Here is a 56,811-nt window from a genome sequence, read left to right on the forward strand (position 1 = left end):
GCTGGAGGTGTCGGGGACCCGCTGGCAGGTCGCGCCCTCGTGGCCCGGCGAGGCGGGGCCGGTGCGGCAGGCGGCCAGGGAGCAGGGGCTGCCGGGGGTGGTCGCCAAGCGGCTGGACTCGCCGTACGAGCCGGGTCCTTCGACGTCCTGGCTGTTCATTCCGTCCTGAGCGGGGGGTGCGGGATACTCGGGTGGTGATCATCAAGACGGTTTCGCCGCACGACGACCCGCTCGGGAGCGAGTTGCTGGCGATGCAGAAGGCGGCGTACGCGGTCGAGGCGGAGCTCATCGGCGACGACCGGATCCCGCCGCTGCACGAGAGCCTGGCCGAGCTGCGGGCGCGTGACCTGCTGTGGCTGGCGGCCTTCGACGGCGGCGCGCTGTCAGGAGCCGTGGCCTGGGCCGAGAGCGCGGACGAGCTCGACATCGACCGGCTCGTCGTGGCCCCGGCCATGGCCCGGCGCGGCATCGGCCGGGCGCTGGTCGAGGCGGTGCTGGCCCGAGCCGGCGGACGCCGCGTCGTCGTCTCCACCGGCCGCGACAACGTGCCGGCCCGCCGGCTGTACGAAGGGCTCGGCTTCACCCTGCTCGGCGAGACCGAGGTCATCCCCAAGCTGTGGATCGCCGGCTACGCCCTCGTCAGATGAGTTCTGCGGACTCCAGGTCCTCCCACAGCGCGTCCGGCACCGGCCGCGACCACAGGGCCGCGTTGGCCGTGACCTCCTCCGGGGTCCGCGCCCCCAGGACGACGCCGGCGACCGCCGGATGCCGCAGCGGGAACGCCATCGCCGCCTGCGGCAGGCTCACGCCGTGCCGCTCGCACACCTCGGCGATCCGGGAGGCCCGCTCCACCAGCGGCGCGGGCGCCGGCTGGTAGTCGAAGGTGCCGCCCGGCCGTGACGTGGCCAGGATGCCGCTGTTGAAGACGCCGGCCGCCAGCACCCGCACCCCCCGCTCGGCGCACGCCTCCAGCAGGGGCAGGCCGGACTGGTCGAGCAGCGTGTAGCGCCCGGCCAGCATGACCACGTCGATGTCGGTCTCCTGGACGAAGCGCAGCGGCACCTGCCACTGGTTCATGCCGAGCCCGATCGCCCGCACCACGCCCTCGGCCCGCAGCTCGGCCAGCGCCGGGTACGCCTCGCCGAGCGCCTGCTCCACGTGCTCATCGGGGTCGTGGATGAGGGCGACGTGCACGGCCGGCAGCCCCAGGCGTTCGAGTGAGTCCTCCAGCGAGCGGCGTACGCCGTCGCGCGAGAAGTCCCACTTCCGCGTCAGCTCGCCAGGGACGTCGAAGATGTCGTCGTCGCGCCCCGACGGCGCCGGCGCGGGCACCAGCAGCCGCCCGACCTTGGTCGACAGGACATAGTCCGTACGCCCGGCGAGCGCCGCGCCGAGCCGGCGCTCGGACAGGCCGAGGCCGTAGTGCGGCGCGGTGTCGTACAGCCGGACCCCGCTCTCCCAGGCGGCGTCCACCGTGGCCCGGGCCTCGGCGTCGGTGACCGCCTGGAAGAGGTTGCCGATGGGCGCGCCGCCGAAGCCGTGACGCGGCAGCTCGATCACGCGGTCTCTCCCGTCAACGCGGTGACTCCCATCATCAATCCTGTGCCTTCCCGCCCGCGATCCGGCTGATCATCAGGGCGATGAGGATGATGCTGCCGTAGATGACGGGCTGCCAGAAGCCGGAGACGCCGATCAGCGTGAGGATGTTCTGCACCAGGCCGATCACCAGCACGCCGGTGAGCGCGCCGAGGATGGTGCCCTTGCCGCCGTCCATGCTGACGCCGCCGATGACGGCCGCGGCGAACACCATGAAGATCCAGCCGACGCCCATGCCGTTGCCGATCGCGCCGAGGCGGCCGGTCTCCAGGATGCCGGCCAGCGCCGCGAGGACGCCGCCGAGGACGAACACGCCGTAGAGCACCCGGTCCACCCGGATGCCGGCGGCGCGGGCGGCGTCGATGTTGCCGCCGATCGCGTAGAGCGAGCGGCCGATCCGCAGGTAGCCGAGGCCGAAGATGCCGACCGCGAACAGCAGCCCGGCGATCCAGATGGCCGCGGGCAGCCCGAGCCACAGGGCGCTGCCGAGGTAGAGGATCGACTCGGGGAGCTGGAACAGCGTCTTGCCCTCGGTCGGCCCCTGGAGGAAGCCGTGCACGATGATCAGCATGGCCAGCGTCACGATGAACGCGGACAGCTGGAACCTGATGATCAGGAATCCGTTGAAGGCGCCGATGGCGGCCCCGACGAGCAGCGCGAGCGGGATCACCAGCGCCCCGGGCAGCCCGAGCCCGAACCCGCCGGCCGCGGCCGGGACCACCAGCATCACGGCGATGGCGGGCGCGGTGCCCACCGTCGACTCCAGCGACAGGTCGAACTTCCCGGCGATCAGGATCATGGCCTCGGCCAGCACGAGGAGCGAGATCGCCGCCTGCTGCTGGAGGACGTTCGTGAGGTTGCCCGCCGTCAGGAAGGTCGGGTCCAGGAACGCGCCCACGACGAGCAGGAGCACGATCACCGGCACGAGCGTCAGGTCGCGGAACCTGGCCAGCCGTAGCCGTGGAGCCGGTGCGGTCAAAGTGGTCACTCTTGTACGCCTTCCATCACGGCCACGAGCTCGTGGTCCGTCCAGCCACGCGGTACGTCCTTGACGATCTCCCCGTGGAACATCACCAGCACCCGGTCGCAGATGCGCAGGTCGTCGAGCTCGTCGGAGACCACGACGGCCCCCGCGCCGCGCTCGGCGGCGTCCTCGACGGCGCCGAGCAGGGCCTGCTTGGCCTTGACGTCGACGCCGGCGGTGGGGTTGATGACGACCAGCACCGTGGGATCGTCCACGAGCGCCCGCGCGAACACGACCTTCTGCGCGTTGCCCCCGGACAGGTCGGCGACGGGCTGGTCGGGGCCCTCGGTCTTGATGTCCAGGGCAGTGATCATCTCCTTGGCCTTCTCCCGGCGGCGGGCCGGGGACACCACGCCGAAGCGGCCCAGCTTGCGGGCGATGGGGAACGTGGCGTTCTCCCCCACCGACAGCAACGGGACGAAGCCCTCGTGATGGCGGTCCTCGGGCACGAACCCGAGCCCCGCCTTCATCGCGGCCGGCACGTCGCCGGGCTTCACCGTGGTGCCGTTGACCACGACCGTGCCGGTGTCCGCGCCGCGCAGCCCTACCAGGGTCTCGGCCAGGCCGACCTTGCCGCTGCTCGCCGACCCGGCGAGGCCGACCACTTCGCCGGCGCGGACGCTGATGTCCACGTTCCGGTAGCGGCCGGCCAGCGACAGCCCTTCGCCCGCGAGCACGACCCGCTCGCCGGGCGTGCGCTCCCTGGCGTGGTACGCGGACGTCGCCTCACCGGTCATGGCGTGCACCAGCTCGTCCTGCGGCAGCCCGGCCACCGGCCGGGTCATGATGTGCCGGGCGTCGCGGAAGACCGTGACGCTCTGGCAGATCTCGTACACCTCGTCCAGGTGGTGCGAGATGTACATCATCGTGACGCCCTGCTCGCGCAGCGAGCGCATGCGGGCGAACAAGCGCTCGATGGCCGGCCCGTCGAGCCGCGCCGTGGGCTCGTCGAGGATGATGAAGCGCGCGCCGAACGACAGCGCCCGCGCGATCTCCACGAGCTGGCGCTGCTCGACGCTGAGATCGCCGGCCAGCGCCTGCACGTCGACGTCCACCTCGTAGGTGTCGAGCAGCTCGCGCGCGCGGCCTCGCACCGTCCGCCAGTTGATGGGTCCGTGCCCGTCGCTCTGCCGGTTGAGGAAGAGGTTCTCGGCGACGGTGAGCGCCGGGATGATCGTGGACTTCTGGTAGACGCAGGCGACGCGCTGCCGCCAGGCGTCCCGGTCGCCGGGGGCGGGCGCCGCCTCTCCCGAGAACAGCACCTCGCCCTCGTCCGGCCGCTGCAGCCCGGTGAGGATCGACACGAGGGTGGACTTCCCCGCGCCGTTCCTGCCGAGGAGCGCGTGCGTCTCGCCTTCGGCGATCGCGATCTTCGCGCCGTTCAGCGCGACGGTCGGACCGAACCGCTTGACGACGTTGCGGGCTTCGACGTGAATGCTCATCAGCCGACCTGGTTGCCCCAGAGGTTCTTGTCGTCCACGTTCTCCTTGGTGACCAGAGGCGCGGGAAGCTGGTCCTCAAGGCCGTTGGGGAGCTGGATGATGGTGCTGTCGTGGTCGGTCGGGCCCGGCTGGAACGTCTTGCCCTCCAGCGCGGCCTTCGCGTAGAAGAGCGCGTACTTCGCGTAGAGGTCGGCCGGCTGCGACATCGTGGCGTCGATCTCGCCCTTGCGGATGGCGTCGTACTCCTGCGGGATGCCGTCGTTGGAGACCACGAAGATGTGCTTGGGGTCGTCCGGCTGCACGAGCAGGCCCTTCTGCTTGAGCACCTGCAGCGTCGGCGCCAGGTGGACGCCGCCCGCGTGCATGTAGATGCCCTTGATGTCAGGGTTCTGCTCCAGGCGGGTCTGCAGCATGGACGCCGCCTTGCTGCCCTCCCACTCGGTCGGCTCGCTGAAGACGGTGATGTCGGGGAACTTCGTCTTCATGCACTCCAGGAACGCCTCCGACCGGTCACGGCCGTTGATCGAGCTGAGCGCGCCCTGGAGCTGGACGACCTTGCCCTTGCCGCCGAGCTTCTCGCCGAGGAACTCGCAGGCCTTGGTGCCGTACGCGCGGTTGTCGGCGCGGACGACCATGTAGACCTTGCCCTTGTCCGGCCGGGTGTCGACGGAGACGACGGGGATCTTCTTGTTCTCCAGCTGCTGCAGCGTGTTGGCCACCGCGCCGGTGTCCTGGGGCGCCATGACGATGGCCTTGGCGCCCTGGCCGACCAGCGCCTGCACGTTGTTGACCAGCTTGGACACGTCGTTCTGCGAGTTCGTGGCGGGCATGAGGTCCACCTTGAGCTCGCTCGCCATCTGCGGCACGTACTTGATGTAGGAGTTCCAGAAGTCGGAGTCGGCCCGGGGGTGGTCGATGCCGACCTTCCCGCCGCCGCCGCTCGCGCCTTCCGTCGTGGTGCCTGAGCCGCACGCCGTGACGACCGCCAAGAGGGCGGCGCCCGTGATCACCCGTCCGAACTTCATAGGGGGGTACCTTCCTTCGTTTGACTGGTCGCTTCAGTTGGTGGGCCGCAGCCGCAGGCCCTGCATGCCGCCGTCGACCGCGATCGACGTGCCGGTGGTCGCGCCCGACTCGGGGCCGGCGAGGTAGGCGATCGCCGCGGCGACCTCCTCCGCCGTGACCAGGCGGCCCATGGGCTGTCTGGCGTTGAGCGCCGCCCGCTCCGCCTCCGGATCCGGGGCGGAGTCGAGCAGCCGGCCGACCCACGGGGTGTCGGCGGTGCCCGGGTTGACGCAGTTGACGCGGATGCCCTCGCGGATGTGGTCCGCGGCCATCGCCAGCGTCAGCGACAGGACCGCGCCCTTCGTCGCGCTGTAGAGCGCCCGCTGGGGCAGCCCGGCGGTGGCCGCGATCGAGCAGGTGTTGACGATCGAGGCGTGCTCCGACCTGCGCAGGTAGGGCAGCGCGGCACGGGCGGCCCGGACCATGCCGAACACGTTGACGTCGAAGACCCGCTGCCATTCGGAGTCGGGGTTGTCCTCGACCGTCCCCTGGGCGCCGATGCCGGCGTTGTTGACCAGCACGTCGATGCCGCCCAGCCGCTCGGCGGCCTCGGCCACCGCGGCGCGTACGCTCGCGTCGTCCGTCACGTCCGCCTTGATGCCCACGAAGGGCTCGCCCGGCGGGTTGAGGTCGAGGCAGGCCACCGTCATGCCGCGCTCGGCGAGCAGGGTGGCGGCCGCCAGGCCGATGCCGGAGCCGCCGCCGGTCACGACGGCCTTCAGACCTGCTGCGTTAGTCCGGCTCACGCGTCCCTCCAGACCGAACCGTTGGGGAAGGTGTGGGCGGCGATCGACTCCGCGTGCATCTGCGCGCTGAAGCCGGGGCGCGACGGCGCGAGGTAGCGGCCGTCGCGGATCACCACCGGGTCGACGAAGTGCTCGTGCAGGTGGTCGACGTACTCGATGACCCGGCCGTCCATGGTGCCGGTGACGGCCACGTAGTCGAACATCGACAGGTGCTGCACCAGCTCGCACAGGCCGACGCCGCCGGCGTGCGGGCAGACCGGGACGCCGAACTTGGCCGCGAGCAGCAGGATCGCGATGTTCTCGTTGACCCCGCCGACGCGGGCGGCGTCGATCTGCAGGTAGGAGATGGCCCCGGCCTGCAGGAGCTGCTTGAAGACGATGCGGTTCTGCACGTGCTCGCCGGTCGCGACGGGGATCGGCGCGATGCCGCGGGCGATGGCGGCGTGGCCGAGCACGTCGTCCGGGCTGGTCGGCTCCTCCACCCAGTGCGGGCCGAACTCGCTCAGCGCGTTGACCCACTCGATGCCCGAGCCGACGTCCCAGCGCTGGTTGGCGTCGATGGCGATCGGGAAGTCGGGGCCGCAGACCTCGCGGGCGACCCTGAAGCGCCGTTTGTCGTCCTCCAGGTCGGCGCCGACCTTGAGCTTGATCTGCCCGAACCCCTGCGCGATGGCCTCCTCGCAGAGCCGCCGCAGCTTCTCGTCGTCGTAGCCGAGCCAGCCGGGGGAGGTCGTGTAGGCCGGGTAGCCGGTCTCGACCAGCTCGGCGATCCGCTCCTCCTTGCCGCCCTCGGCCTTGCGCAGGATCTGCAGGGCCTCCTCGGGGGTCAGCGCGTCGCTGAGGTAGCGGAAGTCGACCAGGCCGACGATCTCCTCGGGGGACATCTCGGACAGCAGCCGCCACACCGGCTTGCCGGCCCGCCTGGCCTTCAGGTCCCACAGGGCGTTGACCACGGCGGAGATCGCCATGTGCATGACGCCCTTCTCCGGCCCCAGCCAGCGCAGCTGCGAGTCGTTGACCATCTCCTTGTAGAGGGCGCCGAGGTCCTCGACGTCCTTGCCGAGCACGTACTGCTCCAGCGCGCTGATCGCGGCGGTCTGCACGTCGTTGCCGCGCCCGATCGTGAACGCGAACCCGTGGCCCTCGTGGCCGTCGTCGGTCCGCAGCACCACGTAGGCGGCGGAGTAGTCGGGGTCGGGGTTCATCGCGTCGGAGCCGTCGAGCTCGCGCGAGGTCGGGAAACGCACGTCGTGCGTCTCCATCCCGACGATTCGATAGTTGTTCCTCATGCCTGGCCCACCGTCTGCCGCTGCCGCCCGAGACCCTCGATCTCCAGCTCCACGACGTCCCCGGCCCTGAGGTACGGCTGCCCCGGCATGCCCATCGCCACACCGGCGGGGGTGCCGGTGTTGATGACGTCACCCGGCTCCAGCACCATGAACTGGCTGAGGTAGCGCACGATCTCGGCGACGTCGAAGATCATGTTCTTGGTGTCGCCGTCCTGGCGCAGCTCGCCGTTGACCCAGAGGCGCAGCGACAGGCTCTGCGGGTCGCCCACCTCGTCCGCGGTCACCAGCCAGGGCCCGAGCGGGTTGAACGTCTCACACGACTTGCCCTTGTCCCACTGGCCGCCGCGTTCGAGCTGGAACTCGCGCTCGGAGACGTCGTTCGCCACGGCGTAACCCGCGACGGCCTCCAGCGCCTCCTCCCTGCTCTCCAGGTAGCGGGCCCGCTTCCCGATGACGATGGCCAGCTCGACCTCGTAGTCGGTCTTGACGCTGTTGCGGGGGACGAGCACCTCGTCGTACGGGCCGACCATGGTGTCGGCGGCCTTCATGAAGACCACGGGCTCGGCCGGCGGCTCCGCGCCCGACTCGGCGGCGTGGTCGCGGTAGTTCAGGCCGATGCAGACGATCTTGCCGGGCCGCGCGACGGGGGCGCCCACCCGCAGGCCCTCCTCGGCCACGATCGGCAGGTCACCGCGGTCGAGCGCGGCACGGACCCGCGCCACTCCTCCGGAGGCGAGGAAAGCACCGTCGATGTCGGGCTCTCCGATGTCGCGCAGGTTACCGGCCTCGTCCAATACCACCGGCCGTTCCTGTCCGACAGGTCCTACTCGCAGCAGCTTCACACCGCATCCTTCATCTATACATCGGATGTCTCGTCTCCCGATGCTGAGGTGCTTACCCGGGATGTGTCAAGGGTGAGGCTCCGGAAACATCCGATCTGTGACCTGGACATATTGGTCAAACATCATCACCGGTGACATGACCTGGCTATACCGCCCCGATGACCCGGTTCACGCACAGGATACGTGGCCGTCACACAGACATCGGACGTCGCTCCTACCGGCTCGCCGTGGCTCCTTGACGGTCGTACAGTCACGTAATAGAACACGTTCCAGTACCACTTAACCAAGCGCTTGATCAAGAGGGTGAGCCGGGTGCACATCGACCTCGTCGACAGGGACCGTTACGCGACCGCTGGACCACCGCACGAGCAGTTCGCCTGGCTGCGCGCCAACTCCCCCGTCCACTGGCACGACGGCGAGCCCGGATTCTGGGCCGTCACGCGCTACGACGACGTGGTCCACATCTCGCGCCACTCCGACCTCTTCTCCTCCCACCGCAGGCTCGCGCTCTTCGACGAGCTGGAGGAGGAGCAGATCGCCCTTCAGCGGCTCATGATGCTCAACCAGGACCCGCCGGAGCACACCCGGCGCCGTTCGCTGGTCAACCGGGGCTTCACCCCGCGCACCATCAACGCCCTCGAAGAGCACATCCGCGACATCTGCGACGACCTCCTCGACAAGTGCTCGGGCGAGATCGACTTCGTCACCGAGGTCGCCGCGCCGCTGCCCCTCTACGTCATCTGCGAGCTGCTCGGCGCGCCCGTCTCCGACCGCGACAAGCTCTTCGCCTGGTCCAACCGCATGATCGGCGCCCAGGACCCCGACTACGCCGACGTGCCGGGCGAGGGCCCCGACGCCGCCATGGAGGTCTACGCCTACGCCAACCAGCTCGCGGCGCAGCGCAAGGCCAACCCCAGGAACGACATCGTCACCAAGCTCCTGCAGCCCGACGAGCACGGCGAGACGCTCGACGAGAGCGAGTTCGACCTGTTCGTCCTGCTGCTGATCGTCGCCGGCAACGAGACCACCCGTAACGCGGCCTCGGGCGGCATGCTCGCCTTCTTCGACCACCCGGACCAGTGGGACCGCCTCGTCGCCGACCCCACGATGGCCAAGACGGCCGCCGACGAGATCGTCCGCTGGGTCTCCCCCGTCAACCTCTTCCGCCGCACCTCGACCCGCGACCAGGTGCTCGGCGGCCAGCCCATCAAGGCCGACGACAAGGTCGTCGTCTTCTACGGCTCCGCCAACCGCGACGCCTCCGTCTTCCCTGACGCCGAGGTCTTCGACATCGGCCGCAGCCCCAACCCGCACATCGGCTTCGGCGGCGGCGGCGCCCACTTCTGCCTGGGCAACCACCTGGCCAAGCTCGAACTCCGGGTCCTGTTCGAACAACTCGCCCGCCGCCGCCCCCGCCTCACCCAGTCCGGCCCGGCCAGCCGCCTGCGCTCCAACTTCATCAACGGCATCAAGGAACTCCCCGTCACCATCAGCTGACCCGGCTACATGCCCCCTTCGCTCCCACCCGGCTCGCTCCGGGACACCGGGTCCGAGCAGCAGACAGCGCCCTTGGCCAGAGAAATGACGGCCAAGGGCCCGCTCAAGGCGTTGGGCGTGCGGTGCGCCACCGAACGTCGAGTTTGATTAGTTCAATTAGGTCTGGGATCGGCTTATCAAACTTGGGATTCGGCGTCTACACAGGGGATTCATTGGCAGGGAGAGGTCGTCCGAGCCGGGCCACAGTCTACGAACGACTTGACCGCGCCATCCAGGAACTCAACCAGCGCCTCGGCGGCCTGCCCAGCCCTACCGAAGCCCAAGAGATCTGGTCCGACATCTGGCACCTCGAGGCCCATCACTCGACCGCTCTTGAGGGCAACACCCTGGTGCTCAAGGAGGTGCAGGCACTGCTCGATCAGGGACGAGCAGTGGGTGCCAAGCCCCTCCGTGAGTACAACGAGGTCAAAGGCTACGCGGCGCCGCCAAATGGGTCTACGGTCAAGCGCTGGAACCCGAGGTATGGAATGACGGCCACTTGCTCAGCCTCAATGAGCTGCGCCACATCCATCACACGGCCATGACCCCTGTCTGGGACATCGATCCGCATCCCGAGGCCTCTGATCGCGAAGGGCCCGGGAACTTCCGTGAACACGACATCCACCCATTCGCCGAGGGTATGACCCCGCCTTCCTGGACGCTCGTTGCCGGCGAGATCCAAGGGTGGGTGGACGATGTTTGCGAGCTGGGCAGAAAGCTGGAGGCCAAGGAGGACATCGGCCACCCCCTGCCGGAGGAACTCGCTAAGATCCACAACTCCTTTGAGCGCATCCATCCGTTCATCGACGGCAATGGACGGACCGGCCGTCTTGTGCTCAACCTCATCCTGGTACGTCTCGGCTACCCGCCGATCATTGTGCTGAAGAGACAGCGCGAGAGCTACCTCACCGCCCTCCGCCGGGCTGATGCCGGCGACTACGGAGCGTTGGGGGAACTCATCGCTCGCGCCATGGAAGACAACCTCAACCGCTTCATCGTCCCGAACGTCGCCGGCCCCGCCAGGCTTGTCCCCCTCGCCGCGCTGGTCGACGAGGAGTTCAGCATCCACGCTCTACGCCAGGCTGCCCAACGAGGGCGCCTCAACGCGGTTCAGGGCCCCGATGGCGTTTGGCGATCTTCCCGCAAGTGGGTCGATGCGTACCGGGCGTCCAGACACCGGCCCACCAAGCCTCGGAAAGCCGATCCTGCCGACGACTCTTCAACCGGGTCACCGGCCTCCTGAAGGCTGGCAGGTGGACGTGATCGTCGCGGCCGTGCCAGACTTTCGTACGAAATATCAACACACGTAGCTAGTCAGCGCCGGTCGGTCGGTGGAGTGCGCTGGCGTGCTCGCTCGGTCGCGGGCACGTCCGGTCACGCCTCCGCGCGGGGTCCTGGACGTGTACGCGCCGAGCCGTACACCGAAAGGACCGACCATCATGTCCACCGACCAGTTCGGGCTCGCCGGCGGCGACTACGTCCCCGATCCCGATCGCGACACCACGCTGCTGCTGGACGCGTTCTACGAGCGCCTGGCCACGACGGACGCCGACCTCACGGCCGCCATGCGGGCCCGTCAGGACGAGCTCGAAGCGGCCAACCGGTCGCGGATCGTCGACGAGCCCGCGCGGCACAACCTGCGCCTGACCCTGGCGCTGGTCGCCGCCTATGAAGTCCTCCGGCCCAGGCTCGGCAGGCAACAGGCCATCGACGCCGTCCAGGCGGCGTTCGTCGAGCCGTTCGGCGACGCCATGAAGGAAGGCACCCGGGCCATGCTGGACCAGGCGCCGGACGCCTTCCGCGCCATGGTGGAGACGAGCAAGTCACGGGAGGAGCAGGCGTTCGGCAAGGGGTTCGTCTTCGAGCGGCCCGTGGACGACGACGAGCGCTATCACCTCGACGTGCGCCGGTGCTTCTACCACGACGTCCTCGTCGCCAACGGGGCGCCGGAACTGACCCCGGCCATGTGCGCGTTCGACGCCAACTGGATCGAGGCCATCGAGCCGCGCAGGCACGGCTTCCGGTTCGAGCGCCGCACCACGATCGGCCTGGGCGGCACCCACTGCCCGTTCCACTTCGACCGCGTCAACGAGTAGCGGGCGCGGCGTCCCGGCGTGCCGCCGGGACGCCCTCCGTCGAACGCCTCGCGGGACGACCGACGGGCACGCCGGTGGCCTGGCGGGCTCGTTGACCTCAAGCGCGGTTGAGTTTCTAGGCTCGTCAGCGACTCCCCAGGACGAGATGACGAAGGAACTCCACTGTGACGACTTTGGTGACGGGCGCCACCGGGAACACGGGCCGGCACGTTGTGGCGGAGCTGGTCCGCCGAGGAGAGCGGGTCCGGGCCCTGACCCGGGACCCGGCGGCGAACGCGGGAAGATTTCCGGCCGAGGTGGAGCTGGTGGCCGGCACGCACACCGCGCCGGAGAAGCTGGACGCCGCGCTCCACGGCGTCAGCCGGCTGCACATCACGGTGACGGCGGGACTGGCCGAGGTCGGGCCTGAGCTGGTCAAGCGGGCGGTCGCCGCGGGCGTTCGGCGCATCACCGTGTTGTGGGGCGGCTGGGTGGGCCCGGTCGAGCAGGCGGTGGCGGACTCCGGCGTGGAATGGACGCGCCTGGAGGCACAGGAGTTCATGTCCAACACCTTGACCTGGGCCGAATCGATTCGGGCCGAGGGAGTGGTCCGGGAGCCGTACGACTTTCCCAGCGCGCTGGTGCACGAGGCCGACATCGCGGCTGTGGCAGCCGTCGCGCTGCTCGACGACGGCCACTCCGGGCACGCCTACAACCTGACCGGGCCTGAGTCGCTGACGCCGAGTGAGCGGATCGCGATCCTGGCGCGGAGGCTCGGCCGCCCCATCGCCTTCGAGCGGATCACGCACGAGCAGGCGGTCGAGAGGCTGATGGCCACGGGCGTGTCCCGGGCGGACGCCGAGTATGTCATCGGCTGGTATGCCGAGCCCAGCGCTTCCTCTACGGCCGTGGACGACACGGTCTCGCGGGTGATCGGGCGTCCGGCACGTACGTTCACGCAGTGGGTTGACGAGCACGCGGACCGTTTCTGAGCTGGGACGATCTTCGCCTAGGTGTGCGGTCACCAGGACGTCCAGTCGTTGCCGGGGTTTCGGCGGCGGCGTCTGCCGCCTTGGTAGGAGCGGTGGCGGGCGGCGCGGATGTTGCGGAGGATGCGGGTCGTGGTCTCCGGGGCGGGGCGCCAGCCGCGCTCGATCAGGGCGTCCGCCACATGGTGGAGGAGGTCGGCGATCTGGCCGGGGATGACGTCACGGCGTACGGCGATCACGCGCCAGCCGCGGCGGCGGAGCTCCTCGCGGCGGTCCGTGTCGCGTCGGCGGTCGGCGAGTGAGGTGTGGTGTTCCTGGCCGTCGTACTCGACGGCGACCTTGAACGCCTCCCAGCCCAGGTCGAGGTAGGCGTGGTGGTCGTCGCCCAGGTCGACCCTGATCTGGGTGGAAGGTCTGGGGAGGCCGCCCTCGACGAGGATCACGCGGAGCCAGCTCTCCCTCGGGGAGGCGGCTCCCCCGTCGGCGAGGCTGAGCGTGTCGCGCAGCTGCCAGGAGTTGAGCGGGCGGTGCCACAACGCCTCCAGGTCGAGCCCCTTGCGGGCGAACTGGTCGAGGACCGCCACCGCCTCCATGCGGGGGAGGTGGCGGGCGCAGTCGAGGGCCGTACGTTCCATGGTGGTGAGGCGGACGCCCTTGTGCAGGGTGATGTCGTCGTCCGGCAGCGGCGCCAGGTAGGTCACGCAGCCGGGGAGGGTGACATGGCCTCGGGCGATGAGCTCGACCGGCCAGTCGTCGCCCGTGCGGGTCGGAAGGACGTCGAGGCCCCAGATGTGGGCGGCGGTCCGGCGGCAGGCGGTGGCTTGTGGGATGGCCCGGGTGATCTGGCGGGTCCGGTCGATCAGAGGGGCTTCGGCGGGTGAGGGGGTGAGTGGAGCCTCGGCTGCGTGGTTCACGGGGTTAGGATGGTGGCCGGCGCGTACGGGCGAGCGGCCGAGCGGGGTTCTGTGGATGACCGGCGGGGTCAGGGGTGCAGGGACAGGCCCTTCAGGGTCTTGTCGAGGGCGTTGCGGGGGCCGTGGACGGCCAGGCCGACCAGCATCAGCTCGTCGCTCGCCACGGCCCGCACCGCCGCCCGGTTGTCCGCGTCATGGCCCGTCTTGAACATCTCCTCGATGTAGACGGCCACGTCCATCCCCCGCCCGATCGCCTTCTCCCGGATCCCGCGCAGTTGCGCCAGCCCGCCCTCGTACACGAGCACCGGCTGGCGGAACATCGGCAGGTACGCGACGCCCGACCCGTCCGCGTACGGCTCCCCCATGGTCTCCGGCACCCCGCCCGCCACCGCGCTCGCCAGGAAGGCGGTCACGTTGAGGCGCTGCCAGACGGCCAGGTCGTCGCGTACCACGATGGCGATCTTCGTATCGAAACGCATGGCCCATGAGCATCCCCGTCCACAGGCCACCCGTCTTGTACGCTCGTGCGCCTACGCCGGCTCCAGGATCGGACGCCAGTCCGGCACCTCGTGGTAGCGCCGCAGCTCCGCCAGCCCCGCCAGGATGCCGCCCCACGCCGAGTACGGCGGCTGCCCGGCGTCGAAGCCGCTCTGCACCAGCGTCAGCCGGGTACGCCCGCCGCTGCCCTCCAGCTCCCACGTCCCGATCCTGCCGCCGCCCCAGTCGACCGAGAACGTACGCTCGGGCACCAGCTCCAGCACCTTGGCCGGGCTCGGGTCGTTGTCCAGGCCGCCCATCGCGAAGCGCCCGCCCACGTACGGCTCGATCTCGATCGGGTACCCGAACCACTTCGTCACGGCCTCGCTCTCGATCAGCGAGGCGAACACGTCCGCCGGCGAGGCGTCCACGACGGCCTCGGCGCGCAGCTCGGACGAGGTGAAGTCGACCCGCGGCGTCAGCTCGCGCCCCTCCAGGTGCTCGGCCAGGTTGGCGATGGCCAGGCACCAGTACGTCTGCAGCACGCCCCGGATGCTCTTGCCCGTCATGGCGTCCTGGAAGTCGAAGTGGCTCTGGGACACCGTGACGAACGTGGCGACCGGGCCGTCGGGCTCAAGGGCGAACTCGGTGGTGGTCTCCTCGCCGTCGAGGACCCACGCGAAGCGCACGGTGCGGTCGTCGGCGTGCAGTAACCGCTGGTGCGGCGCGTCGCCCTCGGGCGTGGTGGGCCCCCAGAAGGCGTAGCGTCCGGCGGGCAGGTCCACCTCGGCCTGCTCGGCGAGCCAGACGCGCAGCTCGGCGGGGTCGGTCAGCGCCTCGCGGACCCGTGCGATCGGGGCCGGGACGCGGGCGCGCAGCATCATGGGGGCGGCGGGCTCAGGCGTCTGCAGGTCGTCGGTCATCGTCATCGTCTCCTCGACGGTCGTCGGTCTTGGGGTAGCAGGCCACGGCGAGTTTGAAGGCGTCGCCCTCGGCGCCGCCGTAGCGGGTGAACAGGTCCTGGAGCATCGTCTGCAGGTCGGTGAGGAACTGCTGGCGCTGCTCGGTCCGTAGGTGGATCTCGCCGGACAGGCCGACGGAGGGCAGCTCGGGCGCGGTGCGGTCGAGCGCCGCGATGTCCTCCTGCACCTCCTCCATGAGATCCAGGAGGTAGCCGAGGCTGAGCTCGTCGCGGGCCCGGCGCAGGCCGCCGATGCGGCCGACCAGCCGGGGCGACAGCCAGTACGACCGCGCGCCGGCCTGGTAGATCCCCTCGGAGATCCCCCGGACCTTGCGCTCGGCGACCTGGTCCACGAGGCCCGCCTCGACCAGGCGTTTCACGTGGTAGTAGACGCGCTGCGGCGTCTGGCCCAGGACGGCGGCCACCTCCGAGCAGGTACGAGGCTCGGCGAGTTGCCGCAGCACCTCGACGCGTTGCGGCTTGAGCAGCGCCTCGGCCTGCTCGATGGCTTCCAGGTACAGGATGTCTCTCATCGCAAAAATCATCCTTTACGTAAAAACTCTCTTTGTCAATGGGGGACGCGAGGAGGATTGGAGGCGTGGGAAGGGACTGGGCGCGGTACTGGCGGGCCGGGCGGCGACCGCTGGAGGCCATGCACGCCCACTTCGAACGGCACGTCTACCACCGCCACAGCCACGACACCTACTCCTTCGGCGTGACGGAGACCGGCGCCCAGTCGTTCACCTGCCGAGGCGCGGCGCACACGAGCGCGGCCGGCATGGTGATGGCGTTCAACCCGGACGACCCGCACGACGGCCACGCCGCCGACACGCTCGGCTTCACCTACCGGATCGTGCACATCGGGCCTGAACTGGTGGCCGACGCGCTGGCGGACGCGACGGGCCGCCGGGCGCCACTCCCCCTGTTCGCCGCCCCGCTGGTGGCGGACGCGGCGGCGGCGGGCGCGCTGCGCGCCTTCCACCGGGCGCTCCTGGACCCGGCCGCGACCGCGCTGCGCAGGGACGAGCTGCTCGCCTCCACGGTCGCCCACCTGGTCAGGGCGGCGGCGACGCAGGCCCCGCCGGACCCGCGCAAGGCCCGCGAGAGCTCAGCGGCGACCGCGGCCCGGGCGCGCGCCTTCCTGGAGGACCACCTGCTCGACGACCCGACCGCCGAGGAGCTGGCGCGGGCGACGGGCGGCAGCAGGTTCGCGGTGTACCGGGCCTTCGTGGCGCGCTACGGCATGCCGCCCAGCGACTACCAGCGCCTGCTCCGGCTGCGCCGCGCCCGTACGCTGATCGCGGACGGCGTGCCGATCGGCGAGGCGGCGGCGGCCACGGGCTTCACCGACCAGAGCCACCTGACCCGCTGGTTCGTCCGCTGTTTCGGGCTCACCCCCGGCGCCTACCGGGAAGCCGCACGGGTCTAGGGCCAGGAGCCTTCCTGGTCGGGGTCGCCACCGTCGGTGAGCAGCTTCATGTCCGCCTCGACCATCATGGCCACCAGCTCGTCGAACGACACCGTCGGCTCCCAGCCGAGCTGGTTGCGCGCCTTCTTCGGGTCGGCGCACAGCAGGTCCACCTCGGCGGGCCGGTGCAGCGTCTGGTCGGTGACGACGTACCGCTCCCAGTCGAGCCCGGCGGCGGTGAAGGCGGCCTCGGCCAGCTCGCGCACCGACTTCATCCGCCCGGTGCCGATCACGTAGTCCTCGGGCCGGTCGGCCCGCAGCATGAGGTGCATGGCCCGGACGTAGTCGCCGGCGTACCCCCAGTCGCGCCTGGCCTCCAGGTTGCCGAGCCGCAGCTCGGCGGCGAGCCCGAGCTTGATCCTGGCCACGCCGAGCGAGACCTTCCTGGTGACGAACTCCGCCCCGCGCCGCGGCGACTCGTGGTTGAACAGGATGCCGGAGACGGCGAACATCCCGTACGACTCGCGGTAGTTCTGGGTGAGGAAGTGCCCATAGGCCTTGGCCACGCCGTACGGCGAGCGCGGGTGGAAGGAGGTGCGCTCGTTCTGCGGCGTCTCGCTGACCTGGCCGAACATCTCCGAGGACGACGCCTGGTAGAAGCGGATCTGCCCGGAGGCCGCCGAGGCGCCGCCGCGCGAGACGCCCGAGCACACCCGGATCGCCTCCAGCATGCGCAGCACGCCCATCCCGGTGACCTCGGCGGTGAGCTCGGCCTGCTCCCAGGACATGGGCACGAACGAGATCGCCCCCAGGTTGTAGACCTCGTCGGGCTGGACCCGCTCGACGGCGGAGATGAGCGACCCCTGGTCGAGGAGGTCGCCGCGGACGACCTGGACGTCCGACAGCAGCCTGCGCACGCGGGAGACGCGCGGGTTGGCCTGGCCCCGGGCGAGGCCCCAGACCTCGTACCCCTGCTCCAGCAGGTGCTCCGCCAGATAGGAACCGTCCTGGCCGGTGATTCCGGTGATCAGAGCGCGCCTGGCCAAGGGTCCTCCAACTTCGCGTCACGCAATCCCGTTGGGACGGAATGTACCGCTATGCACCACGAAAGAGCAGCAGCCCGGCCTAGAACGTGTTCCACAGAACCACGTTCGGTTACCGCAACGTCGCATGTCGCACGGCCTGCGGGGCCGAATGTGAGCAATTCTCGGTGACCTACCGAATGGTAGCCTTCTCGGGCTAAGGTCACATTCAACTGATCTCAGGCGCCTACCGGCGGAGAAAGGGGTGTCCGTGCGGGAGCGAACGCTGCGGATCGCGCTGCTGTCCTACCGCAGCAAGCCCACCTGTGGCGGCCAGGGTGTCTACCTCCGCCATCTGAGCCGCGAGCTGGTCGCGCTCGGACACCACGTCGAGGTGTTCTCCGGCCCGCCCTATCCCGAGCTGGACGAGGGCGTCATCCTGCGCGAGGTGCCCAGCCTCGACCTCTACCGCGACGAGGACCCGTTCCGCACCCCCAAGCTGCACGAGTACCGCGACTGGATCGACCTGCTGGAAGTCGGCACGATGTGGACCGCCGGGTTCCCCGAGCCGCTGACGTTCACGCTGCGCGCCCTGCGCGAGCTGAAGAAGCGGGTCGGCGACTTCGACGTGGTCCAGGACAACCAGACCCTCGGCTACGGCCTGCTCGGCATCCAGAAGCTGTTCCCGGTGGTCGGCACCATCCACCACCCCATCAGCGTGGACCGCCGCATCGAGCTGGAGGCCGCCCAGGGTGTGAAGAAGCTCACGATGCGCCGCTGGTACGGGTTCGTGAAGATGCAGTCGCGCGTCGCGCCCCGGCTCAGCCCGATCCTCACCGTCAGCGAGTCCTCGCTCGCCGACATCCACCGCGACTTCAACGTCCCCCAGGCCAATCTGCGGCTGATCCCGCTCGGCGTGGACACCCGCTACTTCCACCCCCGCCCGGACAAGCCGAAGCGCAAGGGCTCGATCGTGGCCGTGGCGAGCGCCGACTCCCCCATGAAGGGCGTGGCCACGCTGCTGCGGGCGGTCGCCAAGCTGTCCACCGAGCGCGACGTCAACCTCACCGTGGTCAGCAAGCCCACGCCCGGCGGCCCCACCGAGCAGCTCGTCCAGGAGCTGTCGCTGCAGGACCGGGTCCGCTTCGTGCACGGCATCTCCGACGACGAGCTGGGCGAGCTGATCGCCACCTCGGAGATCTCGGTCGTGCCGTCGCTGTACGAGGGCTTCTCGCTGCCCGCCGTCGAGCACATGGCCTGCGGCACGCCGCTGATCGCCAGCCGCACCGGTGCGCTGCCCGAGGTCGTCGGCGACGCGGCCGTACAGGTGCCGCCCGGCGACGCCGAGGAGCTGGCCGCCGCGCTGCGCCGCCTGCACGACTCCCCCGAGGAGCGCGAGCGGGTGGGCAGGGCGGGCTACGACCGCGTCATGGAGCGCTACACCTGGCACGTCGTGGCCAAGCGCACGGTCGAGGCCTACCACGAGGCCATCGCCGCACACCGCCCCTGACCCCCACCCCCGACACCGATCGCGAGGAGAGACCACCAGTGCTGACCGTGGACTTCGCCCGGCTGCCCGTCGGCCCCGGCGTGCGCGTGCTCGACCTGGGCTGCGGCGGCGGCCGGCACGCCTTCGAGGTGCTACGTCGCGGGGCGGACGTGATCGCCTTCGACATGGACCAGGCGGAGCTGGACAACGTGGCGAACATGTTCGCGGCGATGGACAAGGCGGGCGAGGTGCCGCCGGACGCGAGCGGCCGCACCGTCCAGGGCACGGCGCTGGACATGCCGTTCGAGGACGGCAGCTTCGACCGGGTGATCGCGGCCGAGGTGCTGGAGCACATCCCCGACGACATGGCGGCCATGGCCGAGATCTTCCGCGTGCTGAGGCCGGGCGGCACCGCCGCGATCACCGTGCCGAGCTTCCTGCCCGAGCGCATCTGCTGGGCGCTGGACGAGGCGTACCACACCGCGCCGGGCGGCCACGTGCGCATCTACACGCTCGCCGAGCTGTCGGCCAAGCTCAAGTCCACCGGCTTCGAGATCGGCCCGCACCACCACGCGCACGGGCTGCACTCCCCCTACTGGTGGATCAAGTGCGCGGTCGGCGTCAACAACGACGACCACCCGCTCGCGAAGGCGTACCACGAGCTGCTGGTCTGGGACATCATGAAGCGCCCGGCCGTCACCCAGATCGCCGAGGCCGTGCTCAACCCGATCATCGGCAAGAGCGTGGTCCTCTACGTAAAGAAGCCATGATCTCCCGAGCGGAGGTCGTACGCACGGCCGAGAGCATCGCCGCGCTGCAGCAGGAGGACGGCGGCGTCCCGTGGCCGGAAGGGCACGTGGACGCCTGGAACCACGTCGAGTGCCTGATGGCCATGACGGTCGCGGGCCTCGCCGAGCCGGTCCGGCGCGGCTACGCCTACCTGGCCCGCCACCAGCGCGCCGACGGCTCCTGGCCGATGAAGCTGGTGGACGGCGCCGGCGTGGAGCTGGGCGGCGAGACCAACCACGCGGCCTACGTCGCCGTCGGCGTCTGGCACCACCACCTCGTCACCGGCGACCGGGCCTGCACCGAGGAGTCCTGGCCCATGGTCAAGGCCGCGCTCGACTACGTGGCCGGGCTGCAGACCGAGCGCGGCGAGATCGTCTGGGAGCGTGACGCGCGGGGCAGGCCCTCGTCGTACGCGCTGCTCACCGGCTGCTCCTCCATCCACCAGGGGCTGCGCTGCGGCGTGCTGCTCGGCGACCTGCTGGGCGACCCGCAGCCGCATTGGGAGCTGGCCGCCGACCGGCTCGCGCACGTGCTGGGCGCGCATCCGGAGGCGTTCGCCGACAAGAGCCGCTTCTCGATGGACTGGTACTACCCGGTGCTCGGCGGCGCGGTGCGCGGACAGCAGGCGTTCGAGCTGCTGGACCGCGAATGGGCCACGTTCGTGGTGCCGGGGCTCGGCATCCGGTGCGTCTCCGACCAGCCGTGGGTGACCGGGGCCGAGACGTGCGAGCTGGTGCTGGCGCTGGACGCGCTCGGCGACCGCGAGCGGGCCGCGCGGCTCTTCTCCGACATGCAGCACCTGCGGCACGAGGACGGCTCGTACTGGACGGGCTGGCAGTTCGTGAACCGCAAGCACTTCCCGCACGAGCGCTCCGGCTACACGGCGGCGGCGGTGGTCCTCGCGGCCGACGCGCTCATGGAGCTCTCCCCCGGCTCCGGGCTGTTCCGCGACGTGGAGCGTACGGCGACGTTCGATCCCGACGTGTGCGGCTGCGCGGCCGGCATCCGCGTCCCCCCGCAGGCGGCCGAGCGGGAGACCCCCTAGGCAAGCGCTTTTGCCGCTTCTTTGCCCCGGACGTCCGGTGTGCCGCCGGTGAGGGCCGCATTGGGGTCACTAGCTTCGTGAGTGGCCGTACGAGGCGTCTTCGGGGGAAGCGTGGGCGACACGGGCACAACTTCGTTCTTGGACCAGGCCGGGATCGAGCCGACACTGACGCCGGCGAAGAGACTGCGAAGGTTCCTGACCAAGGATCCACTGGAGTCCGATCTGAGCCGGCGGAGATTCCGGCTCAGGCCCGGACCGGCTCGAACGGTCTTCTCGGAAGCCGAGAAGTCATACATTTTCGGCTTCAATGCGGTGATGTCGAAAGAAGTGGAGAAGGTCGAGGAGGTTCCCGCGGACCGGCGGCCCTTCGGCTACGAGGGGGCGGCGGCCGCCTGCACCGTACTCGACCTGCTCACGCTCTCACGGGGCCGGCGCCTTCACGAGCTGCTCGCCGGCCCCGCCCGGCACCACCGCCACGCCGCCTACCTGGGGGCCGGGCGCGGCTACGCGCTGCTGCGGCTGCGGCCGGTACGCGGCGCGCGCCTGGCCCACCCGCTGCTGCGCTGGCTGGCGGTGGACGGCTTCGGCTTCCAGCGCTCACTCTCCAGGACCGACCGGCTGGTGGGCGAGCGGGTCATGCCCGACCTGCTGACCCGGGCCCACTGCGCGGCCTTCGACCAGGGGCTGGGGCGGCTGCTGTGGTACCACGACTGCGCCGCGCCCGACGACGTGGCGGCCAGGATCGCCGGCTTCCCCGCCGTGCGGCGGGCGGACCTGTGGAGCGGGGCGGGGTTCGCGGCGGCGTACACGGGCGGTGCCGAGCCCGAGGAGCTGCGGTGGCTGGCCGAGCACGCCTCGGCCGACGGCTTCCGCGCCCATCTGGCGCAGGGGTGCGCCCTCGCGGTGGCCGCCCGGCTGTGCTCGGGGACGCTGCCCGAGCACACGGGGCAGGCGGCGGCCGTCCTGGTGGGCGCCGACGCCGAGGAGGCGGCGTCATGGACCGACCAGGCGCTCATCGAGCTCGGCCACGAGGCCCGCACGCACGACGACTTCCGTGGCTGGCAGGCGCGGATCCGCCAGTCGTGGACCCGCACCCGGCGCCGCCAGAGCGCCTGAGCGGGCCCGAACCGGCCTGCGCCAAGCGCCGGAGAGTCAGATGCCCGGCGCGACGCGCTCCAGCACGCGCAGCGAGCCCTCCACGGACTTCTCCTGGAACGCTCCGGACTCCAGCGCCCGCAGATAGACCCGGTAGGGCGCCTGACCGCCGTCGGCCGGGTCGGGATAGATGTCGTGGAAGACCAGCGCCCCGCCCTCCCGGACGTGCGGCGCCCAGCCCTCGTAGTCGCGGGTGACCGGCTCCTCGGAGTGGCCGCCGTCGATGAAGAGCATGCCGAGCGGCGTGTTCCACAGGGCGGCCACGCGCTCGGAGCGTCCGACGACCGCGATGACCTCCTCCTCCAGGCCCGCCGAGGCGATCGTGGCGCGGAAGGTCGGCAGGGAGTCCATCTTGCCGAAGCGGGGGTCCACGAGGGTGGGGTCGTGGTGGGCCCAGCCGGGCTGGATCTCCTCCGAGCCGCGGTGGTGGTCGACCGTGACGACGACGGAGCCGGCCTCGCGGGCGGCGGCGCCGAGGTAGACGGCGGACTTGCCGCAGTAGGTGCCGATCTCGCAGATCGGGCCGAGCGCGCCGTAGTGACGGGCCGCTTCGTAGAGTGCCAGCCCTTCGGCGAGCGGCATGAACCCCTTGGCGTGCTTGGCTGCGTGGAGCAGCTCCGGCGGCATCGACATGGAAGGCCACCCTAGCCGAACCGAACAACATTCCAGGAGCCTCTTGCAGCCCACTTCTGGAACCTGTTCTACTGGCCACGTGAATCAGCGCGCTCGCATCGCGATGTCGGACGAGGAAGTGGCCGCCCTCCTGGAGGGCTCGCGCAAGCTGCAGCTCGCGACGATCAACCCCGACGGCACGCCCCACCTGGTGACGATGTTCTACGGCCTCGACGACGGCCGCATCGCCTTCTGGACGTACGGCAAGGCCCAGAAGGCCCGCAACCTGGCCCGCGACCCCCGCGTGAGCTGCCTCATCGAGGCCGGCGACGACTACGCCGAGCTCCGCGGCGTCCTGCTGTACGGCAAGGCCGAGCGGATCGACGACCCCGACCGGATCATGGACATCGGCATGCTCGTCGCCCGCCGCATGACCCCCGGGGTGGCCGACGACCTGCTCCGCCCGTACGTCGAGCAGACCGGCCGCAAGCGGATCGCGTACGTCGTCGAACGCACCAAAGTGGTCTCATGGGACCACAGGAGGCTGTCATGAAGGTGAAGGTGGACGAGCTGGTCTGCGAGGCCAACGCCGTGTGCATGGGCCTCGCGCCGGAGGTCTTCGACGTCGACGACGACGACCAGCTCCACATCCTGCTGCCCGAGCCACCCCCCGAGCTGCACGACCGCGTCCGGCACGCGGTCCGCTCCTGCCCCAAAGCCGCCCTCTCCATCGAGGAATAGGTCCACCGCCGAGGAGGAACGCCCCATGCGTGCCGCAATCCTGACCGCCGTAGGCAACGACAAGCTGGAGATCCGCGACGACGTGACGCTGGTGCCCATGGGCCCGGCGGACGTGCGCGTACGGATCAGGGCCACCGGCGTCTGCCATTCGGACCTGTCCGCCATGTCCGGGGTGCTGCCGCAGCCCGTGCCGCTCGTCCCCGGCCACGAAGGGGCGGGCGAGGTGGTCGAAGTGGGCGAGCACGTCGACAACCTCCAGCCCGGCGACCACGTCGTCATCAACTGGTCGCCCGCCTGCCACGCCTGCGACCTGTGCCTGGGCGGGCAGCCCTACCTGTGCACCAAGTTCATGATCGAGTCGTTCAGCAACGGCCGGTTCCGGCTGGGCGGCGACACGACGGCGTTCGGGATGGCGGGCTGCGGCACCTGGGCCGAGGAGATCATCGTGCCCTGGCAGGGCGCGATCAAGATCGACCCGGAGGTGTCGTGGGAGGCGGCGGCGCTCATCGGCTGCGGCATCACGACCGGCGTGGGCGCGGCGATCAACACCGCCAAGGTGCGTCCCGGCTCCACGGTCGCGGTGATCGGCTGCGGCGGCGTCGGCCTGTCGGTCATCCAGGGCGCCCGCGTCTCCGGCGCGAGGACGATCCTCGCCGTGGACCCGCTGGAGTCCAAGCACGAGCTGGCCAAGAAGGTCGGCGCCACCCACGCCGTGACCCCCGACCAGATCCCCGACGCGATCAACGAGCTGACCGGCGGCGCCGGCTTCGACTACGGCTTCGAGGTCGTCGGCAAGGCCGCCACCGTCCAGACCGCCTGGCAGATCACCCGGCGCGGCGGCGACGTCATCGTGGTCGGCGCGGGCGCGATGGACGACATGTGGTCGGTCTCGGCCTTCAGCCTGCTCTTCGAGGGCAAGCACCTGCACTCCAGCCTGTACGGCGAGTCCGACGTGCGGCACGACTTCCCGTACTTCGCCAAGCTCCACCAGGCCGGCAAGCTGGACCTCGACTCGATGATCAGCGCCAGGATCCGCCTCACCGACCTCAACGACGCCGTGGCGGCCCTGCGCGGCGGCGAGGTGCTGCGCCAGATCGTCGTGATCGACTGACGGACCAAGCGCCTGGTCCCGCCGGATCGCTCCGGCGGGACCAGCGCGTGTCACTCGGTGGCGAAGGCCGCGTCGAAGGCGGTGGCCGGCGGCGTGATGGCGTTGAGCGTACGGATGTAGCCCACCGCCTCACGCGCGCCGTCCAGCCGGTCCATGCCGGCGTCCTCCCACTCGATGGAGATCGGCCCGTCGTAGCCGATCGCGTTGAGCGCCCGGAAGCAGTCCTCCCAGGGCACGTCGCCGCGCCCGGTCGAGACGAAGTCCCAGCCGCGCCGCATGTCGGCCCAGGCCAGGTGCGACGACAGCCGGCCGCGGCGGCCGTCGCCGACGCGCATCCGGGTGTCCTTGCAGTCGACGTGGTAGATGCGGTCCTTGAAGTCGAGGATGAAGTTCACCGGGTCGATGTCCTGCCACACCATGTGCGACGGGTCCCAGTTGAGCCCGAACGCCGGCCGGTTGCCGACCGCCTCCAGCGCCCGGACCGTCGTGTAGTAGTCGTAGGCGATCTCGCTCGGGTGCACCTCGTGGGCGAAACGCACGCCGACCTCGTCGAAGACGTCGAGGATGGGGTTCCAGCGGTCGGCGAAGTCCTGGTAGCCGGCGTCGATCACCGAGGCGGGCACGGGCGGGAACATCGCGACCGTGTGCCAGATGGACGAGCCGGTGAAGCCCACGACCGTGTCCACGCCGAGCAGCGCGGCGGCCCGCGCCGTGTCCTTCATCTCCTCGGCCGCCGCCTGGCGCACCGACTCGGGGTCGCCCTCGCCCCAGATGCGGGCCGGCAGGATGCCCTTGTGCCGCTCGTCGATCGGGTGGTCGCAGACGGCCTGGCCCACCAGGTGGTTGGAGATCGTCCACACCTTCAGGCCGTGCTTGTCGAGCTGGGCCCGCTTCTGCTCGACGTACGACGGGTCGGCGATCGCCTTGTCCACCTCGAAGTGGTCGCCCGAGCAGGCGATCTCCAGCCCGTCGTAGCCCCACTCGGCCGCCAGCCGGCACACCTCCTCGAACGGCAGGTCCGCCCACTGTCCGGTGAACAGGGTGATTGGTCGGGTCATCGTCAATCCTCCACGTTCGTGTAACGGCCGCCGTCGGCCGCGCTGCGCTCGACCGCCTCCAGCACCCGCTGCACCCGCAGCCCGTCGGCGAAGGAGGGCGACGGGTCGGCGCCGGTGGCGACGGCCTCCAGGAAGTCCTTGATCTCGTGGGTGAAGGTGTGCTCGTAGCCGAGGCCGTGGCCGGGCGGCCACCAGGCTCCCGCGTACGGGTGGTCGGGCTCGGTGACCAGGATGCGCTCGAACCCGCCGCCGCCCTCGGAGACCCACAGCTCGTTCATCGACTCGAAGTCGAAGGCGAGGCTGCCGAGCCCGCCGTTGATCTCCAGGCGCATGGCGTTCTTGCGCCCGGTGGCGAACCTGGTGGCCTCGAAGGAGGCGAGCGCCCCGCCCGACAGCCGGCCGATGAACAGCGCGGCGTCGTCGACCGTGACCTCGCCGGTGGACTCGGCCCGCGACGCGCCGAGCCCGGCCGACTCGCCCGCGAGCGGGCGGTGCTTGACGAAGGTCTCGGTCAGGCCCGAGACGCCGACGACCTGCTGGCCGGTGACGTACTCGGCGGCGTCCACGATGTGCGAGCCGATGTCGCCGAGCGCGCCCGCGCCCGCCTTGTCCTTCTGCAGCCGCCACACCAGCGGGAACTCGGGATCGACGATCCAGTCCTGGAGGTATTGGGCGCGTACGTGCCGGATCTCGCCGAGCCGGCCCTCCTCGACGTACCGGCGGGCCAGCGCGATCGCCGGAACCCGCCGGTAGTTGAAGGCCACCATGCTCTTGACCGAGGACGGCGCGGCGGCGGCGGCCCGCACCATCGCCTCCGCCTCGGCCACGGTGTTGGCCAGCGGCTTCTCGCAGAGCACGTGCTTGCCGGCGGCGAGCGCGGCCACGGCGATCTCGGCGTGCGAGTCACCGGGCGTGCAGATGTCGACGATCTGCACGTCGTCCCGCTCGATCAGCGCGCGCCAGTCGGTCTCGGCGGCGGCCCAGCCGAGCTGCGCCGCCGCCGCCTCGGTGCGCTCCTTCGACCGGCCGCAGATCGCCGCCATGCGCGGCGCCAGCGGCAGGTCGAAGAAGGCCCCCACGCTCCGCCAGGCCTGGGAGTGGACGCGGCCCATGAACGCGTAGCCGATCATGCCCACGCCGATGGTGGTCTTGTCTGACATGCAACCCCCGATCAGGATTCGAAGCCGAGTTCCAGGTATTTCTCGACGTTGTCCTTGGTAATGGTCTCGGAAGCGAGCGTGATGGACTGCGGAACGGAGTTCTCCACGAGATCACTCATCCCCTTCCCCTGCGCGACCAAGCGAGCCAGCCTGATCGCCGAAGAGGCCATGGTAGGGCTGTAGGTGACGGTCGCCTTGAGCACCGACGTGCCCGACTGGATCTCCTTCATCGCGTTCAGCGAGCCGGCGCCGCCGACCATGATGAACTCGTCGCGGCCCGCCTCCTTGATCGCGGCGAGCACGCCCACGCCCTGGTCGTCGTCGTGGTTCCACATGGCGTCGATCTTCTTGTGCGCCTGCAGCAGCGACGTCGCCACCTGGTTGCCGGTCTCGACCGTGAACTTGGCGTCCTGCTTGGCCGTCACGCTGAACCCGTAGGTCTTCAGCGCGTCGGCGAAGCCCTTGCTGCGGTCCTGCGTGAGCGGCAGCGTGGCGATGCCCTGGATCTCGACGATCACCGGGTTCGACACGCCCTTATCCTTGAGCTGCTTGCCGATGAAGTGGCCGGCCGCCACGCCCATGCCGTAGTTGTCGCCGCCGATCCACGTACGGTAGGCCAGCTTGTCGGGGAAGACGCGGTCCAGGTTGATCACCGGGATGCCCGCCGCCGTGGCCTGCAGGGCGACCTGGTTGAGCTGCTGGCCGTCGTTGGGCAGGATGACCAGCGCGTTCACCTTCTGCGCGATCAGCGACTCGACCGCGGAGATCTGCTGGTTGATGTCGTTGGTCGGCTCGACCGGCTTGAAGTCGATGTCGCTGTACTGCTTGGCGGTGGCCTCGGCGTTCTTGGCGATCGCGGCGATCCAGCCGTGGTCGGCCGCCGGCGCGGAGAAGCCGATGGTCACCTTGGTGCCGGGCTGGTCGTTGCCGCTCGCGGCGGGGGCGGGGGCCGCCGCGGCGCTGCTGGGCGCCGCTGCGGGCTCGTTGCTGGTGCAGCCCGCGGCGAGCAGTGCGGCTCCGCCGAGCCCGCCGACGAGGAATCCCCTGCGCGCGACGTTCTCACTCATGTTGCTCTCTCCTTCAGGTTCCGTCGCTGGAGAAGGACGGCGACGACGATGATCAGGCCCTTCGCGATCAGCTGGTCGCTGGTGTCGAGGCCGTTGAGGATGAACAGGTTGGTGATGAGGGTGAAGATCAGCAGGCCCAGGATCGAGCCGATGATCGTCCCCCGGCCCCCGGTGAGCAGCGTGCCGCCGATGATCACGGCGGCGATGGCGTCCAGCTCGTACAGATCGCCGTGCGTGGACGAGCCCGTGGTGGTCCTGGCCATGATGAGGATGGCGGCGATGCCGCAGCACAGCCCGGACAGCGCGTAGAGCAGCATGGTGTGCCGGCGCACGTCGATGCCGGCCAGGCGGGCGGCCTCGGGGTTGCCGCCCACCGCGTACGTCCGCCGCCCGAACGTGGTGCGGTTGAGCACCACCCATCCGAGCGCCACGACCAGGGCGAAGATGTAGACCAGCAGCGGGACGCCGAGCACCCGCGTGGTCGACAGCTCGACGAGGGCGGCGTTGTCGGGCTGGACGAGCTGCGTCCTGCGGTCCGACATCCGCTGGGCCAGGCCGCGCGCGGCCACGAGCATGGCCAGCGTGGCGATGAACGGCACCAGCCTCCCGTAGGCGATCAGCCATCCGCTGACCAGCCCGGCCCCGGTGCCGACGAGGATCGCGCAGATGGCCATGACCCACGGCCCGTACGCCTGCGTGGCCAGCGTCGTCGCCCAGACCGAGGCGAGCGCCATGACCGCGCCCACCGACAGGTCGATGCCGCCGCCGATGATGACGAACGTCGCGCCGACCGTGATGACGCCGATCGTGGCGGCCAGCGACAGGATGCTGACCAGGTTGGAGGTGGTGGCGAAGTTCTCCGGCCGGGTCACCAGGCCGACCACCACCAGGATCGCCAGCGCCACCAGCAGTCCGAGGTGGCGCATCTCGCCCAGGCGGCGCGTGGGCGCGAGCGCCGCCACCCCCGCCGCGCGGCGGTCCGTCGTGGGCTCGCTCATCAGGCCGCCCTCCCATTCATGATCATGTCCAGTACGCGGTGCTCGTCGAGCTCCGCGGCGTCGCCCTCGTGGATGACCGACCCCTCGCGCAGCACCAGCACCCGGTCGGCCAGGCCCAGCACCTCGGGCACCTCGCTGGAGACCAGCAGCACGCCGATGCCGCGTTCGGCCAGGTCGTGGATGACGGCGTAGAGCTCGGCGCGCGCGCCCACGTCCACGCCGCGGGTGGGCTCGTCGAGCAGCAGGAGCTTGCGCCCGCCGAGCAGCCAGCGGGCCAGCACGGCCTTCTGCTGGTTGCCGCCCGACAGGGTGCGGATCGGGCGTTCGGGGTCGGGTGGCCGGATGTCCAGCATCTCGGACAGCCGCTTGGCCTCGGCCCGTTCCCGCTTGCGGTCGAGCCAGCCGAATTTGGCGAAGCCGGGCAGGCTGCCGAGCGTGATGTTGGCGGTGACGCTCTGGTCGAGGAGCAGGGCCTGGGCCTTGCGCTCCTCGGGGGCGAGCCCCATGCCGCGCCGTACGGCGCCGACCACGCCGCGTCCCGCAGGCCGCCCGTCGAGCAGCACGCGGCCGGTGGCGGAGCGGGCTCCGTAGACGGCCTCCAGGATCTCGGAGCGTCCCGAGCCGACGAGCCCGGCCAGCCCCACGATCTCCCCCGCGCGGACCGAGAACGACACGCCGGAGAAGACGCCGGGCGCGCTCAGGTTCTCCACCCGCAGCACCTCCTCGCCGAAGGTGCGCCCGCCACGCGGGGGGAAGACGTACTCGACGTTGCGGCCGGTCATGAGGGAGACGATCTGCGTGGTCGGCGTGTCGCGGGCGGGCAGGCCGACGGCGACCGTACGGCCGTCCTTCAGCACCGTCACCCGGTCGCCGATCTCGCGGATCTCCTCCAGGCGGTGGGAGATGTAGACGACGGCGACGCCCTGGGCGGTCAGCTCGCGGATGATCCGGAAGAGGTTGCCGACCTCGTCGTGGGCGAGTGCGGCCGACGGCTCGTCCATGATGATGAGCCGGGCGTCGTGGGAGAGCGCCCGCGCCATCGACACGACCTGCTTGGCCGCCGGGGACAGCCGGCCCACCTCGGCGGACGGCCGGATCTCGCCGTGGCCGAGGCGTTCGAGCACCTCGCGGGCGGCCTTGTTGGCCGCCGCGCGGTTGACGAAGCCGAGCTTGGCGGGCTCGTGGCCGAGGAAGATGTTCTCGGCCACGCTGAGCCCGTCGACCAGGTCGAGCTCCTGGTAGATGGTGGCGATGCCGAGCCTGATGGCGTCGATGGGACTGGCGGGGCGCACCTGGTCGCCGTTGAAGACGATGGTGCCCTCGTCCGGCTGGTGCGCGCCGGCCAGGACCTTGATGAGCGTGGACTTCCCCGCGCCGTTCTGGCCGAGCAGGCAGTGCACCTCGCCGGCCCGTACGTCGAGGTCCACGCCGTCCAGCGCGCGCACCCCTGGGAACTGTTTGACGATGCCCTTGATCACCAGCATCGGTGGTCCTTGTCTGTCGGCCCGGTGGTCAGGCGCTGACGATGCGGTTGATGTTCTCGGGTGAGAGGTAGTGCTCGATGGCGAGCAGGCCCGCTCCGAGCGCGGCCGCGTCGATCCCGGTGCGGCTCGGCGTGATGGACAGGTGGTGCGTGGCGAGCGGCAGCGAGCGGCGGTAGACCGTCTCCCTGATGCCGGCCAGCAGATGCTCGTGCACCCGCGACAGCGCGCCGCCGATGACGATGACCTCGGGGTTGAAGAAGTTGACCAGCCCGGCCAGCACCTCACCGATGTGCCGTCCCGCCTCCCTGACCAGGCGCAGCGCCTGCGTGTCGCCGGCCTGGACGAGCGCCACCACGTCGGCGCCGCGCTCGGCCGGCAGGCCCAGCTCGGCGAGTTTGCGGGCGATGGCGGCGCCGCCGGCCACGGCCTCCAGGCAGGCGCTGTTGCCGCAGCGGCAGCCGGCGTCGTCGTGGCCGCTCACCCGGATGTGGCCGATGTCGCCGGCCGAGCCCTGGGCGCCGCGGTGCAGCTTGCCGTCGGCCACGATGCCGCAGCCGATGCCGGTGCCGACCTTGACGAACAGCAGGTGCCTGGTGTCCGGGAAGGAGTGGCGGTGCTCGCCGAGCGCCATCACGTTGACGTCGTTGTCGACGAGGACGCTGACGCCGCCGAAGTACTCGGGGACGGGGTAGTCGTTCCAGCCCGGCATGATCGGCGGGTTGTTCGGCCGCCCGGTGGCGAACTCGACCGGCCCCGGCACGCCGATGCCGATCGCGCGGAGCATGGGCCGGGTCCGCCCCGCCTCGCCGAGCAGCCGGTCGAGCCGCTGGTCGACGTGGGCGAGCACCTTCTCCGGGCCCTCGCCGATGAGCAGCGGGTCCTCGCACTCGGCGAGCACCTGCCCGGAGATGTCCATGAGCGCGACCCGGCAGTGCGTGGCCCCGAGGTCGACGCCGGCGAAGGCGTGGTCCTCGGCGTGCAGGCGGAGCTGGCGCGGCGGCCGGCCCCCCGTGGACTCGCCGCTCTCGCTCTCCTCGACGAGGCCGCGCTCGATCAGAGCGTCCACACGCTGGGAGATCGTGGACCGGGCGAGGCCGGTGAGCCTCGCGAGGTCGGAACGGGTCGTCGCCGAGCCGGCGCTGATGAGCGTCAGCACGTCGCCGGCGGAGCCCGGCTGGGGGGTCATGCCGCCGACAATAAGGTCACCGATGCGGCAAATCAATAGTGAGAATCGACCGAACTCGCCTGACTTCCGTCGATGACCGAACAAAGTGGATGTTGTTGCCGTACAAGCGGAAAGCCGGTCCCCGTGCGGGAACCGGCTTCCTGACAGGCGTCGTACGCCTCTAGAGCATGGCCTTCATCGAGTCGCCGGCCGACAGCACGTACGGCTGCTCCGCCATGATCGACTCCCAGTTGTCCGCGATGGCCTCGGGCGTGATGTCGTCGGTCTTCCAGCCGGGCCCCTCGGCCACGAACACCCGCGCCACCCGCCCCGCGCCGACCGTGAACACCTCGCCGCTGACCTCGCACGAGTCGTGCGTCAGGTACGCCACCAGCGCGCTCACCCGCTCCGGCGTGAACTTGGCCTCGAACTCGGCCGGCAGCAGTGACTCGGTCATCCTGGTCCAGGCGACCGGGGCGATGGCGTTGGCCTTGATGCCGCTGCGCGCGCCCTCGATGCCGAGCGTCTTGGTGAGCCCGACCAGGCCCATCTTGGCCGTCGAGTAGTTGGCCTGCCCGAAGTTGCCGAACAGGCCGGCCGGGCTGGAGGTGTTGACCACGCGGCCGTAGCCGGCGGCCTTCATGATCGGGTAGGCGGCGAGGCTGACCAGGAACGAGCCGCGCACGTGCACGGCCATGACCGCGTCGAACTCCTCGACCGTCATCTTGCCGAACGACTTGTCCCGCAGGATACCCGCGTTGTTGATGACGATGTCGACCTTGCCGAACGCGTCCACGGCCGCGTTCACGATGTCCCGCGCGCCCTCAGGGGTGGCGACGTTGCCGGCGTTGGCGATGGCCTGACCGCCGTTCTTGTTGATGAGCTCGGCCACCTCCGCGGCGGGGCCCGCGGAGGCCCCCGTGCCGTCGAGCGCGCCCCCGAGGTCGTTGACGACGACCTTGGCGCCTCGCTCGGCCAGCAGGAGCGCGTGCGACCTGCCGAGGCCGTGCCCGGCCCCTGTGACGATCGCGACCCTGTCATCGAACCGAAGCATGGAACCTCCATGGCAGGAGAACAACGTTCTAGTACGAGTACCATAACCCGCCAGGCGCCCCGCGCCACTGATCCCTACGGATGCCAGAGGTCGGGCTCTCCCGGCGTACGGCGTACCCGTCCCTTGGCCTCCAGCCACACCAGGTGCGCCAGCGTCTCGTTGTTGGCCGAGCGCCGCATGAACGGCGGGATCGACTCCCAGGGCCGCGACCAGGTGAGCCGCGTCGCGGTGTCCCAGCAGGTGACGCCGTCGTGCCCGGCCACCACCCGCTCGATCTCGGCCAGCCGCTCCTCGTGGTGGGCGAGCACGCTGTCCACCCGTCCGGCCAGCTCAAGGAAGCGGTACTCGTGGGCGGGCAGCACCTCGTCCACCTCCAGCCCGCCCACGGCGGCCAGGGAGTCGAGGTAGTCGGCGAGCGGGTTGGGCGGCGACTGCGGGTGCACGGCCACCATCGGGGTGATCCTGGCCAGCACGTGGTCGCCGGAGAACAGCACCCGCCGCTCGGGCGAGACGAAGCACAGGTGACCGGGCGAGTGGCCGGGCGTCCAGATCGCGCGCAGGTCCCAGCCGGGCAGGCCCAGGTCGTCGCCGTCCTCGACGAGCCGGTCGGGGCGGGCCATGGTGACCATGTGACGGATCATCATCGACGCGCCGGCCAGCTCGTCCAGCGTCGCCGCGGGCACGCCGCACCGCTCCAGCAGCGCCCGCTCGCGGCGGACGAGGCCGTCGATGGCCTCGTCGTCGTAGCGCTCGCGCAGCAGGCCGGCGTCGGCGGGGTGCAGGGCGATCCACGCCCCTGACGCCTCGCGGACCCGGCCGGCCAGGCCGTAGTGGTCGGGGTGGATGTGGGTGACGAGCACGCCCTTGACGTCGGTGATCGCGTATCCGGCCACGCGCAGGCCGGCGCAGAGGGCCTCGTACGCCTCGTCGGTGTCCCAGCCGGCGTCCACGATCGCGACGCCGTCCGGCAGCTCCAGGGCGTAGACCAGGACGTACCGCAGGGGGTTGACGGGGATCGGCACGGGGATGGACCACAGCCCCGGCCGCACCCGCTCCACGTCGGGGATCGCCCCGCCCGTCCACGCCTCCCGCTGCGCCCGGCTGGCAGGGGTCACCACGAATTTCGTCATGAGCTGGATTCTGCCCGAACGAGGTTCTGGATCCGAATCATGTTCTACTGGGACCATGAAGCCGAGCCGCGAGATCTCGGGCGATGGCCGCTTCGTCCGGCAGCCCAACCACTTCACCGGCCGCCTCGGCCCCCCGGAGCCGGGCCGCTACCGCCTCTACGCCTCCTACGCCTGCCCGTGGGCGCACCGGGTGCTGATCGTCAGGCGGCTGCTGGGCCTGGAGGACCTGCTGGACGTCACGATCGTCGACCCGATCAGGGACGAGAAGGGCTGGCGCGTCCCCGGCGGGGACCCCGAATACCTGTCGGAGCTCTACCACGCCACCGACCCCGGCTACACCGGCCGCTACACCGTCCCCTGCATCTGGGACACCCACGAGAAACGCCTGGTCACCAACGACTTCCCCCAGATCACCCTGGACCTGGAGATGTCGTGGGGCACCTCGCCCGACCTCTATCCCGAGCGGCTGCGCCCCGACATCGACATCATGAACGACCGCCTCTACCACGGGCTCAACAACGCGGTCTACGAGGCGGGCTTCGCCCGGGACCAGCAGGCGTACGAGGAGGCCGTGGCGCGGGTCTTCACCACGCTCGACCACCTGGAGGTGCGCCTGGCCGAGTCCGCCTACCTCTTCGACACGCTCACCGAGAGCGACGTGCGGCTCTACGCCACACTCGCCAGGTTCGACACCGTCTACTACCCGCACTTCAAGTGCATGGTGCGGCGGCTGACCGATTATCCGGCGCTGTGGGCCTACGCCCGCCGCCTCCACGCCATCCCGGCCTTCGGCGAGACCACCGACTTCGACCACATCAAGCGCCACTACTTCATGACGCAGACCGGGATCAATCCGAGCCGGATCGTACCGGTGGGGCCGGAGCTGGACTGGAGCGTGTGAGCACCGGCAGCCGCACGTACAGCAGCGCCGAGACCAGGGTGACCGCGGCGGCCACGGTCCAGGCGGCGGCGAGACCCGCCTGGGCGGCCAGCGCGCCGAGCGTGAGGTTGGCCGCGACCCCGCCGGACTGCAGGGACAGCGAGGAGATCGAGGTCAGGGTGGTGCGCTCGGCCGCGGTGACCGCGTTGTGCGTCAGCTCCAGCGACAGCACGGAGGTCACCGCGAGCCCGGCGAACAGCACGACGTAGGCCGCCGCGGCGCTCACCAGGCCGGCGGTCCCGCCGAGGTCCGACGTGGCGGCCAGGGTGGCGACCGAGAGCCCGCACACCACAGCGCCCGCGATCGCGCCCCTGGCCGAGCTCCCCGCCAGGCGGGCCGCGCGGGGCGCGAGCGCGCTGCCCGCCGCGCTGCCCGCGAAGCCGAGCGCGGCGACGACGGCGTAGGCGAAGCTGCCCTGCTCCGCCGAGCCGGCCAGCTCGGCCAGCCGGCCGGGCGTCAGCAGCTCGATGGCGGTGAGCATGACGCCGGAGCACACCGCGGCCAGCATGAGCCGGCGCAGCAGCGCGCGCCCCGCCGCCATCCGCAGCCCGCCGGCGATCGTGGCGGGCACCCCGCGCAGCACGCCGGCCGGCGACATCCGCTCGCGGGGCGGCTCGGGCAGCGCCACGAGGACCACGGCCAGCAGCAGCGCCGCCGCCACGGCGGCCACCAGGCTCGGCGCGGCCAGCGGGAACATCAGCCCAGGCGGCACCACCGCCGGCAGGACGCCGCCGGCCAGCACGCCGACGCAGAGGGCCGCGGACTCCATGGCGCCGCCCCTCGCCAGGCCCGGCTTGAGGTCGGCGTCGTGGCCCTCGATCCGGTGCAGGGTGTCGACGTACCAGGAGGTGGACGGGCCGCTCGACAGCGCCCGCGCCACGCCCTTGAGCACGCCGACGGCCAGGAACGCCCACAGCGTCGTGGCCACGCTCATCAGCGCGAGGCCCGCCGTGAGGAACGCGGCCGAGGCGGCCAGCACCATGCGCCGCCCGATCACGTCGGCCAGCCCTCCGGTGGGCAGCTCCAGGCTCGCGGTGACGACGGAGAACACGGTCACCGTCAGGCCTATCTCGGCCAGCCCGAGCCCCCGCTCGGTCATGAGCAGGACCTGGGAGGACATCATCAGGCCGAGCGGCAGCCAGGTCAGGAAACAGACGAGCAGGTAGCGGCGTAAGGCCGAGCGTGCGGTCATGACTCCTCCTGTCCGGGGCTGCGGGGGACGCCGCCGTACCAGACCTGCACCTGCCTGGCGTCGGGATCATCGGCGTGGCGGTCGGCGAGCTCGCGCAGCAGCGCCTCGGCGCGGTCGGCGAACTCGCGGAGCGCGGCGGGGGGCAGCGTGAGGATGTGGTCGCTCATGCCGGAGACGTCCACCCATTCCCGCGGCCAGTCCGCGAGGTCGAACTCCCCCAGCATCCGGCCGACCGTCTCGGCCTGGCGCAGGTGCATGATCCGGACCGCCTCGCGGCCCTCGGGCGTGGCGCTCATCTCGGCCGCGTCCCACGAGGTGTAGACGTGACGGGCGCGCCAGCGCCGCTCGCGGCCGTCGCGCCGCTCGTCGTCCTCCTCGACGAAGCCGAACTTGAACAGCTCGCGCAGGTGGTAGCTGGTCGAGCCGGAGCTCTCGCCCACCTTGCGGGCCAGCTCGCTGGCGGTGGCCGGGCCGTCGCTGCGCAGCAGGCCGAGCAGGCGCACCCGCAGCGGGTGGGCGACGGCCCTGAGCACCCGCGGGTCACTGATCCTGTACTGCTCCTCCATACCGACCACGGTAAACCGCAAAGACAATTTTGCAAAGTGAATTTTGCGATTTGCTCCCCTCGTAGACTTGGGAGCGTGCTCGACGACATCTGGGTGGACGACGCCGTCCACGAGCTCCGGCCCGACTTCGCCGTCCTGGTCATGACCGCGCACGGGCTGGTCAACGGCCCCACGGACGACCGCTCCCGCGCCTGGCTGGCGGCGGCGGCCGAGGCGGAGGCGCAGCCCGCGAAGATCGACGCCTGGAAGGACGCCTACCGCGCGTTCGGCGCCAAGCCGCAGCGCACCCGGCCCTCGGTCGACGCGCTCACCCGGCGCATGCCGCTGCCGGAGATCAACCGGGCGGTCGACGCCTACAACGCGATCAGCGTCAAGCACGCGCTGCCGATCGGCGGCGAGGACCTCGACCGCTACTCCGGCCCGGCGCGGCTGGTGCGCGCGGCCGGCGACGAGCCCTCGGAGGAGGCGCTCGGCACGCCGGAGCCGGGCGAGGTGATCTGGCGCGACGACCTCGGCGTCACCTGCCGCAGGTGGAACTGGCGCCAGGTGGCCCGCACCCGGCTCACCGAGGAGACGGTCAACGCCATCTTCCTGCTGGAGCGGCTGGAGCCGATGACGCTGGAGGAGCTGAAGGAGGCCGGCGAGGAGCTGGCCGATCTGCTGGCGGAGCTGTCGCCGGGTGTCCGGATCGCCACAAGACTGTTGTCCGCGCGGAACTAAACCTGCCGCCCCGGTGTTGATATCAAACAGTAACAATCCCCAGTGCCACCCGGATTGGCAAGGGGGGGCGTGACCTCTTTGCGCGGTCCTGAGAGGATCGTTCGGGGCGGCGCGCGCTCTTCGGCACGTGCTGCCAGTCCGGGCGAGTAGCCTTGGACAGGTTCTCTAACATCAACGCCGATCTGCGGAAGAGGGCGATTTCCGCCGTGTCGTCTGAGTCGTCGCGGACAAACCCGCTGGCAAGCTTCGGTCAGAACGAGTGGCTTGTCGACGAGCTGTACCAGAAGTACCTCCAGGACCCCGAGTCGGTAGACAAGGCCTGGTGGAACTTCTTCGCTGACTACAACCCTGATTACGGGCCGGGCCGAACCCCGGTCAGGGAGGCGGCGAACGGCACTACGACCGCGCCCGCCCCCGCACCTGCCAAAAAGACGGTGACGGCTCCGGCCGCGGCTCCAGCCGCGGCGGAGAAGCCGAAGCAGCCCGCCACCCCCGTGCCCAAGGACGCCGAGGAGGTCAGGCTGCGCGGCGCCGCGGCCCGCACCGCGGCCAACATGGACCTGTCGCTGTCGGTCCCGACGGCGACCAGCGTGCGCGCCATCCCGGCGAAGCTGCTCATCGACAACCGCATCGTGATCAACAATCACCTCAAGCGGGGCCGCGGCGGCAAGGTCTCCTTCACGCACCTGATCGGTTTCGCGATCGTCAAGGCGCTGCGGGCCATGCCGGAGATGAACTACTCCTACGCGGAGGTCGACGGCAAGCCGACGCTGATCAAGCCGGAGCACGTCGGCTTCGGCCTGGCGATCGACGTCCAGAAGAGCAACGGCGACCGCCAGCTCCTCGTGCCCTCCATCAAGGGCGCGGAGGAGATGGACTTCCGGCAGTTCTGGATGGCCTACGAGGACGTCGTCCGCAAGGCGCGCGCCGGCAAGCTCGGCGTCGACGACTTCGCCGGCACCACGATCTCGCTGACCAACCCCGGCACGATCGGCACGGTCCACTCCGTCCCGCGCCTGATGCCCGGCCAGGGCACCATCATCGGCGTGGGCGCGATGGAATACCCGGCCGAATACCAGGGCGCCTCCCCCGAGACCCTGTCGCGCCTGGCCGTCTCCAAGGTCATGACGCTGACCAGCACCTACGACCACCGGATCATCCAGGGCGCCCAGTCGGGCGACTTCCTGCGCCAGATCCACCGGCTGCTGCTCGGCGAGGACGGCTTCTACGACGAGATCTTCGAGGCGCTGCGCATCCCGTACGAGCCGGTGCGCTGGGTCCAGGACATCTCGGCCACCCACGACGACGACGTGGCCAAGTCCGCCCGGGTGATCGAGCTGATCCACGCCTACCGCGTGCGCGGCCACCTCATGGCCGAGACCGACCCGCTCGAATACAAGCAGCGCAAGCATCCCGACCTCGACATCCAGTCGCACGGCCTGACGCTGTGGGACCTGGAGCGGGAGTTCGCCACCGGCGGCTTCGGCGGCAAGCCGCTGATGAAGCTGCGCGACATCCTCGGCGTGCTGCGCGACTCCTACTGCCGCACCGTCGGCATCGAGTACATGCACATCCAGAACCCCGAGGAGCGGGCCTGGATCCAGGCGCGGGTGGAGAAGCCGCACAAGTCGCCGGAGCGCGACGAGCAGCTCAACATCCTGTCGCGGCTCAACACCGCCGAGGCGTTCGAGACGTTCCTGCAGACGAAGTTCGTCGGCCAGAAGCGCTTCTCGCTGGAGGGCGGCGAGTCCCTGATCCCGCTGCTCGACTCGGTGATCAGCGACGCCGCCGACGAGGACCTCGACGAGGTCGTCATCGGCATGGCCCACCGCGGCCGGCTCAACGTGCTGGCCAACATCGTGGGCAAGTCCTACGCCCAGATCTTCGGCGAGTTCGAGGGCAACATCGACCCGCGCACCGCGCACGGGTCGGGCGACGTGAAATACCACCTGGGCGCCACCGGCACGTTCACCGCGCCGAGCGGCAAGACCATCACGGCGTCCGTGGTGGCCAACCCCTCCCACCTGGAGGCGGTCAACCCGGTCCTGGAGGGCGTCGTACGCGCCAAGCAGGACCTCATCGAGCGCGGCGAGGAGGGCTTCACCGTCCTGCCCGTGCTCGTCCACGGCGACGCGGCCTTCGCCGGCCAGGGCGTCGTGGCCGAGACGCTCAACCTGTCGCAGCTGCGCGGCTACCGCACCGGCGGCACCGTGCACGTGGTGGTCAACAACCAGGTCGGCTTCACGACCTCGCCGGCCTCGTCCCGCTCGTCGGTCTACGCCACCGACGTGGCGCGGATGATCCAGGCCCCGATCTTCCACGTCAACGGCGACGACCCCGAGGCCGTGGTCCGCGTCGGACAGCTCGCCTACGAATACCGGCGGGCGTTCCGCAAGGACGTCGTCATCGACCTCATCTGCTACCGCCGCCGCGGTCACAACGAGGGCGACAACCCGGCGTTCACCCAGCCGCTGATGTACGACCTCATCGACGCCAAGCGCTCGACCCGCAAGCTCTACACCGAGGCCCTGATCGGCCGCGGCGACATCACGGTCGAAGAGGCCGAGTCGGCGCTGCGCGACTACCAGGCCAAGCTGGAGCAGGCGTTCACCGAGGTCCGCGAGGCGGCGAAGAAGCCGCAGGAGGCGGCCGCGATGCGGGTGCCGCCGACCGAGGTCGTCAAGTGGTCGCACGACGACACGCCGACGGCGATCACCCACGAGACGCTCAAGCGCATCGTCGACACCCAGCTCAACCTCCCCGACGGCTTCACGCCGCACCCGCGCCTGGCGCCGGTGCTGCAGCGCCGCGGCCAGATGGTCGAGCAGGACGCGATCGACTGGGCGATGGGCGAGACGCTGGCCTTCGGCTCGCTGCTGCTCGACGGCCACCCGGTCCGCCTGGTCGGCCAGGACTCCCGGCGCGGCACGTTCACGCAGCGGCACGCGGTGCTGGTCGACCGGATGACCGGCGCCGACCACACGCCGCTGAAGAGCTTCAACCAGGGCACCACGAAGTTCTACGTCTACGACTCGCTGCTCAGCGAGTTCGCGGCGCTCGGCTTCGAGTACGGCTACAGCGTCGTACGTCCCGACGCCCTGGTGTGCTGGGAGGCGCAGTTCGGCGACTTCGTCAACGGCGCACAGACGATCATCGACGAGTTCATCTCGTCCGGTGAGCAGAAGTGGGGCCAGAAGTCCTCGGTCACGCTGCTGCTGCCGCACGGCTACGAGGGCCAGGGCCCCGACCACTCCTCGGCCCGCATCGAGCGGTTCCTGCAGGTCTGCGCGCTGGACAACATGACCGTCGCGCAGCCCACCACCCCGGCCAACTACTTCCACCTGCTGCGCTGGCAGGTGGAGTCGCAGCGGCGCAAGCCGCTGGTGGTCTTCACGCCGAAGTGGCTGCTGCGCCACAAGGCGGCCACGTCCAAGGCGTCCGACTTCACCTCGGGCACCTTCCAGCCGGTGCTCGGCGACACGACGGTGGACCCGGCGAAGGTCACCCGCGTGGTGATGTGCTCCGGCAAGCTCTACTACGAGCTGCTGGCCGAGCGCGGCAAGCTGGGCCGCGAGGACGTGGCGCTGGTCCGGCTGGAGCGCCTCTACCCGTTCCCGGGTGAGGAGCTGGCGGCCGAGCTGGGCCGCTACGGCCAGGTCGAGCTGGTCTGGGCGCAGGACGAGCCGGTCAACATGGGTCCGTGGCCCTACCTCACGCTCAAGCTGGCCGAGGACCCGCAGGCGCTGGGCGGCCGGCCGGTGCGCCGGGTCTCGCGCACGCCCAACAGCTCGCCGGCCTCGGGCTCGCACAACGCGCACGACACGGAGCTGGAGGAGATCCTGCGCCAGGTCTTCGCCTGATCCGGGTTTCTCCACGGATGCCGGTGGCCCTTCCGGGGCCACCGGCATCCGCCGTTTCCGGGTCCGTGCTGGCCAGGGGCTAGAGTTCGGGCGAGACGCAGTGAGCGGACGGATGACGGGATGGAGAGCGATGTACTTCACCGACCGGGGGATCGAGGAGCTGGTCGAGCGCCGGGGCGAGGAGGAGGTCAGCCTGCTGTGGCTGGGTGAGCGGCTGCGCGAGTTCGTGGACCTCAACCCCGAGTTCGAGACCCCGGTGGAGCGGCTGGCCACGTGGCTGGCCCGGCTGGACGACGAGGACGACGAATAGCCGCCGCCCGCACAAAACGCGATACATCTTGAGTTTCCGCCGATCGCGACATATCGTGTTCTCATACGAGGTGTTGCCAGAAGGGCGGAAGCATGCAGCAGTGGACCGTCGAAGCGCCGGAGCAGCTGACCTTCGGCGCCGTGGAATCGCTCGACGTGCGCATCGTCGCCGGCCGGCTGGCGGTGCTCGCCAGTGAGGGCCCGCCGACACTGGAGGTGGCCGAGATCGACTCGGCCTCGCCGCTCATCGTGACCTACGACGAGGACACGCGCTCGCTCACCGTCGCCTACAAGGACCTCACCTGGGACGGCCTGCTCGGCTGGCTGCGCCGCGACCGGCGCAGGACCGTGCTGTCCATCGCCGTCCCCAAGTCGTGCCGGGTGAGCGCGGGCGTGGTGTCGGCGCCCGCCGTCGTGGCCGGCTTCGAGCGCTCCACGCGCGTCAAGGGCGTCTCGGCCGAGATCGTGCTCGACGGGGTGAGCGGCGAGGTCACCGCCAACACCGTCTCCGGGCCGGTCGAGAGCCGGGCGATGGAGGGCGACCTGTCGTTCAACAGCGTCTCGGGCGACCTGACGGTGGCCGACGGCACGCCGCGCCGGCTCAGGGCCAACACCGTCTCCGGCCGCATCACCGCCGACCTGGCGCTGCGACCCACCGGACATGTGACGTTCACCAGCGTCTCCGGTGACATCCTGGTCAGGCTGCCGGACAACGTGGACGCGGACGTCACCCTCCGCTCCACCTCCGGGCGGCTGGTCAGCACGTTCGACGAACTGTCCGACTCGAGCGGGCCCGGCATGAAGACCATGTCGGGGCGGCTCGGCGGCGGCATGGCCTCGGTGTCGGCGACCACGGTCTCCGGCGAGGTCGCACTTCTCAAGGGGGAGAAGGAATGAGCCCTGTCTTCGGTCACGGCCGGCTCCGGCTGTACCTGCTCAAGCTGCTGGAGGAGAGCCCGCGGCACGGCTACGAGGTGATCCGGCTGCTCCAGGACCGCTTCCTCGGCGTCTACTCGCCCTCCCCCGGCACGATCTACCCCCGTCTGGCCCGGCTGGAGGAGGAGGGCCTGGTCACCCACGAGGTGGCCGACGGCAAGAAGGTCTTCTCGATCACCGACAAGGGCCGCGAGGAGCTCAACGCCCGCCTCGACGAGCTCGACGACCTGGAGGAGGAGATCTCCGCCTCCGTGCGCGACATCGCCCGCGAGGTCAAGGAGGACGTGCGCGAGACGGTCAAGTCCCTGCGCGACGAGCTGACCCGGATGGCGAAGGACGTGCGCACCGGCGGCCGCGAGGACCCGGTCGGCTTCGGCCGGCGGCAGAAGGAGGAGTTCCAGCGGCTGCGGGACGAGCAGTGGCGGCAGTGGCAGGACCACGCCCACCAGTGGCAGGGCGAGAGCGAGCGGCTGACCAGGGAGTGGCGCCGGATGTGGACCGAGATCTGGGGCACGCTCGGCGGCGCGCCGCCGTCCCGCGCCGATCTCGACGCCGAGCTGGGCGAGCTGCTGGCCGACTTCGTGGCGCAGGCGCGCAGGGAGGCCTCCGACGCCCGGCTGACCGCCGAGAAGCTGCACGACCTGCGGACGGCGCTGGACGACGCCTCCCGCCGGATCCGCGACATCCTCGAACGCTGACCCCGGTTACGCGGCGGCGCGGGCGGCCCTGCGGGCGCGGTAGGCGATCGGCATGTACCTCAGCCGTTCCGGCAACCGCGGCGTCAGCGCCGCGACCGCCTGCCCGACGCGCCGCAGCCGCCGCTCGTCCCGGATCGTCCAGCGCAGGCCGAGCTTGTCCCGCACGGCGGGCGGCAGAGTGCCGACCGTGACGAAGTGGTTGAACTCGCCCGCGCCCGCTCCCACCGGCGTCCACAGCCGGCGCAGCGGTGCGGGCAGTCCCGGTGGCGCGGGCGTCCCCCGCATGACCGACAGCACGTCCAGCGCGGTCGGATGCGGCTCCAGCCGCTCGGCCACCATGCGGTCGAAGTAGCGCCAGTAGTCGTCCAGGTCCGCGGGCAGCTCCCGCTCCGGCACCCGCAGCATGCGTCCGAGCTGCTGCGACTCCACGTAGAGCCGGCGCTGCTCGGCGCCGGTGAGCGGGGTGCCGAAGTGGCGGTTGAGCGCGACGAACCGTTCGAACAGCGTCAGGTGCACCCAGGCCCACGCCTCGGCGTTCAGCGCGTGGTAGGGCCGGCCGCGCTCGTCCACGCCCCTGATCGTGCGGTGGATCTCCCTGAGCCGCCGCCCCTCCGCGGGGCCGGCCTCGCCGCCGTACACCCAGGTCTGTACGGACTCCAGCGTGCGGTTGAGCCGCCCCCACGGATCCGACTTGTACGTCGAGTGCTCGGCGACCGCCGCCCCCACCGCCGGATGCATGGTCTGCAGGACCAGGGCGCTGCCGGCCACCAGCAGGTTGCGATATTCGCCCGCGGTTTCCCAGTGCATCGAACCCGGGCCGAAGGGCTCCACGTCCATGATCGGGCCTCCCGGTGATACAACTCTCTTTCCTTTGTATCACCGGGCGCCCAAAAAGTAACCCGTTACTTATCAGGCGGTGAAGACGATCTTCCCGAACAGCTCGCCCTCCGCCATGGCGGCGAAGCCGTCGCGCGCCTCGGCCAGCGGCAGCGTCCGGTCGATCTCCGGCCGCACGCCCGTCTGCTCCAGGAACACCGCCAGCCGCTGAAGCTGCTCGCGCGTCCCCATCGTCGAGCCGACCACCGAGAGCTGCAGGAAGAACACCCGGTTGAGGTCGGCCGGCGGCACGGCCCCGCTGGTGGCGCCGCTGACCACGATGCGCCCGCCCGGCTTGAGCGACTTGAGCGAATGGTCCCAGGTGGCCTGGCCGACGGTCTCCATGACCGCGTCCACCCGCTCGGGCAGCCGCGCGCCGCTCTCGAAGACCTGGTCGGCGCCCAGCCGCAGGGCCCGCTCGCGCTTGTCCGCCGAACGGCTGGTCGCCCAGACCCGGAAGCCGCCCGCCCGGCCGAGCACGATCAGCGCGGTGGCCACCCCGCCGCCCGCGCCCTGCACCAGGACCGTCGAGCCCGGCTGGAGCCCGGACTTGTCGAACAGCATCCGGTAGGCGGTCAGCCAGGCCGTCGGCAGGCACGCGGCCTCCTCGAAGCTGAGCGCGGCCGGCTTGGGCACCAGGTTGCGGCGTGGCACGGCCACCCGCTCGGCGAACGTGCCGTCGTGCACCTCCGACAGCAGCGAGCGCCGCGGGTCCAGCGTCTCGTCCGGGCCGGAGCCGATCACCGCGTGCACGATGACGTCGTTGCCGTCCTCGTCCACGCCGGCAGCGTCGCAGCCGAGCACGATCGGCAGCCGGTCCTGGCGGATGCCGACGCCCTTGAGCGTCCAGAGGTCGTGGTGGTTGAGCGCGGCCGCCCGTACCGAGACGGTCGTCCAGCCGTCCGGCGTCTTCGGCTCAGGGTGCTCCCCCAGCGTCAGGCCGGCGAGCGGGTTGTCGGGGTCGGTCTGTGTGGCGGTAACGGCGAACATGGCCGCACCCTACAGAACCGGCCGCGGCTAGTCCTTGAAGGTCACCCTGATCCCGCGCAGCGCCTGCTCACGGTAGGCGTCCGGGCCCGTCACCGCGATCTGCACGCCGCCGCGGCACACGGCGCGCGCGGGCCGGCCGCGCCCGCTGATCACGTACGGCACCGGATCCGTCTTCCCGCAATGGGGCGCCGGCACGAGCGCGACCATCGCCCGCCCGCCGCCGCCGAACCAGAGCTGCGGCCCGACGGGATTGCCCCGGGCCTTCTCCCCCGGCCGGGCCAGCCGGACCGGGCCGCCGCCCGACAGCACCAGGTAGCCGTCCTCGGTCTCCTCGCCGCGCAGCCGCCTGGCCACGGCGAGCCGCTGCTCGAACGTCAGGCCCTCCCCCGTGTCGTACAGGGCGAGGCGCCAGTTGCCGAAGGCGAACAGCAGCACCTGGCCCCGCCCGCCGCTGCCCGCCTGCTGGGGCCACAGGGTGACGTTCGGGGCGTACTCGCGGATGGGCTCGCCGCCCTGGGTGATCTCGATCTCCCCGTTGTACGGCGCCGTCACCTGCCGGTAGATCCCGTCGACCCACAGCCCTTGGAACGGCCGCACCCCCATGCCTGCCAGGCCCAGCTCGGCGGGATAGCGCACGCTCGCCCGCCGCCCGTCGGGGAACACCACGTCGATGACCGCCTCGCCGCCCTTCGTCACCGGCGTGACCCGCAGCACGTTGGGCGGGCTGTCGATCCTGGTCAGCGACCTGATCGGCTCGGGGGCGGGCGGCGGCGCGGCGGGCGGCGGCCGGCGGCTCGCGATCAGGCCGATCACCGGCACCAGCACGGCCACCAGCAGCACCGCCAGGCCGAGCCTGCGGCGGCGCCCGCTCTGTCCCGCTTCGATGACGTCTAACCGGTCGGCCACCGGCGTTCCTCGTGAAGTAGTGCGGCTTGCGCCCTCGCTCCCAGTTCAAGGGAGCGGCCGCCCACGACGCAAGCGGCGGGCTGGTCACGAATTCACAACCGGTCACCAGGAGGCGAGGTTGACCTTGCCGTCCGGCGAGACGAGCCGGACCCGCTGCCCCACCAGCTCCCGCGACTCGGCCTCCGCCAGCAGCCCCGGCTCCTCCACCACGGCGTGCGCCCGCCCGCCGCCGGGCAGGTCCACCACGAGGATGCCGCGTTCGGCCGCGCCGTCCCTGCCGTGCGCGACGGTGTAGCCGGCGACCGTCGCCTCGCCCTCATGGACGTCCATGATGGGCACGCCCGTGGCCGTGAACACCGGCGCGGGGCTGCCCAGCCGGCCGCCGGGCTCGCTGGACCACACCGCGTACGTGTGCTTGGTCAGGTGCATCCCCACCCCGGTCACCAGCCCGTGCCCCGCCTGGGCGCGCAGCAGCCCGGCCATGGTCGCCGTCGAGTGGAGGACGTAGTCGCTGGCCGGGCCGCCCGCGTACGGCAGCCCTCCGGTGACGGTCAGCCCGCGCCGGTCGAGGGGGTCGAGCCCGATCGCGTCGCACGCCTGCCGCAGCGCGATGGCGAAGCAGCTGTAGACGTCGAGCGCGTCCATGTCGGCGAGGCCGAGCCCGGCCCGCGCGAAGGCGGCGGCGGCCACGCGCGGGATCGCCTCCGAAGAGCCGAGCGCGGGCCGCGCCGCCACCTCCCAGGTGTCCTCGCCGTACGCCCACCCGCGCAGGTAGACCCGCCGGTCCTGCGGCACGCCCAGCCGGTCGGCCAGCCCGGTGCTCGCGAGCACGACGGCCGCCGCCTGGTCCACCTCCAGCACGGCCACGGTGTCCCTGGTGTACGGCCAGCCGACGAAGCGGCTGCCGGTCACCAGCTCGTCGGGGCCACGCGGGGTGCGCCGCCAGGCGTACGGGTTGGCGGCGGCCACCTCGGTCATCGGCGCCAGCAGCCGCCCGCGCTCGCGCATCTCCTCCTCGACGGAGATCCCGAGCGCCGCCCGCCGGGCCGTCTCCATGATCGGGTACGTGTGCACCGGCAGCACCAGCCCGTGCGCCAGCTCGGCCGGGCTCGGGGGCCGCTCCCAGCCGTACGGGGGTTTGGGGTCGGCCGGATGGCTCCACGGCGTCCGCTCGCCCGCCCGCCGGTAGGCCCGCCGCGTGGCCAGCGCCTCGGCCCCGGTCACCAGCGCGCAGGTGAACTCCCCCGCCGCGATCCCGGCCGCCGCCGTGCCGATCAGCGTCTGCGGCGCCGTGCCGCTGACCTTCGAGTACGCCCGGTGCCGCGGCGCCGCCCCCAGCCGCTCGGCCAGCCGCCCGACGGGCGAGTCGTACTGCCAGGAGTCGGTGTGCACGATCTGGATGGACTCCAGCCGCTCGACCGGCAGCCGCGCGTCGTCGGCCGCGGCCCGCGCGACCTCCTCCCAGAGATCGAGCGGTTCGGGGCCGGGCTGCTCGCGCACGGTGTGTTGCGCGATGCCGATGAGACAGGGGGTGCGCGAGTCCATGCCCCCATCCAACCAGAACAAAATTCGGTTGGTAAGTGGTGACTTTTATGAATGCAGTCGGCACCGTTACCAGAAAGCGCAGAAACCGCCGCTGACCTGCGGAAATGCTTTCTCGTCATACATGCGATCCCGCTATCTCACCTCTTCTTTCCGTCGAATACTCACGACCCGCCGAGACCCTTCAATACCGTTTCCAGCGTTTTCCTGGCCCACCGGGGCCGCAGCGCCCCGCCCTGGGCCGCCGAGAACCGGAAGGAGCTCCATGCATTCCCGAGCAAGGCGCCTCGCGACCACCCTGACAGCCGCCGGGCTGGCAGCGGGGAGCCTCAGCAGCGCGGCCGGCGCGACGGCACCCTCGAACGTCGTCGCCAGGAACGTCACCACCCCCGCCGAGCAGGCGGTCCTGTTCTGGACGCCGGACCGCCTCAGACAGGTCACCGGCTCCGCGCCGCCCGACGGCAGACGCGTCACCCTGCCCCGCACGGTCGGACGCGTGTTCTTCACGCTGCCCCGCACCGACCCGCGCGACCCACGCAACTGGCGCTCCTGCTCGGCCACCTCGGTGCGGAGCAAACACCGCGACCTCGTGGCGACCTCCGCCCACTGCGTGTACGACACCAGGCGCAACGCCTTCCACGACAACTGGGTGTTCATGCCCTCCTACCAGAACGGGAAGAACCCCCCGTACGGCGTCTACGCCGCCAGGACCTTCAACGCGCACGAGGGCTTCGCGGTGACGGAGGACTACGACTACGACTACGCGTTCGTCAACGTCCACAACGGCGTGAAGGTCTCGTGGCAGAAGACCGGCAGGTCCTGGCGCGGGCAGGTCAGGAACGCCGGCCGGCTCGGCGACAACGTCGGCGGCCAGGGCTTCACCTGGAACCGGAGCGCCAAGCTGGACGTGTTCGCCTTCGGCTACCCGGCGGGCGGCCCCGCCATGAAGCACTGCTCCGGCAGGACCCGGCCGATGCCGGAGGCCAAGAAGTACAACGCGCAGGAGCACATCGGCCTCGCGTGCTCCTTCACCGCCGGCGGCGGGCCCTTCCTCTCCGGCTACAAGAGCGCCTCGCGCACCGGCTACCTGGTCGGCGTGGGCAGCGTGGCGTGGGACACCGACGGCGACGGCCGTGACGACCGCATCTCGTCGCCGTACTTCAACGGTGAGACGTACAAGATCTACAAGGCCGCGGCGAACAGGTGGACCGGCAACATACCGTGACCGTCCCGCCGCTGAGAGACCCCGGCTCCCGCAGGGATCCGGGGTCTCCTCGATCTCATTCCGCGTGACTCCCGCCACCTGATCACGACGAAATGCCAGCGCGTTCCGATCCGCGCACCATGATCACGATCATGGCTCTGACCTGGGCGAACGCCGAAAGACTTTTGATCGTTCCGACGTATCGAAGTGGCGGCCTGACGGCATCCTTATAGTTCACGTTGGAACCTGGATCAGGTAACGAATCCCTATCCGGGCTGCAATACCCTCCACTCATCTGGAAAAATCGCCCCTTACGACCCCAAGAAAGGCATTTTCATGATCTCCCGGGCCCGGCAGCTGCTGGCCGCCGCGCTGAGCGGCGCGCTGCTGATGCTGCCTGCCCACACGGGGATCGCCGCCGCGCAGACAGCGCAGACCGCGCAGGCCGGTAAGGCCACCGCCGCGGCCGGCAAGGTGCAGAGCATCGCCCTCGCCAAGACCGCCGCGGACGTCAAGCGGGTCGCCGACTACTGGAAGCCCGAGAAGTTCAAGCACACCGACAGCTTCAGCCCGGCCACGCCCGGCGCCGCCGTCGTGCCGAAGTCCACGTCCACGTCCGCGGGCGGCGCCGCCGGCCCGGCCGCACGCACCGCCGCGAGCAAAGCGAGCGCCACGAGCACCGGCAAGCTCGGCGCCGGCCGCCTCGCCGCGCCCGCGCTGCCGCGCAAGGGCGCCCAGGTCGGCAGCACGATGGGCAAGGTCTTCTTCCGCTTCGGCGACAAGGAGTACTGGTGCTCGGCCAGCGCGGTCACGGCCAGGAACCGCAGCGTGGTCGCCACCGCCGGGCACTGCGCCTACGACCCGCGGCAGGGCAAGGTCGCCGACTACTGGATCTTCGTCCCCAACCCGGGCCTCGGCGGCGAGCAGCCGATGGGCATCTACGTGGCCTCGTCCATCAGCCTGCACGAGGACTGGATCGGCAGGGGCGACTACGACTACGACTACGCCTTCGTCACCGTCCACCGCGGCTTCGCCTGGGTGAACAAGAACGGCCAGTACATCATGCAGGACGTCGGCCGGCTCCAGGACAACGTGGGCGGCCTCGGCCTGGAGCTCAACAGGAAGCCGGGCACCTACACGGCCGCGGCCTTCGGCTACCCGGCCGGGGCGCAGCCCGACGGCAACCGCCTGTACGACGGCAAGACGCTGCGGATGTGCCGCGAGGGCCGGACGAGCTGGAACAAGCCCGCCCCGCCGCTCGACCTGCAGAAGGGCGTGCAGCTCCCGGAGTGCGACTTCAGCGCGGGCACCAGCGGCGGCCCCTGGGTGATCGGCTACGACCCGGACCGCAAGATCGGCAGCCTGGCCGGCGTCAACAGCCTGAACTGGGACCGCAACGGCGACAAGCGCTACGACGCGATCTCCTCGCCCTACTTCGACACGGTCGCGGGCACGGTCTACCAGCGCGCGGCGGCGCAGAGCACGCCCGCGAAAATCGCCTGACGAGACACCTTTCCAGCAAATGTGACCCAAGTCATATGCAACCGGTCGGTCACTGCGTGCGATCAGCCGATCTCCGGATCTCGGGAAGGTCGCGGCGACCACTGGAACGTTGACGCGCTCTCCTCACAACTTCCACACCTGTGGTCAGCGTTATAGGTTCCGGGTCGTCCAATTTTGCTGAGTTTCGTCAGGTGCACGAGGCGCCTCATGTCAGCACTACCTGGAGTTATCGTGACCCGAATCCTTCTGCCCGCCGGCGGCGCGATCCTCGCCACCGGCCTGCTCGCGGCCGGCCTGTCCGGCACCGCGCAGGCCGACGGGGGCGTCTCCCACGACCCCATGGCCCGCAGCAACGCCCAAGCCGCCTCGGTCGCCTCCTTCTGGCTCGCCTCGAACGGCGCCGCCCTGCGCGCCGCGAAGCAGTACACCTGGGACTCCAAGGAGGTCAGGAAGGTCGTCTCCAAGGGCGGCTACACCCCTGACGGCCGCCCCGGCACCACGGCGCCGACCGGCTCGGCGAAGTCCGCGGGCAGCGCCCAGAACGTCAACCTGCCCCGCACCGTCGGCAAGGTCTTCTTCGTCGACGGCGACGGCAAGTTCCGCTGGTGCTCGGCCACCTCCGTCCAGTCGAACCAGCGCAACCTGGTCGCCACCGCCGGCCACTGCGTCTACGACACCGACACCAACAAGGCCGTCATGGACAACTGGGTCTTCGTGCCCGGTTACTACCAGGGCAAGGCCCCGTGGGGCATCTACGTCGGCAAGCAGGCCTTCACCCACTACGACTTCGACGTCTATGAGGACTACGACAAGGACTACGCCTTCGTCACCGTCTACAACGGCATCCTCTTCGACGGCGTCAAGCAGGTGAACCGCCGCGACTACGAGCGCTTCACCGGCCCCAAGCGCCGCTGGGGCGGCCACTACTACATCCTGCTGTCGAAGGACGCGGGCCGGCTCGGCGACGTCGTCGGCGGCCAGGGCTTCGCCTGGAACCAGGCGAGCGGCAAGTACGTCCGCACCTTCGGCTACCCGGCCGCGCCGCACCCGGACGGCAGCAAGCCGTACAGCGGCGTCACGCCCAAGCACTGCTACGGGCGGACGACAGGGAAGGCCGTGGGGGCCTCCTGGCTGAAGATCGAGGAGCACATCGGGCTCAAGTGCGCCGTGACGCCCGGCTACGACGGCGGTCCCTGGCTGCTGAACTACAGCAACGCCAAGCGCGGCGGCTACGTCAACGGCGTCACCAGCACCTTCGCCGACCAGGACGGCAACGACCGCATCGACCACATCACCTCGCCGTACTTCGACGGTGAGACGGCCGCGGTCTACAACGCGGCCAAGAACGTCTGGTCCGGCAGGATCGTCGGCCCGAAGGGCGAGCTCTACAAGTAGGCACCACCGAGCCCTGCCAGGGGAACGCGAGGGCCTCCGCCAGTCATGGCGGGGGCCCTCGCGCTGTTTCCTGTGAGTTCCGGACCGCTTCCTGAAGATCACCTGTGAAGATCGGCCGGAATTAGACGGGGGACACCCGATTTCGGTTCCTGTGATCCATGTCACATACTCGCCATGATCATCCGCTAATGGAACTTTCTTCCCGCAAGCCGCAAACCCCATCTACCCTGCAAAAACAGCCGCAACACGGGACGGCCTCTGACAGATAACGACGAGGTAACGGGGGTAACGACGCCTTCCGAATCGTCCAGACCGGGTTTCACCTGCGGAGATCACCGCGCTATGTTCCTTGCAATCCCTTTACTGACGCATGGGCCGCGTGTTGCGACCCACGACAGACCAAGGAGCAGTTCCCTTGAAGCGCATCCTCATCCCCGCCGGTGGCGCCATCCTGGCTACCGGCCTTCTGGCCGCCGGCCTGGCCGGTTCGGCCCAGGCCGACACGGACGTCGCCAAGGACAACATGGCGGCCTCGGCGGCCAACGCCAAGGCGATCGCCCAGTTCTGGGCGGAGAACAACGGTGCTGCCCTCAAGGCCGCCAAGGAGTCCAACGTCTGGGACAAGTCGGACGTGGCCAAGCTCCAGACCAAGGGTGGCTACAGCTCGGACACCAAGCCGGGCTCGACCGCCCCGATCGGCGAAGAGAAGAAGACCACCGCCAAGGTTCAGAACGTGAACCTGCCGAAGACCATCGGCAAGGTCTTCTTCGTCAACGGCAAGGGCGAGAAGAAGTGGTGCTCCGCCACTTCCCTCCAGTCCAAGTACCGCAACCTGGTCGCCACGGCCGGCCACTGCGTCTACGACACCGGCTCCAACAGCGATGTCATGAGCAAGTGGGTCTTCGTGCCGGGCTACTACCAGGGCAAGGCCCCCTGGGGCATCTACGTGGGCAAGACCGCCTACACCCACTACGACTTCGACGTCTACGAGGACTACGACCGCGACTACGCGTTCGTCACCGTCTACAACGGTGTCTCCCTCGGCGGCGGGACCGCGAAGAAGGTCACGAAGTCGCAGTTCGACGCCCACACCGGCATCAAGGACGCCAAGGACGTCGAGATCAGCCGGGACGAGTTCCGCAAGGCGAAGCTCGACCCCACCTCCACCGACTCCTACTGGGTCAAGCGTGGCGAGAAGGCCAAGAAGGTCGGCCCCGACTACCCGGGCGCCGTGGTGGAGAAGGTCGAGACCACCAGCGACAAGTACCGCATCGCGCGGGTCGGCAAGGGCGAGGGCTACAAGTTCGGTGAGCCCATCACCGAGCAGGTCTCCAAGGCCGACTGGGACAAGTACAGGGGTCCCGGCGAGAAGAAGTCGGACAACCGCGGCAACTACACGATCACGCACTACTACGTGCAGTCGTGGGTCCTCCCGGGCTCGGACACCAAGTTCTACAAGACCGAGTTCTACATCATCGAGGGCTTCGCCAAGGACGCCGGCCGCCTCGGCGACAACGTCGGCGGCCAGGGCTTCGCCTGGAACCAGCCGACCGGCAAGTACGTCCGCGTGTTCGGCTACCCGGCCGCTCCTCACCCCGACGGCAACAAGAACTACACCGGCGTCACGCCGAAGTGGTGCTACGGCAAGACCACCAAGAAGCTGGTGGGTTCGGCCGCCAAGAAGATCGAGGAGCACGTGGCGCTCAAGTGCGCCATGACCGAGGGCGCCGACGGTGGTCCGTGGCTGTACAAGTACAGCAACGCCAAGCGTCTCGGCTACGTCAACGGTGTCACCAGCACCTTCAACGACCAGGACGGCAACGGCCGCGTGGACTACATCTCGTCGCCGTACTTCGACGGCGAGACCAACACGGTCTACAAGGCCGCGGCCTCCAACTGGTCCGGCAAGATCGTCTAAGTGACACACCGCGACCGGTCGTGAACCGTTCGTAGCGAAGGGCCCGGCCTCCAGCCGGGCCCTTTCTGCGTTCCGGCCCGAATGTGAAGGGCTTTGGACGCACGCCGGGCCCAGACGGTGCCATCAGAGCACTGTGATCTGCGTCACACTCCTCGCGGAGCGGAGATCTCGGGAGCGTCGGCGCTCCGCGGACCGCCCTCACAACTCCCTTATGTTGATCAGGGCAAATGACCGCAAGGGCCGCTTCCCTCAACTCCTGCGCACGAGCCGTCTAAACATCACAGAACGATTACGCCCGACTTGTCGCCTCTTTTCCTTCCAAAGCGACTACCCGAGCTCAAGATCAACACTGTATGTTCCTGGCTATCCCTTTACTGACGCATGGGACGCAAGAGGCGTTCCACGACAGCGCAAGGAGTTACCTTGAAGCGCATCCTCCTCCCCGCCGGTGGCGCCATCCTGGCCACCGGTCTGCTGGCTGCTGGTCTGGCCGGCACGGCTTCCGCCTCGGGTGTCGTCGACGACGCGCCGCTGACCCCGAACAACAAGGTCGCCGAGACCGTTGACTTCTGGTTCAAGGCGAACGGCGCCGCCCTCCGGGCCGCGTCCGTGTACCGCTACGACTACAAGGAAGTCAACAAGCTCGTCCAGAAGGGCGGCTACACCCCGGACACCAAGCCGGGCTCCACCGCCCCGATTGGCGAGGAGAAGAAGGCCGCCGTCAAGGTCCAGAACGTGAACCTGCCGAAGACCATCGGTAAGGTCTTCTTCGAGGGCCGCGACGGCAAGCTGTACTGGTGCTCCGCCACCTCGATCCAGTCGACCTACCACAACCTGGTCGCCACCGCTGGTCACTGCGTGTACCAGACCGGTGCGAACGGGCACGTTCTCGACAAGTGGGTCTTCGTCCCCGGTTACTACCAGGGCAAGGCTCCGTGGGGCATCTACGTGGGTAAGCAGGCCTTCACCCACTACGACTTCGCCACCTACGAGGACTACGACAAGGACTACGCCTTCGTCACCGTCTACAACGGCATCACGCTGGGTGGCGGCGACGCCAAGAAGGTGACCAAGTCGGAGTTCGACGCGTACCAGGGTCTCAAGGAGGCCAAGGACGTCGAGATCTCCAAGGAGGAGTTCCTCAAGGGCAAGCTCGACCCGACCGCGACGGACTCTTACTGGGTGAAGCCCGGTGAGCGCACCAAGAAGGTCGGCCCGGACTACCCGGGTGCTGTGGTCGAGAAGGTCGAGACCTCCAAGGGTCGCTACCTGGCCGCGAAGATCGGCAAGGGCGAGGGCTACAAGTTCGGCGAGCCCGTCGCCGAGATGGTCTCCGAGGGCGAGTGGCTGCGCTACCGCGGCCCGGGCGAGAAGTTCAAGGACAAGAACGGCAACTACGTTATTGTCCACTACTACGTCCAGTCGTGGGTCCTGCCCGGCAGCGACACCAAGTTCTTCAAGACCGAGTTCTACCTCATCGAGAACTTCGTCAAGGACGCGGGTCGTCTGGGCGACAACGTCGGTGGCCAGGGCTTCGCCTGGAACCAGCCGACCGGCAAGTACGTCCGTACCTTCGGGTACCCGGGTGGCGAGCACCCCGACGGCAACAAGCCCTACACGGGTGTCACGCCGAAGTGGTGCTACGGCAAGACCAGCACCAAGCGGACCGTGGTCGCGGCCATCAAGGCCGAGGAGCTCGTGTCCCTGAAGTGCGCCGTCACCCCCGGCTACAACGGCTCGCCGTGGCTGCTCAAGTACAGCAACGCCAAGCGTCTCGGCTACGTCAACGGTGTCACCACCGCGGTGTTCGGCGACGTGGACGGCAACAACCGCTACGACACGATCTTCTCGTCGTACTTCGACGGCGAGACGGCCGCTGTCTACAAGGCTGCTGCCGCTCTGTGGTCCGGCAAGATGTCCTAATTCAGGACATCCTCTGGAGCTGGGGGTCCAAACCTCAGACCACTGCTTTACCCGAAGGGCTCGGCTTTCGCCGGGCCCTTCGGCCTATCTGGGGACAAATCCGAGAAGGACCCTTACCAGAACGATCATTGATCGATAGGGTCCTTACGCTGTTTCTTGACAACCGCCGTGGAGCCTCCCGTTGAAGCGCCTGCTCATCCCCCTCGCCGCCGCCGGCCTGACCGCCGCCACCTTCGCCTTCCCCGCCAGTGCCGAGCCGCACTGGGCCACCGACCCGCTCGCGCCGAAGCCCGCTGACGCCTACAGCAGCGCGAACTTCTGGCTCGACGCCAACGGCGCCGCCCTGCGCAAGGCCACCCAGTACTACTGGGACTTCAAGAACGTGCCCAAGCTCGTGGGCGCCCAGAGCAAGACCCCCGACGACGGCAAGCCCGGCCTGACCGCACCCACCGGGTCCGTCGCCACCGCCACCAAGGTGAAGAACGTCAACCTGCCGAAGACCATCGGCAAGGTCTTCTTCGTCGACCGCTCCGGCAAGTACCGCTGGTGCTCGGCCACCTCCATCCAGTCGCGCCACCGCAACCTGGTCGTCACCGCCGGCCACTGCGTGTACGAGCGCGGCAAGGACGTCTTCCGCAAGTGGGTCTTCATCCCCGGCTACTACCAGGGCAAGGCCCCCTGGGGCATCTACGTCGGCGCCTACGCCTTCACCGCCTACGACCTCGACACCTATGACGACTACGACGGCGACTACGCCTTCGTGGCCGTCCACAACGGCGTCGAGCTCGGCGCCGAGAAGGAGGTCCCGCTCAGCGAGTACAAGGCGTGGCAGGGCGACAAGTGGATCAAGCCGCGGGAGATCTCCAAGGAGGACTTCCTCAAGTGCCAGCTCAACCTCGGCGAGTGCTGGTCCGAGGGTGAGGACAAGGCCTCCGACCTGGTCGGCCCCGACCACCCGGAGGCGGTCCTGGAGAAGGTCGAGACCACCAAGGCGAAGTACGTCGCCGCCAAGGTCGGCAAGGGCCAGGGCTTCAAGTTCGGCGAGCCGGTCGTCGAGCAGGTGTCCAAGAAGGAGTGGGACGACTACAAGGGCCCGGGTGACAAGGGCACCGGCCCCGACAAGGCCGGCAACTACTCCATCACCCACTACTACACGCAGAAGTGGGTCAAGCCCGGCACGTCCCGCAAGTACTTCGAGGGCCACTACTTCATCGGCGTCGCCAAGGACCTCGGCCGGCTCGGTGACGTCGTCGGCGGCCAGGGCTTCGCCTGGAACCAGCCCATGGGCCAGAACGTCATCGCCTTCGGCTACCCGAGCGCCCCGCACCCCGACGGCGACAGGCCCTACACCGGCCTGACGCCGAAGTACTGCATGGGCAAGACCGCCACGAAGACGTACCAGATCAACACCTTCAAGGTGGAGACCCACCAGGCGCTCAAGTGCTCGATGACGCCGGGCGCCGACGGCGGCCCCTGGCTGATCAAGTACAACAACAAGCGCACCGGTTACGTCAACGGCCTGACGAGCACCTTCGCCGACCAGGACGGCAACAACCGGATCGACTTCATCAGCTCGCCGTACTTCGACGGCGAGGTCGCCGACGTCTACAACCAGGCGAGCCTGGCCGAGACGAAGGCCATCGTGAGCCCGAAGGGCGAACTGCTGCAGTAACCCGGCAGAGCGGCCCGGAGCGTCCCACGTGGACGCTCCGGGCCGTCCGCTTTTCCTCAGACCGCCGCGAGCTGGCGGGTGGCCTCGTGCAACTCAGCCACCGCCCCCTCATGTTTGTACGGCTCCAGCCGCCGCCGCAGGTCCGCGGCGTAGGACCGGGACCGGGCGGACTGCAGCTCACCGGCCAGCGACAGCGCCCTGGAGGCGACCACGCAGG

The 56,811-nt window shown here is 70.1% G+C and carries 54 protein-coding genes (2 of these 54 cut by a window edge); 26 read left to right on the forward strand and 28 right to left on the reverse strand.

Annotated elements, in window-relative coordinates; genetic code table 11:
• Positions 1 to 169: the 3' end of a DNA polymerase ligase N-terminal domain-containing protein gene (locus tag ACBR40_RS36080; protein WP_371251632.1), read on the forward strand. 779 nt of this gene lie to the left of the window's left edge; 169 of the gene's 948 nt are visible here — the last part of the coding sequence; the start codon falls outside the window, past its left edge; it ends in the stop codon at positions 167 to 169.
• A gap of 25 nt (positions 170 to 194) precedes the next feature.
• Positions 195 to 647 (forward strand): GNAT family N-acetyltransferase, encoded by a 453-nt coding sequence (locus ACBR40_RS36085; protein ID WP_371251633.1) that lies wholly within the window; start codon positions 195 to 197, stop codon positions 645 to 647.
• Here ACBR40_RS36085 and ACBR40_RS36090 read toward each other — a convergent pair.
• Genes ACBR40_RS36090 through ACBR40_RS36120 form a run of 7 tightly spaced genes read right to left on the reverse strand, consistent with a single transcriptional unit; the run spans position 640 to position 7,962 of the window.
• On the reverse strand, positions 640 to 1,560 hold the full coding sequence (locus ACBR40_RS36090; RefSeq protein WP_371251634.1) for an aldo/keto reductase: 921 nt from the start codon (positions 1,558 to 1,560) through the stop codon (positions 640 to 642). The genes ACBR40_RS36085 and ACBR40_RS36090 overlap by 8 nt on opposite strands.
• Before the next feature lie 34 nt (positions 1,561 to 1,594).
• Positions 1,595 to 2,584: an ABC transporter permease gene (locus ACBR40_RS36095; RefSeq protein WP_344217572.1), complete on the reverse strand. Its 990-nt coding sequence runs from the start codon at positions 2,582 to 2,584 to the stop codon at positions 1,595 to 1,597.
• Positions 2,581 to 4,062, reverse strand: a complete 1,482-nt coding sequence (locus tag ACBR40_RS36100; protein WP_344217574.1) for a sugar ABC transporter ATP-binding protein — start codon at positions 4,060 to 4,062, stop codon at positions 2,581 to 2,583. The genes ACBR40_RS36095 and ACBR40_RS36100 overlap by 4 nt, the downstream gene beginning before the upstream one ends.
• Positions 4,062 to 5,087, reverse strand: a complete 1,026-nt coding sequence (locus ACBR40_RS36105; RefSeq protein ID WP_344217576.1) for a sugar ABC transporter substrate-binding protein — start codon at positions 5,085 to 5,087, stop codon at positions 4,062 to 4,064. The genes ACBR40_RS36100 and ACBR40_RS36105 overlap by 1 nt, the downstream gene beginning before the upstream one ends.
• Before the next feature lie 33 nt (positions 5,088 to 5,120).
• Positions 5,121 to 5,873, reverse strand: coding sequence for an SDR family oxidoreductase (locus ACBR40_RS36110; RefSeq protein WP_344217578.1), 753 nt, complete (start codon positions 5,871 to 5,873; stop codon positions 5,121 to 5,123).
• Positions 5,870 to 7,135: an L-fuconate dehydratase gene (locus ACBR40_RS36115; protein ID WP_371251635.1), complete on the reverse strand. Its 1,266-nt coding sequence runs from the start codon at positions 7,133 to 7,135 to the stop codon at positions 5,870 to 5,872. Before ACBR40_RS36115 ends, ACBR40_RS36110 begins: the two co-directional genes overlap by 4 nt.
• 23 nt (positions 7,136 to 7,158) lie before the next feature.
• Complete coding sequence (locus ACBR40_RS36120) at positions 7,159 to 7,962, reverse strand: fumarylacetoacetate hydrolase family protein (protein WP_344217582.1); 804 nt, start codon at positions 7,960 to 7,962, stop codon at positions 7,159 to 7,161.
• Between the two features lie 354 nt (positions 7,963 to 8,316).
• On the opposite strand from ACBR40_RS36120, the gene ACBR40_RS36125 reads away from it, so the two are divergent.
• The 4 genes from ACBR40_RS36125 to ACBR40_RS36140 all read left to right on the forward strand — a co-directional run bounded on the left by ACBR40_RS36125 (position 8,317) and on the right by ACBR40_RS36140 (position 12,607).
• Positions 8,317 to 9,501 (forward strand): cytochrome P450, encoded by a 1,185-nt coding sequence (locus ACBR40_RS36125; RefSeq protein WP_371251636.1) that lies wholly within the window; start codon positions 8,317 to 8,319, stop codon positions 9,499 to 9,501.
• Positions 9,502 to 10,039: 538 nt separating this feature from the next.
• Positions 10,040 to 10,783: a Fic family protein gene (locus ACBR40_RS36130; RefSeq protein ID WP_371251637.1), complete on the forward strand. Its 744-nt coding sequence runs from the start codon at positions 10,040 to 10,042 to the stop codon at positions 10,781 to 10,783.
• A gap of 196 nt (positions 10,784 to 10,979) precedes the next feature.
• On the forward strand, positions 10,980 to 11,636 hold the full coding sequence (locus ACBR40_RS36135; RefSeq protein WP_371251638.1) for an L-2-amino-thiazoline-4-carboxylic acid hydrolase: 657 nt from the start codon (positions 10,980 to 10,982) through the stop codon (positions 11,634 to 11,636).
• A gap of 164 nt (positions 11,637 to 11,800) precedes the next feature.
• A complete protein-coding gene (locus tag ACBR40_RS36140; RefSeq protein WP_371251639.1) occupies positions 11,801 to 12,607 on the forward strand; it encodes an NmrA family NAD(P)-binding protein in 807 nt (268 codons plus the stop codon).
• Positions 12,608 to 12,636: 29 nt separating this feature from the next.
• On the opposite strand, the gene ACBR40_RS36145 is transcribed toward ACBR40_RS36140, so the two are convergent.
• The 4 genes from ACBR40_RS36145 to ACBR40_RS36160 all read right to left on the reverse strand — a co-directional run bounded on the left by ACBR40_RS36145 (position 12,637) and on the right by ACBR40_RS36160 (position 15,489).
• Entirely contained in the window at positions 12,637 to 13,518 is an 882-nt protein-coding gene (locus ACBR40_RS36145; protein WP_371251640.1) for a DUF559 domain-containing protein, read from the reverse strand.
• A 68-nt stretch (positions 13,519 to 13,586) separates the two neighbouring features.
• Positions 13,587 to 13,997: a DUF2000 domain-containing protein gene (locus ACBR40_RS36150; protein WP_364454263.1), complete on the reverse strand. Its 411-nt coding sequence runs from the start codon at positions 13,995 to 13,997 to the stop codon at positions 13,587 to 13,589.
• A 51-nt stretch (positions 13,998 to 14,048) separates the two neighbouring features.
• Positions 14,049 to 14,918 (reverse strand): SRPBCC domain-containing protein, encoded by an 870-nt coding sequence (locus ACBR40_RS36155; RefSeq protein ID WP_371251641.1) that lies wholly within the window; start codon positions 14,916 to 14,918, stop codon positions 14,049 to 14,051.
• The gene (locus ACBR40_RS36160) at positions 14,893 to 15,489 is read right to left on the reverse strand and encodes a helix-turn-helix domain-containing protein (RefSeq protein ID WP_344217595.1); all 597 of its coding nucleotides are present in this window, start codon (positions 15,487 to 15,489) and stop codon (positions 14,893 to 14,895) included. The genes ACBR40_RS36155 and ACBR40_RS36160 overlap by 26 nt, the downstream gene beginning before the upstream one ends.
• A gap of 65 nt (positions 15,490 to 15,554) precedes the next feature.
• On the opposite strand from ACBR40_RS36160, the gene ACBR40_RS36165 reads away from it, so the two are divergent.
• The gene (locus ACBR40_RS36165) at positions 15,555 to 16,385 is read left to right on the forward strand and encodes an AraC family transcriptional regulator (RefSeq protein ID WP_371251642.1); all 831 of its coding nucleotides are present in this window, start codon (positions 15,555 to 15,557) and stop codon (positions 16,383 to 16,385) included.
• Here ACBR40_RS36165 and ACBR40_RS36170 read toward each other — a convergent pair.
• Positions 16,382 to 17,410 (reverse strand): GDP-mannose 4,6-dehydratase, encoded by a 1,029-nt coding sequence (locus tag ACBR40_RS36170; RefSeq protein ID WP_329590329.1) that lies wholly within the window; start codon positions 17,408 to 17,410, stop codon positions 16,382 to 16,384. The two genes, ACBR40_RS36165 and ACBR40_RS36170, sit on opposite strands and share 4 nt — an antisense overlap.
• A gap of 241 nt (positions 17,411 to 17,651) precedes the next feature.
• Between ACBR40_RS36170 and ACBR40_RS36175 the strand changes: the two genes are divergently transcribed.
• The 4 genes from ACBR40_RS36175 to ACBR40_RS36190 all read left to right on the forward strand — a co-directional run bounded on the left by ACBR40_RS36175 (position 17,652) and on the right by ACBR40_RS36190 (position 21,825).
• Entirely contained in the window at positions 17,652 to 18,896 is a 1,245-nt protein-coding gene (locus ACBR40_RS36175; protein ID WP_344217601.1) for a glycosyltransferase family 4 protein, read from the forward strand.
• 38 nt (positions 18,897 to 18,934) lie between these two features.
• On the forward strand, positions 18,935 to 19,645 hold the full coding sequence (locus ACBR40_RS36180) for a methyltransferase domain-containing protein (RefSeq protein WP_344217603.1): 711 nt from the start codon (positions 18,935 to 18,937) through the stop codon (positions 19,643 to 19,645).
• On the forward strand, positions 19,642 to 20,709 hold the full coding sequence (locus tag ACBR40_RS36185; RefSeq protein WP_371251643.1) for a prenyltransferase: 1,068 nt from the start codon (positions 19,642 to 19,644) through the stop codon (positions 20,707 to 20,709). The genes ACBR40_RS36180 and ACBR40_RS36185 overlap by 4 nt, the downstream gene beginning before the upstream one ends.
• A 111-nt stretch (positions 20,710 to 20,820) precedes the next feature.
• Positions 20,821 to 21,825 (forward strand): DUF1702 family protein, encoded by a 1,005-nt coding sequence (locus tag ACBR40_RS36190; RefSeq protein ID WP_344217607.1) that lies wholly within the window; start codon positions 20,821 to 20,823, stop codon positions 21,823 to 21,825.
• Positions 21,826 to 21,861: 36 nt separating this feature from the next.
• Here the strand turns inward: ACBR40_RS36190 and ACBR40_RS36195 are convergent, their stop codons facing one another.
• Entirely contained in the window at positions 21,862 to 22,491 is a 630-nt protein-coding gene (locus ACBR40_RS36195; protein WP_371251674.1) for a class I SAM-dependent methyltransferase, read from the reverse strand.
• Positions 22,492 to 22,576: 85 nt separating this feature from the next.
• Here ACBR40_RS36195 and ACBR40_RS36200 point away from each other — a divergent pair, with 85 nt between their 5' ends.
• Genes ACBR40_RS36200 through ACBR40_RS36210 form a run of 3 tightly spaced genes read left to right on the forward strand, consistent with a single transcriptional unit; the run spans position 22,577 to position 24,328 of the window.
• Entirely contained in the window at positions 22,577 to 23,029 is a 453-nt protein-coding gene (locus ACBR40_RS36200) for a pyridoxamine 5'-phosphate oxidase family protein (protein ID WP_344217609.1), read from the forward strand.
• Positions 23,026 to 23,217: a ferredoxin gene (locus ACBR40_RS36205; RefSeq protein ID WP_020544112.1), complete on the forward strand. Its 192-nt coding sequence runs from the start codon at positions 23,026 to 23,028 to the stop codon at positions 23,215 to 23,217. The genes ACBR40_RS36200 and ACBR40_RS36205 overlap by 4 nt, the downstream gene beginning before the upstream one ends.
• 25 nt (positions 23,218 to 23,242) lie before the next feature.
• Entirely contained in the window at positions 23,243 to 24,328 is a 1,086-nt protein-coding gene (locus ACBR40_RS36210; protein WP_371251644.1) for a Zn-dependent alcohol dehydrogenase, read from the forward strand.
• Between the two features lie 50 nt (positions 24,329 to 24,378).
• Here ACBR40_RS36210 and ACBR40_RS36215 read toward each other — a convergent pair whose 3' ends face one another.
• The 8 genes from ACBR40_RS36215 to ACBR40_RS36250 form a co-directional block, all read right to left on the reverse strand.
• Positions 24,379 to 25,386, reverse strand: a complete 1,008-nt coding sequence (locus ACBR40_RS36215; protein ID WP_344217614.1) for a sugar phosphate isomerase/epimerase family protein — start codon at positions 25,384 to 25,386, stop codon at positions 24,379 to 24,381.
• Positions 25,387 to 25,388: 2 nt separating this feature from the next.
• Positions 25,389 to 26,546 carry a Gfo/Idh/MocA family oxidoreductase gene (locus ACBR40_RS36220; RefSeq protein ID WP_344217616.1) on the reverse strand — a complete coding sequence of 386 codons (1,158 nt, stop codon included), beginning with the start codon at positions 26,544 to 26,546 and terminating at the stop codon, positions 25,389 to 25,391.
• A gap of 11 nt (positions 26,547 to 26,557) precedes the next feature.
• Entirely contained in the window at positions 26,558 to 27,613 is a 1,056-nt protein-coding gene (locus ACBR40_RS36225) for an ABC transporter substrate-binding protein (protein ID WP_329590313.1), read from the reverse strand.
• Positions 27,610 to 28,611, reverse strand: a complete 1,002-nt coding sequence (locus ACBR40_RS36230; RefSeq protein WP_329590311.1) for an ABC transporter permease — start codon at positions 28,609 to 28,611, stop codon at positions 27,610 to 27,612. The genes ACBR40_RS36225 and ACBR40_RS36230 overlap by 4 nt, the downstream gene beginning before the upstream one ends.
• On the reverse strand, positions 28,611 to 30,095 hold the full coding sequence (locus ACBR40_RS36235; protein WP_371251645.1) for a sugar ABC transporter ATP-binding protein: 1,485 nt from the start codon (positions 30,093 to 30,095) through the stop codon (positions 28,611 to 28,613). Before ACBR40_RS36235 ends, ACBR40_RS36230 begins: the two co-directional genes overlap by 1 nt.
• Positions 30,096 to 30,123: 28 nt before the next feature.
• On the reverse strand, positions 30,124 to 31,281 hold the full coding sequence (locus ACBR40_RS36240) for an ROK family transcriptional regulator (RefSeq protein WP_371251646.1): 1,158 nt from the start codon (positions 31,279 to 31,281) through the stop codon (positions 30,124 to 30,126).
• A 160-nt stretch (positions 31,282 to 31,441) separates the two neighbouring features.
• Positions 31,442 to 32,314: an SDR family NAD(P)-dependent oxidoreductase gene (locus ACBR40_RS36245; RefSeq protein ID WP_371251647.1), complete on the reverse strand. Its 873-nt coding sequence runs from the start codon at positions 32,312 to 32,314 to the stop codon at positions 31,442 to 31,444.
• A 74-nt stretch (positions 32,315 to 32,388) separates the two neighbouring features.
• Complete coding sequence (locus ACBR40_RS36250; protein WP_371251648.1) at positions 32,389 to 33,444, reverse strand: MBL fold metallo-hydrolase; 1,056 nt, start codon at positions 33,442 to 33,444, stop codon at positions 32,389 to 32,391.
• Positions 33,445 to 33,499: 55 nt separating this feature from the next.
• Between ACBR40_RS36250 and ACBR40_RS36255 the strand changes: the two genes are divergently transcribed.
• Entirely contained in the window at positions 33,500 to 34,345 is an 846-nt protein-coding gene (locus tag ACBR40_RS36255) for a glutathione S-transferase family protein (RefSeq protein WP_371251649.1), read from the forward strand.
• Here ACBR40_RS36255 and ACBR40_RS36260 read toward each other — a convergent pair.
• Positions 34,293 to 35,576: an MFS transporter gene (locus tag ACBR40_RS36260; protein WP_371251650.1), complete on the reverse strand. Its 1,284-nt coding sequence runs from the start codon at positions 35,574 to 35,576 to the stop codon at positions 34,293 to 34,295. The genes ACBR40_RS36255 and ACBR40_RS36260 overlap by 53 nt on opposite strands.
• Positions 35,573 to 36,142: a winged helix-turn-helix domain-containing protein gene (locus ACBR40_RS36265; RefSeq protein WP_344217633.1), complete on the reverse strand. Its 570-nt coding sequence runs from the start codon at positions 36,140 to 36,142 to the stop codon at positions 35,573 to 35,575. Before ACBR40_RS36265 ends, ACBR40_RS36260 begins: the two co-directional genes overlap by 4 nt.
• Positions 36,143 to 36,217: 75 nt before the next feature.
• Between ACBR40_RS36265 and ACBR40_RS36270 the strand changes: the two genes are divergently transcribed.
• The 5 genes from ACBR40_RS36270 (at position 36,218) to ACBR40_RS36290 (ending at position 42,665) form a co-directional block, all read left to right on the forward strand.
• The gene (locus ACBR40_RS36270; protein WP_371251651.1) at positions 36,218 to 36,862 is read left to right on the forward strand and encodes a B3/4 domain-containing protein; all 645 of its coding nucleotides are present in this window, start codon (positions 36,218 to 36,220) and stop codon (positions 36,860 to 36,862) included.
• Between the two features lie 206 nt (positions 36,863 to 37,068).
• A complete protein-coding gene (locus tag ACBR40_RS36275; protein ID WP_371251652.1) occupies positions 37,069 to 40,722 on the forward strand; it encodes a multifunctional oxoglutarate decarboxylase/oxoglutarate dehydrogenase thiamine pyrophosphate-binding subunit/dihydrolipoyllysine-residue succinyltransferase subunit in 3,654 nt (1,217 codons plus the stop codon).
• A gap of 130 nt (positions 40,723 to 40,852) precedes the next feature.
• Complete coding sequence (locus tag ACBR40_RS36280; protein ID WP_020544136.1) at positions 40,853 to 41,032, forward strand: DUF6104 family protein; 180 nt, start codon at positions 40,853 to 40,855, stop codon at positions 41,030 to 41,032.
• Positions 41,033 to 41,124: 92 nt separating this feature from the next.
• A complete protein-coding gene (locus ACBR40_RS36285; RefSeq protein WP_371251653.1) occupies positions 41,125 to 41,928 on the forward strand; it encodes a DUF4097 domain-containing protein in 804 nt (267 codons plus the stop codon).
• Positions 41,925 to 42,665: a helix-turn-helix transcriptional regulator gene (locus ACBR40_RS36290; RefSeq protein ID WP_371251654.1), complete on the forward strand. Its 741-nt coding sequence runs from the start codon at positions 41,925 to 41,927 to the stop codon at positions 42,663 to 42,665. The genes ACBR40_RS36285 and ACBR40_RS36290 overlap by 4 nt, the downstream gene beginning before the upstream one ends.
• 6 nt (positions 42,666 to 42,671) lie before the next feature.
• On the opposite strand, the gene ACBR40_RS36295 is transcribed toward ACBR40_RS36290, so the two are convergent.
• The 4 genes from ACBR40_RS36295 to ACBR40_RS36310 form a co-directional block, all read right to left on the reverse strand.
• Positions 42,672 to 43,502, reverse strand: a complete 831-nt coding sequence (locus ACBR40_RS36295; RefSeq protein WP_371251655.1) for an oxygenase MpaB family protein — start codon at positions 43,500 to 43,502, stop codon at positions 42,672 to 42,674.
• Between the two features lie 72 nt (positions 43,503 to 43,574).
• Positions 43,575 to 44,531, reverse strand: a complete 957-nt coding sequence (locus ACBR40_RS36300) for a zinc-binding dehydrogenase (protein ID WP_371251656.1) — start codon at positions 44,529 to 44,531, stop codon at positions 43,575 to 43,577.
• Positions 44,532 to 44,558: 27 nt separating this feature from the next.
• Positions 44,559 to 45,437, reverse strand: coding sequence for a hypothetical protein (locus ACBR40_RS36305; RefSeq protein WP_371251657.1), 879 nt, complete (start codon positions 45,435 to 45,437; stop codon positions 44,559 to 44,561).
• Between the two features lie 102 nt (positions 45,438 to 45,539).
• The gene (locus ACBR40_RS36310; RefSeq protein WP_371251658.1) at positions 45,540 to 46,982 is read right to left on the reverse strand and encodes an acetyl-CoA synthetase; all 1,443 of its coding nucleotides are present in this window, start codon (positions 46,980 to 46,982) and stop codon (positions 45,540 to 45,542) included.
• Positions 46,983 to 47,244: 262 nt separating this feature from the next.
• On the opposite strand from ACBR40_RS36310, the gene ACBR40_RS36315 reads away from it, so the two are divergent.
• From ACBR40_RS36315 to ACBR40_RS36340, 6 genes are all read left to right on the forward strand, one after another.
• Positions 47,245 to 48,204, forward strand: coding sequence for a serine protease (locus tag ACBR40_RS36315; RefSeq protein WP_371251659.1), 960 nt, complete (start codon positions 47,245 to 47,247; stop codon positions 48,202 to 48,204).
• A 315-nt stretch (positions 48,205 to 48,519) separates the two neighbouring features.
• Positions 48,520 to 49,686: a serine protease gene (locus ACBR40_RS36320; protein WP_371251660.1), complete on the forward strand. Its 1,167-nt coding sequence runs from the start codon at positions 48,520 to 48,522 to the stop codon at positions 49,684 to 49,686.
• 231 nt (positions 49,687 to 49,917) lie between these two features.
• The gene (locus ACBR40_RS36325) at positions 49,918 to 51,081 is read left to right on the forward strand and encodes a serine protease (RefSeq protein WP_371251661.1); all 1,164 of its coding nucleotides are present in this window, start codon (positions 49,918 to 49,920) and stop codon (positions 51,079 to 51,081) included.
• Between the two features lie 415 nt (positions 51,082 to 51,496).
• A complete protein-coding gene (locus ACBR40_RS36330; RefSeq protein WP_371251662.1) occupies positions 51,497 to 52,999 on the forward strand; it encodes a serine protease in 1,503 nt (500 codons plus the stop codon).
• Between the two features lie 423 nt (positions 53,000 to 53,422).
• Positions 53,423 to 54,922, forward strand: a complete 1,500-nt coding sequence (locus ACBR40_RS36335) for a hypothetical protein (RefSeq protein ID WP_371251663.1) — start codon at positions 53,423 to 53,425, stop codon at positions 54,920 to 54,922.
• Between the two features lie 181 nt (positions 54,923 to 55,103).
• Complete coding sequence (locus ACBR40_RS36340) at positions 55,104 to 56,594, forward strand: hypothetical protein (RefSeq protein WP_371251664.1); 1,491 nt, start codon at positions 55,104 to 55,106, stop codon at positions 56,592 to 56,594.
• Positions 56,595 to 56,650: 56 nt separating this feature from the next.
• Here ACBR40_RS36340 and ACBR40_RS36345 read toward each other — a convergent pair whose 3' ends face one another.
• Positions 56,651 to 56,811: the 3' portion of a hypothetical protein gene (locus tag ACBR40_RS36345; protein ID WP_344217663.1), read on the reverse strand. It continues 1,198 nt past the right edge of the window; the window shows 161 of its 1,359 coding nt (coding positions 1,199-1,359); its start codon lies off the right edge, out of view — the gene reads right to left on this strand; the stop codon is at positions 56,651 to 56,653.

Source organism: Nonomuraea sp. AD125B, assembly GCF_041402765.1.
Lineage (GTDB): Bacteria > Actinomycetota > Actinomycetes > Streptosporangiales > Streptosporangiaceae > Nonomuraea > Nonomuraea bangladeshensis.

Bases quoted from the DNA above. Each gene is read 5' to 3' on its own strand.
- ACBR40_RS36315 (WP_371251659.1), top strand. From the start codon at position 47,245: ATGCATTCCCGAGCAAGGCGCCTCGCGACCACCCTGACAGCCGCCGGG.
- ACBR40_RS36245 (WP_371251647.1), bottom strand. From the start codon at position 32,314: ATGCTTCGGTTCGATGACAGGGTCGCGATCGTCACAGGGGCCGGGCAC.
- ACBR40_RS36160 (WP_344217595.1), bottom strand. From the start codon at position 15,489: ATGAGAGACATCCTGTACCTGGAAGCCATCGAGCAGGCCGAGGCGCTG.
- ACBR40_RS36155 (WP_371251641.1), bottom strand. From the start codon at position 14,918: ATGACCGACGACCTGCAGACGCCTGAGCCCGCCGCCCCCATGATGCTG.
- ACBR40_RS36240 (WP_371251646.1), bottom strand. From the start codon at position 31,281: ATGACCCCCCAGCCGGGCTCCGCCGGCGACGTGCTGACGCTCATCAGC.
- ACBR40_RS36185 (WP_371251643.1), top strand. From the start codon at position 19,642: ATGATCTCCCGAGCGGAGGTCGTACGCACGGCCGAGAGCATCGCCGCG.
- ACBR40_RS36285 (WP_371251653.1), top strand. From the start codon at position 41,125: ATGCAGCAGTGGACCGTCGAAGCGCCGGAGCAGCTGACCTTCGGCGCC.
- ACBR40_RS36230 (WP_329590311.1), bottom strand. From the start codon at position 28,611: ATGAGCGAGCCCACGACGGACCGCCGCGCGGCGGGGGTGGCGGCGCTC.
- ACBR40_RS36320 (WP_371251660.1), top strand. From the start codon at position 48,520: ATGATCTCCCGGGCCCGGCAGCTGCTGGCCGCCGCGCTGAGCGGCGCG.
- ACBR40_RS36135 (WP_371251638.1), top strand. From the start codon at position 10,980: ATGTCCACCGACCAGTTCGGGCTCGCCGGCGGCGACTACGTCCCCGAT.
- ACBR40_RS36220 (WP_344217616.1), bottom strand. From the start codon at position 26,546: ATGTCAGACAAGACCACCATCGGCGTGGGCATGATCGGCTACGCGTTC.
- ACBR40_RS36290 (WP_371251654.1), top strand. From the start codon at position 41,925: ATGAGCCCTGTCTTCGGTCACGGCCGGCTCCGGCTGTACCTGCTCAAG.
- ACBR40_RS36115 (WP_371251635.1), bottom strand. From the start codon at position 7,135: ATGGAGACGCACGACGTGCGTTTCCCGACCTCGCGCGAGCTCGACGGC.
- ACBR40_RS36265 (WP_344217633.1), bottom strand. From the start codon at position 36,142: ATGGAGGAGCAGTACAGGATCAGTGACCCGCGGGTGCTCAGGGCCGTC.
- ACBR40_RS36205 (WP_020544112.1), top strand. From the start codon at position 23,026: ATGAAGGTGAAGGTGGACGAGCTGGTCTGCGAGGCCAACGCCGTGTGC.
- ACBR40_RS36255 (WP_371251649.1), top strand. From the start codon at position 33,500: ATGAAGCCGAGCCGCGAGATCTCGGGCGATGGCCGCTTCGTCCGGCAG.
- ACBR40_RS36295 (WP_371251655.1), bottom strand. From the start codon at position 43,502: ATGGACGTGGAGCCCTTCGGCCCGGGTTCGATGCACTGGGAAACCGCG.
- ACBR40_RS36150 (WP_364454263.1), bottom strand. From the start codon at position 13,997: ATGCGTTTCGATACGAAGATCGCCATCGTGGTACGCGACGACCTGGCC.
- ACBR40_RS36195 (WP_371251674.1), bottom strand. From the start codon at position 22,491: ATGCCGCCGGAGCTGCTCCACGCAGCCAAGCACGCCAAGGGGTTCATG.
- ACBR40_RS36100 (WP_344217574.1), bottom strand. From the start codon at position 4,062: ATGAGCATTCACGTCGAAGCCCGCAACGTCGTCAAGCGGTTCGGTCCG.
- ACBR40_RS36310 (WP_371251658.1), bottom strand. From the start codon at position 46,982: ATGGACTCGCGCACCCCCTGTCTCATCGGCATCGCGCAACACACCGTG.
- ACBR40_RS36235 (WP_371251645.1), bottom strand. From the start codon at position 30,095: ATGCTGGTGATCAAGGGCATCGTCAAACAGTTCCCAGGGGTGCGCGCG.
- ACBR40_RS36280 (WP_020544136.1), top strand. From the start codon at position 40,853: ATGTACTTCACCGACCGGGGGATCGAGGAGCTGGTCGAGCGCCGGGGC.
- ACBR40_RS36210 (WP_371251644.1), top strand. From the start codon at position 23,243: ATGCGTGCCGCAATCCTGACCGCCGTAGGCAACGACAAGCTGGAGATC.
- ACBR40_RS36215 (WP_344217614.1), bottom strand. From the start codon at position 25,386: ATGACCCGACCAATCACCCTGTTCACCGGACAGTGGGCGGACCTGCCG.
- ACBR40_RS36300 (WP_371251656.1), bottom strand. From the start codon at position 44,531: ATGTTCGCCGTTACCGCCACACAGACCGACCCCGACAACCCGCTCGCC.
- ACBR40_RS36250 (WP_371251648.1), bottom strand. From the start codon at position 33,444: ATGACGAAATTCGTGGTGACCCCTGCCAGCCGGGCGCAGCGGGAGGCG.
- ACBR40_RS36225 (WP_329590313.1), bottom strand. From the start codon at position 27,613: ATGAGTGAGAACGTCGCGCGCAGGGGATTCCTCGTCGGCGGGCTCGGC.
- ACBR40_RS36260 (WP_371251650.1), bottom strand. From the start codon at position 35,576: ATGACCGCACGCTCGGCCTTACGCCGCTACCTGCTCGTCTGTTTCCTG.
- ACBR40_RS36105 (WP_344217576.1), bottom strand. From the start codon at position 5,087: ATGAAGTTCGGACGGGTGATCACGGGCGCCGCCCTCTTGGCGGTCGTC.